Source organism: Tardiphaga sp. OK245 (assembly GCF_900108575.1).
Lineage (GTDB): Bacteria > Pseudomonadota > Alphaproteobacteria > Rhizobiales > Xanthobacteraceae > Tardiphaga > Tardiphaga robiniae.
Window position 1 is genome coordinate 115343 of the sequence record NZ_FNWZ01000001.1, and the last position, 55290, is coordinate 170632.

Consider the following 55290-nt stretch of genomic DNA (forward strand, 5'->3'; position numbering starts at 1 on the left):
CCCCTATTATGGCGGTCGCGACATGGATATGGGCCTCTCGGCCTGTCTGCGTATCGACGACGTTCGCGTTGTCATCAGCTCGCACAAGGCCCAGCTCGCCGACCAGTCGATGTATCGCTATGTCGGCATAGAGCCGACCGAGCAGAACATTCTTGTCAACAAGAGCTCGGTGCATTTCCGTGCCGACTTCGAGCCGATCGCCGGCAAGCTTTTGATCTGCGCTGCGCCCGGCGCGATGCCGGCGGATACGTCGGTGCTGCCCTGGAAGCATTTGCGTCCGGGCATTCGCCTGAAGCCGAACGGCGAACCATTTACGCCCCAGACCTCATCACCTGCCCTCGTGCCGTGAACGGATAGACCCATGCCCACACTCGAACGTATCGACGCCTTCGCCGACGAACTCACCGCCATCCGCCGCGACCTGCACGCGCATCCGGAAATCGGCTTCGAGGAAGTCCGCACCTCCGGCATCGTCGCCGACAAGCTGACCTCCTGGGGTGTCGAAGTGCATCGCGGCTTAGGGGGTACCGGCGTCGTCGGCGTGCTGAAGGGCAAAGGCTCGGGCACCAAGCGCATCGGCCTGCGCGCCGACATGGACGCGCTGCCGATGGAAGAGAACACCAACCTCGCCTGGCGCTCCACCATTCCCGGCCGTTTTCACGGCTGCGGTCATGATGGCCACACCACCATGCTGCTCGGCACCGCTCGCTATCTCGCCGAGACCCGCAATTTCGACGGCACCGTGCATTTCATCTTCCAGCCCGCCGAAGAAGGCCTCGGCGGTGCGCGCGCGATGATCAAGGACGGTCTCTTCAAGCAGTTTCCCTGCGACGAGATCTACGGCCTGCACAATGCACCGGACATGAATCACGGCGAAGTCGGCATCTTCCCGGGTCCTGCAATGGCCGCCGCTGATTTCTTCGACATCACCATCCGGGGCTATGGCGCCCACGGCGCGATGCCGGAGCGCTCGAAGGACCCTGTCGTGATCGCGATGTCGCTCGGTCAGGCAATGCAGTCGATCGTCAGCCGCAATGTCAATCCGTTCGAATCCGCGGTGCTGTCGATCACCCAGATCCATTCCGGCTCGGCCTATAACGTCATCCCGGATGATGCGAAGCTCTGCGGCACCGTGCGCTGTTTCTCCGAGAAGGTCCGGATGCAGATCCGCGAGCGGATACATGCGCTCGCTGCTGGCATGGCGACGGCATTCGACTGCGAGATCAAAGTCGATATCCGCGACGGCTTCAGCGTGCTGGTCAATCAGGAAGAACATTCCAAGGCCGTCGAAGACGTCGCCCGCACCATTGTCGGCGACGCCAATGTGATCACCCGCGCGAAGCCGAAAATGGGCTCCGAAGATTTCGCCGACATGCTGCATGCCGTGCCCGGCGCCTATTTCTGGGTCGGCCAAGAAGGCTCGGTGCCGGTGCACAATCCCGGCTACTATCTCGACGATAAAATCCTGCCCATCGGCGCCAGCATGTTCGCCCGCATCGTCGAAACCCGGCTGCCGGCGTAAGAAGCGGCAGCCAACGCTGCAGGCATAATTCCGCGGGATGGGTTGAGAGCATCGAAACCCGTCACGCTTGTGTGCGAAGGATGGGTTTCGCAAGAGCCCTACCCATCCTACAATCCACCTAGCACGTCATTCCGGGGCGCGCGCATCTTCGCGCGCGAACCCGGAATCCAGTAGTAATGAAAACACGTCGGGATTCCGGGGTTCGCGCCAAGTGGCGCGCCCCGGAATGACGATTTCAACGACAACAAAAAATAAACAGGGAAGAAACCATCATGGCCTATGAGACCATCCTCTACAGCGTCGAAGACCAGATCCTCACCATCACGCTGAACCGCCCTGAAAAGCTCAATGCCTATAACGCCAGCATGCAGGCCGAGCTGATCGACGCCTTCGACAAGGCCGATGCGGATGACAATGTGCGGGCGATCATCGTGACCGGTGCCGGACGTGGTTTCTGCGCGGGTGCGGATCTCTCCTCGGGTGCCGACACCTTCGATCGCGACGCGCGGCGCGGCCCGGTGAAGCGCCTCGCCAGCGGCGATGTCGATTACAGCGATCCGATGGTACGCGATGGTGGCGGTCAGGTGACCCTGCGGATCTTCAAATGCCTCAAGCCGGTCATCGCCGCGGTGAACGGCCCGGCCGTTGGCATCGGCGTCACCATGCAGCTCGCGATGGACATCCGCATCGCCTCGGAAGCCGCACGCTTCGGCTTCGTGTTCTCCCAGCGCGGTATCGTGCCGGAAGCCGCCTCGAGCTGGTTCCTGCCGCGCCTCGTCGGCATCTCGCAGGCGCTGGAATGGTGCTACTCCGGCCGCGTGTTCCCGGCGCAGGAGGCCCTCGCCGGCCGACTTGTCAGCAAGGTCGTGCCGCCCGAGGAGCTACTGCCGACCGCACGCGCGCTGGCCAAGACCTTCATCGACAAGACGGCGCCGGTGTCTGTCGCGCTGATCCGCCAGATGATGTGGCGCATGATGGGCGCCGACGATCCGATGGAAGCGCACAAAATCGACAGCCGCGGCATCTATGCGCGCGGTCGCTCCGAGGACGTCAAGGAAGGCGTCGTAGCCTTTCTCGAGAAGCGCCCGGCAGCATTCAAGAACAAGGTCAGCACGGACATGCCGAGCTATTTCCCGTGGTGGGACGAGCGCGACTACAAATAGGACGACGAATGAATCCGACGCCCTCTGGTCGTCCACTCGAGGGCGTCATTTTCCTGCACGGCATCAGCCGGTCGTTCCGATCTTTCATCAAGATGCAGCAGGCGGTCGAAGCCGCAGGCTTCGCCACGCGGAACATTGGCTATCCCAGCCGGCGCAAGACGCTGTCTGCACTGGCCGATGACATCCACCCCGCCATCGCGCCGTTTGCTGAAGCCAACGAAGGCTGCACGCATTTCGTCTGCCATTCGATGGGGGGCCTGCTGGCGCGTGTCTATCTGGCGCGCCACCGTCCATCACGTCTGGGCCGCGTGGTGATGCTGGGCACGCCGAATGGCGGCAGCGAAATCGCCGATCTGTTCAAGAACTGGCTGCCCTATCGCCAGTATTTCGGCCCGGCGGGGCAACAACTCGTTACGATGCGGGATGACGTAACTGAGGCGATGCTTCCCCCAGTTGACTATCCGGTCGGCATCATCGCCGGCGATCGTACGCTCGATCCGATCGCTTCGCGCTTGATGTTGCGTGGCCCGAATGATGGCCGTGTCACCGTCGCGCGTACGAAACTTGAAGGCATGACCGACCACCTCATCATCCATGCGTCACATGCGATGATGATCCGGAATCGGGAAGCAATCATGCAGACCATCGCCTTCCTGAAGGACGGCCAGTTTCGGCGCTGAGCGCTCAGCCCATGGTCAGCGCCACACGCCCGATCGCCTTGCGCTCCGTTAGCAGCCGCATGGCAGCCGCAACATCCGCCAGCGGCAGGCGATGCGAAACGTTTGGCCTGATCTTTCCTGCCTCTGCCCATGCGAGGAGCTGCGCAATGCGGGCTTCGCCGATCTTCGGATCGCGCCGCGCCGCCTCGCCGGCGCGGACGCCGAGCACGCTGGCGCCTTTGATGAGCACGAGATTGGTTTTCGCCACGCCGATGCCTCCGGTGAAGCCGATCACCAGCAGGCGGGCGCCCCAATTGATGCAGCGCAGGCTCTGCTCGAAGATGTCGCCACCGACCGGGTCGAACACCACATCGGCGCCCTTGCCATCGGTGATGCGTTTCACGGCATCGCGGAACGGCTCCGAGCCATACAGCACGCCGTGATCCGCACCGCGCGCTTTGGCGACTGCAAGCTTCTCTTCAGATGACGCCGCCGCAATCACCGTAGCCCCAAGCAGCTTGCCGATCTCCACCGCTGCCAACCCCACGCCGCCGCCGGCGCCATGCACCAGCAGCACTTCGCCCGCCCCGATCTGGCCGCGATCGACCAGCGCGTGATGCGCGGTGCCGTGGGCGGCAAGAAACGTCGCCCCCTCCGCGTAGTCGAATGTCGACGGCAGTGGAGTGACTTGCGCCGGCGTCACCACGACTTCGTCCGCATAGCCGCCATGACGCAGCTTGACGATGACACGATCCCCGACCGCGATGCCGGGCACATCGCTGGCGATTTCGCTGACGTCGCCCGCCGCTTCCATACCCGGCGTGAACGGCAGCTCCGGTTTGAGCTGATATTCGCCGGCCGCCATCAGGATATCCGGAAAATTGATTCCGGCGGCGCGCACGGCAACGCGGACCTGCCCGGGTTTCAGCGGCACTGATGCAAATTGTTCGAGGCGCAGGCTTTCAGGTGACCCGAGCTCGCGGCAAACGATTGCTTTCGGCATCAGGCGGCGCTCTCGGCGCTTCCAGCGCCGCGACGCTGCAGCGCCTCGCGGATCAGTGGCAAGCGATCATTGCCGAAATACATGTCGGTCTTGTCGAGATAGATGGTCGGCGAGCCGAAGCCGCCCCGTGCGATCACGTCATCCGTATTGACCTTGAGTTGGTCCTTGATCGCCTGATCGCCGATGCCCGCGAAGAATTTCGCGGGATCGATACCGGTGCGCGTACAGATCTCGGTGAGAACATCATCTTTCGAGATATCCTTGTCGTCGCCCCAATAGGCTTCGAACACCCCGCGCGCGAACGGCACCATCGCATCGCTTCCAAGCCAGATGCAGCCGCGCATCGCCTTGACGCTGTTCACCGGAAACACCGTCGGTGGCATCTTGATCGCCAGACCCGCCGAGCGCGCCCAGTCGCCAAGGTCCTTCTTCATGTAGCGCGCCTTCGCCGGCACCGGGGTTTCTCGCGAGGCATAGACGCTAGGATTGATCGAATTGAAAATGCCGCCGACCAGGATCGGCCGCCACGAGATTTCCTCGCCAAACTCCTTGGCGAGGGGCTGGATGTTGTGGAAGGCGAGGTAGGTCCAGGGACTGGAACAGTCGAAGAAGAATTCGATCATGGGTGTTTCCTCGTTTTGTTATTATTTTCTTCGTCATGCGCGCGCCCCGGAATGACGAGCTCTATTGCTGCGCCTGCGCATGTGCCGGTGCATCGACACCGAACATGATCTTCCTCGCCTGCTCATCCATCGGCTTCTTCTCCTGCTTGCCGACGGCAAGCCCCGCCTGCACCTGCGGCCGTGCGCGGACCAGCGCAAACCAGCGCTTCACGTTCGGGAAATCATCCAGCGTCAGCCCTTGCGCCTTATGGGTCATGATCCACGGAAAGCACGCCATGTCGGCGATGGAGTAGTCGCCGGTGATGTAATCGTGGTCTTCCCCGAGATGCGCATCGAGTACGCCGTACAGGCGCTTGGCTTCGCGGGTATAGCGATCCATCGCATAGGGAATCTTCTCGGGGGCATAGAGCAGGAAATGCCCGTTCTGGCCGAGCATGGGGCCGAGCCCGCCCATCTGCCACATCAGCCATTGCATGACGTCGAAACGCTTTCGCATCTCGGCCGGCATGAAACGGCCGGACTTCTCCGCGAGATAGATCAGGATTGCGCCGCTCTCGAAAATCGAGACCGGTGCGCCGCCATCGGCGGGCGCATGATCGACGATGGCTGGCATGCGGCCGTTGGGGCTGAGTTTCAAAAATTCTGGCTGGTGCTGGTCGCCGCGACCGAGCTGCATCGGGACGACCGTATAGGGCAGCCCGCATTCCTCCAGCATGATCGAGATTTTCCAGCCGTTCGGCGTCGGTGCGTAATGCAGGTCGATCATGTAATTTTCCCGGCGTCCTCGATACGTTTTGGGCGATCCTAGCCCTCCCTTATGGATGCGCCAATCCCATATACGGAGGGTCAGGAACGTGGCAGATAGGCCTCCGCAAAACACAATTTCCGGGGAGCGAACAAATGCTGTTTCCAACCACCATCGCCGGCTCGCTGCCGAAGCCCGAATGGCTCGCCGAGCCGAACAAGCTGTGGCCAACCTGGCGCTCGTCCGGCGACGAACTGCTGCGCGCCAAGCGCGACGCGACGCTGCTGGCAGTGAAAGTGCAGGAAGCCGCCGGCGTTGACATCGTCACCGAAGGCGAACAGGCGCGGCAGCACTTCGTCCATGGCTTTCTGGAAAAGGTCGACGGCATCGACTTCGCCCACAAGGTCGAGATGGGCATCCGCAAGGATCGCTATAAAGCGATGGTGCCGCAGGTGATCGCGCCGCTGCAGCTCAAGGGCCGCGTGCACGCCTTCGAGGCGCAGGCTGCCCGCGCGCATACGACGAACAAGTTCAAGTTCACGCTGCCCGGCCCGATGACCATTATCGACACCCTGTCGGACAGCTATTACGGCGACCGCGTCAAGATGGCCTTCGCCTTCGCCGAATTGCTGAACCAGGAAGCGCTCGCACTGCAGGCCGACGGCGTCGACATGATCCAGTTCGACGAGCCGGCCTTCAACGTCTTCATGGACGAAGCCGCCGACTGGGGCGTCAAGGCGCTCGAGCGCGCCGCGCAAGGCCTCACTTGCGCGACAGCCGTTCACATCTGCTACGGCTACGGCATCAAGGCCAATACCGACTGGAAAGAAACCCTCGGCAGCGAGTGGCGACAATATGAAGAGATCTTCCCGGCCATCGACGCCAGCCCGATCCAGCAGGTCGCCATCGAATGCCGCAATTCGCGCGTGCCGCTGGAATTGCTGGGACTGCTGAAGAACAAGATCGTGCAGGCCGGCGTGATCGATGTCGCGAGCGATGAGGTCGAGACGCCGGAAGACGTCGTCGCCACCATCGAGGCCGTGATGAAGCACGTGCCGAAGGACAAGATCGTGCCGACGACCAATTGCGGCATGGCCCCAATGCAACGGGATATCGCGGAAGCGAAACTGCGGGCATTGGGTGCGGGCGCGAAGCTCGCAAGGCAGAAGCTGGGGTAAGGTACTTCGCCGCCCACACTGTCATTCCGGGGCGCGCACATCTTTGCGCGCGAACCCGGAATCCCGAGCGGCTCTATCATGCCGAGCTTCCGGGTCTGCACTTCAGCCGGCTACGCCGACTTACGTGCATCCCGGAATGACGAGCTTTAATTACAGACCAGCACTCACATGCAGCACCGGACGATAGCCGGCGCGAAATGCATTCAGCGTCGAAGGTGGCGTCAGGAAATGCGCGCCGACGAGCTCGACATCCGCCGCGCGATAGCCCGCAAACGACCACTGCAGCGCACGCCCCTGCGCGATCAGAAAGCTCTCACCACCCGCCTGCACCATCGCCCCATCCGGCAATGCCTCGACAGGTCCATCCAGCGGATGCACCCGCTTCTTCCTGTTATCCAGCCGCTCACGATGCAGCACCGCATCGATCTCCGTCGCCCGCACACGCGTAACGCCGTTGCCCTCCTCCCACGCCGCGCGAAAGCGGTTGGCATCGTCGCGGCGGCAATAGAAGCATGGGCGGTGACCGGCGGCGAAGGATGTGGCCTCGTCGAGGAAGAACAGCTCGGTCCAGCTACGTGTCGCCATCACATCGCGGCGGCGCCCGCGAAACTCGCAGACGCAAGTGATCCAAGCCGGATTGGACCAGCGCCTGTTCAGGAGTGTTTTGCTTGAGGGATCATGGATGATGCCACGATTGCCGGTGAACGTCCCGCGCTCCGGTGTCGCGACGATGTCGCCTGTCGGCGTGACACGATTTTGCAGCGGCAATCGCGTCTCCTCGCAACGAGCGCCTAGCCTGCGCCTTCGCGCATCGGCGGCTGGAACGACAGACCGAGATCCCACGGAAAGAAGATCCAAGTGTCCTGCGACACTTCGGTGATGTACGTATCCACCAGCGGCCGGCCCATGGGCTTGGCATAGACAGTCGCAAAGTGCGCTTTCGGCAGCATGTCGCGAACGATACGCGCCGTCTTGCCGGTATCGACGAGGTCGTCGATGATCAGGAGGCCCTTGCCGTCGCCGCCACCGAGTTTCAACGCATCCGCCGACAGCCCCTTCAGTACCTGCAACTCGCCGCGCTTGTTGTGCTCATAGCTGGCGATGCACACCGTATCGATGACGCGGACGCCGAGTTCGCGCGCCACGATCGCTGCCGGCACGAGGCCGCCGCGGGTAATGGCGATGATCGCGTGAAATGGACCGGCGCTGTTCAGCCGCCAGGTCAGCGCGCGGCAATCGCGATGGAATTGATCCCAGGACACCGGGAATGCCTTCCCGGCGCGCTCCTCAGCACTCAATTCCGGATGATCGGCCATGTTCGTCTCCTCACATCGGTCGCCCTCAGGCGGCCGGACTTATGTTGATCCACTCGTTAGTTCACTCTTGATTTCACTTGGGCGCGTTGATTGTCGCCAACATCGCCTTGACGGCCTCCATTGCCGCATTGAGCTTATCCTGATCGCGCGAACGCACCACCAGATTGGTGTTCGGCTTGCCCTGTTCGTCCGTGAACGGATAGCTGCCGATGATCGTGTCGGGATGCGCCTTCGCGATATCGCGTAGCGGACCGCCGACATCACCTTCACGCGCATTGGCCTTCACCGTATCGGATAGCATCCGCAAACCAGATTTCAGCTTCGGCGACACGATGTCCATCATCGCCTGCATGATCGTCGGCACGCCGGCCATCACGATCACATTATCGATCTTGAAGCCGGGCGCCAGGATGGTCGCGCTCTGGATCAGGTCGGCGCCGTCGGGAATACGGGCCATCCGCAGCCGGGCTTCGTTCAGGTCGGCGCCGAAGCGCTCCTGGAAGCGCGCGACCACTTCGGGATGGTGATCGATCTTGACGCCGAACGCCTTGGCGACCGCATCGGCGGTGATGTCATCGTGGGTGGGGCCGATGCCGCCAGTGGTAAAAACGTAGGTGTAGCGTTTACGCAGCGCATCGAGCGCAGCAATGATGTCCGGCTCATCGTCAGAGACGACGCGGACTTCTTTGAGATCGATGCCGATATTGGTGAGGTACTCGGCAATGAATCCGATGTTCTTGTCCTTGGTCCGACCTGACAGAATCTCGTCGCCGATCACCAGGATGCCCGCGGTCACAATCTCGGTCATTTGTCGTTCCTCACCATTCCCGGGACCATGCGCAGGCAAAGTCCTGATGTCACGGGGTTTTGCTGCCGAAACGAGCAGCGTCCAGCCGTTTTTTCAGGCAGCTTTACACGCATCTCATACGAATTGCTCTTGTTGAATGCATATCGTGCTGGCCCGCCCCTTGCTACCATCCCTTTCAGTCGTGCAATCTCCGTACGGCCTCGAAACAACAGTCAGGGTACATGGCAGTCGCGTTCGACGAAATGAACGGGCCCCAAGGCGAACTCCGCCCGGCCTATGAAGAACTCTCCCGCTGGCTCAAGGAGACGCCTCCGGACGCTTTGGAACATCGCCGCCAGGAAGCGGAGCTGCTGTTCCGCCGGATCGGCATCACCTTCGCGGTTTACGGCGACTCCGAATCCACCGAACGGCTGATCCCCTTTGACGTCATTCCGCGGATAATTTCCGGCAAGGAATGGACCCTGCTGGAAAAGGGCCTGAAGCAGCGCACCCGCGCCATCAACATGTTCCTCAAGGACATCTATCATGGCCGCGAAATTCTCCGCGCCGGCCTGATCCCCGATGACCTGATCTTCCAGAACCCGGTGTTCCGTCCGGAGATGAACGGTCAGGACGTCCCGCACGACGTCTACGTCCACATCGCCGGGATCGACATTGTCCGCACCAATCCGGACGAGTTCTTCGTTCTCGAGGACAATGCCCGCACGCCTTCCGGTGTCTCCTACATGCTGGAGAACCGCGAGATCATGATGCGGCTGTTCCCCGACCTGTTCGCGCGGCATCGCGTCGCGCCGGTCGAGAAGTATCCGGACGAATTGCTATCCTGCCTGCGCTCCGTCGCACCGCGCTCGGCCTCGACGGAGCCAACCGTCGCGCTCATGACACCCGGCGTCTACAACTCGGCCTACTACGAACATTCGTTCCTGGCCGACAAGCTCGGCGTCGAACTGGTCGAGGGCCGCGACCTCATCGTCAAGAACGATGAAGTCTTCATGCGCACCACCGAAGGCCTCAAACGCGTCGACGTGATCTATCGCCGCGTCGATGACGATTTCCTCGATCCCCTCACCTTCCGCCCGGATTCAGCGCTCGGCGTCCCCGGCCTGATGTCCGCCTATATGGCCGGCAACGTTACACTGGCCAATGCGGTCGGCACCGGCATCGCCGATGACAAGGCGATCTACAGCTACATGCCGGAAGTGGTGAAGTTCTATCTCGGCGAAGAGCCGATCCTGAAGAATGTGCCGACCTGGCGCTGTCGCGAAGCGGGCGATCTCGCTTATGTGCTCGATCACTTAAGCGAACTCGTCGTCAAGGAAGTCCACGGCTCCGGCGGTTACGGCATGCTGATCGGGCCTGCCGCCACCAAGGCCACCATCGAAGCGTTCCGCGACAAGCTGAAGCGCGAGCCGGAAGGCTTCATTGCGCAGCCGACGCTGGCGCTGTCGACCTGCCCGACCTGCACGGAGTCAGGCCTCGCGCCGCGGCATGTCGATCTTCGCCCCTTCGTGCTCACCGGCAGCAAGAACGTCTCCATCGTGGCAGGCGGCCTGACCCGCGTGGCGCTAAAGGAAGGCTCGCTGGTGGTGAATTCCAGCCAGGGCGGCGGCACCAAGGACACGTGGATACTGGACGAATAACTCTCGATATAGGCAACCGGACTTCGACCGACGACCCATTTTTCAAAGAGTAACATCCCCGCATGCTGTCGCGCACCGCCGAGAACCTTTACTGGCTAGCCCGCTATGTCGAACGCGCCGAATATCTCGCGCGCACGATCGAGGCGACACTGCGCGTCACCGCGCTGCCGAATACCTATATCGGCCAGACCAACGAATGGGATTCGGCGCTACTGACCGCAGGCGTCAGCGCAGCCTTCTACGAGATCTACGAGGAAGCCAACGAGACCAATGTCGTCGAATATCTCTCGTTCTCGACGGCCAATCCCTCCTCGATCCGCAACTGCATCGAGGCCGCGCGGCTGAATTCGCGCTCGGTCCGCACCGCACTCACCGGCGAGATGTGGGACACGATCAACAGCGCGTGGCTGGAATTGCAATCCGCCTGGAGCGGCGGTGCCAAGACACGCGAGCAGCTGGCGAATTTCTTGCGCTTTGTGCAGGAAACATCGCTGCGCTTCGACGGGTCAGCCTACCGCACCATGCTGCGCAACGACGCCTACTGGTTCTCGCGGCTCGGCCTGCATCTGGAACGCGCCGACAACACCGCGCGCATTCTCGATGTGAAATATCATCTGCTGCTGCCCGAGGACGAACATGTCGGCGGCCCGCTCGACTACTATCAGTGGACTTCGATCCTACGCTCGGTCTCCGCGCTGACAGCCTATCACTGGGTCTATCGCGAGACGCTGAAGCCCTGGCTGATAGCCGACCTGTTGATCCTCAACGACACGCTGCCGCGCTCGCTGGCGAGCTGCTACGGCAATCTGGTGCGCAACCTCGACCAGATCGGCGTGTCCTATGGCCGTCAGGGCGCCGCGCAGCGCCACGCTCGCGGCGTCCGAAACCGGCTCGAACACAGCAACATGCAGGATATTTTCCAGCATGGGTTGCATGAATTCATCCAGGAATTCATTGCAGATAACAGCCGTCTGGGCGACATCATTGCCAAACAATACCTGATTTGAGCTAGCGTCCCGGCTCATCTGCAGATTCGGACACGTTGCCATGCGCCTGCGTATCGCCCATTCAACCACCTATCGCTACGAACCGCCGGCTTCGGGCGTGATCCAGATTTTGCGGATGACGCCGGGCAGCCATGACGGCCAGTATGTTGCCGAGTGGCAGATCGATGTCTCCACGGATTCGCGCCTGGATTTGCATGAGGACGCGTTCGGAAACGTCACCCATGTGCTGACCCATGGGCCCATCGCGGACCTCACGGTCACCGTCGAAGGCCTGATCGACACCCAAGATACCGGTGGCGTGCTCAAGGGCACCGACGAGCGCTTTCCGCCGAGCTTCTTCCTGCGTCAGACCGATCTCACCGACCTCAGCGCAGCGATGCAGACCTTTGCCAAGGATCTGTCACCAAGCGCGGAGACCGACGTACTTGGCTTCCTGCACGCGTTGATGATGGCCATCAACGAGCACATGACCTTCGACGTCGATCCAACCAGCACCGGTACTTCGGCGAGCGAGGCCTTCATCGGCAAGCGTGGCGTCTGCCAGGATTACGCGCATATCTTCATCGCCTGTGCCCGCTCGGCCGGCGTCCCTGCCCGCTTCGTCTCCGGCCATTTCTGGCGTGCCGACGGCGAGACCAACCAGCAGGCCGGCCATGCCTGGGCCGAGGCCTATGTCCCGGATCTCGGCTGGGTCGGCTTCGACCCCGCCAATGCCATCTGCACCACCGACGCCCATGCCCGCGTTGCCATCGGCCTGGATTACCTCGGCGCAGCCCCCGTCCGCGGCACCCGCTATGGCGGCGGCACGGAAACCCTGACGGTCGCCGTCAAGGTCGATCAGGCCAATGGCCGCGGCCAGTCGCAGTCGCAGAGCCAGTCCTGAACAACCTTCAAACTGGCTTTCCGAGGTTGCCCGGTCGATACCCACCGCGTAAGACGCTTCCCTGACCAAGGGACCGACGATGACCTATTGCTGCGGAATTCTCGTCAAGGACGGCCTGGTGATGATCGCGGACACGCGCACCAATGCCGGGCTCGACAACATCTCGACCTTCCGCAAGCTGCATATCTTCAACCAGCCCGGCGACCGCATCATGGCGGTGGCCTCCGCAGGCAATCTCGCCATCAGCCAATCGGTGCTCTCCACCCTGAGCGAGGGGCTGGAGAACCCGACCACCGGTGAGTTGGAGACCCTGCTGAACGCACCTACGATGTTTCAGGCTGCGCAGCGCATCGGCCGCGCCATCCGGCACGTCAACGCCACCGAGGGCAAGGCGCTGGAGGCCGAGGATATCAATTTCGACGTCTCGTTCCTGTTCGGCGGCCAGATCAAGGGCGCCAAGATGCGGCTGTTCATGATCTACCCGGCCGGCAATTTCATCGAATGCACGGTGGACACCCCCTATCTGCAGATCGGAGAGCACAAATACGGCAAGCCGGTGCTCGACCGCGCGATGCATTACGACGTCGAACTCTATGAGGCACTCAAGACCGGCCTGATCTCGATGGACTCGACCATGCGCTCCAATATCGGCGTCGGCCTGCCGATCGATGTGCTGGTGGTGCGCACCGATGTCTGCGACGCCGATCTCAATCACCGTATTGAAGCCGGCGAGCCCTATTTCCACGACCTGCGCTCGCGCTGGTCGGCAGCATTGCGCGCGGCACATCAAAACATTCCGCGCCCGCCCTACAAGAAAGACAATTGAGCGCGGCCGCGATGACCGCAGCCCCGATGAAATGGCGGATCATGACGGAGGCAGACCTGCCGTCCGTCCTCGCCATCGCCGATGCCGTTCATCCCGATTTTCCCGAAGATGAGGTCGTGTTCGCGAACCGCCTGGCGCTCGATCCAAACGGTTGCGCCGTGCTCGAGGCCCAGGACGGGATCAAGGGTTATCTCGTCAGCCATCCCTGGCAATTCAGGGAGCCGCCGTCACTGAACAGCCTGCTGACAATGCCCGCAGCGCCCTCGACCTTCTACATTCACGATCTCGCATTGCTGCCCGAAACCCGCAGATCCGGCGCGGCGACCGTGGCCGTCGATATGATGGCGGCACGCGCCAGGCTGATGCAACTGCCCAACATGACGCTTGTTGCCGTCAACAATTCAGTTCATTTTTGGCAACGGCACGATTTCACCATCATGCGCGATTCCGAATTGGATCAGAAACTGCAAAGCTACGGCGACAACGCACGTTTCATGGTCCGGGACCTCACTCAAAAAGACCTCTCGTAAAAAGAAAACAGGGACGAAACAGATGACCAACAAGATCGCACTCGTGACCGGAGCTGGCACCGGCGTCGGCCGTGCCGCATCGCTTGCGCTGATGAATGCCGGTTTCACCGTCGTGCTCGCCGGTCGCCGGCTCGAACTGCTGCAAGAGACCCAGAAGCTCGGCGCGGCCAATGGCGGCAAGAGCCTCCCCGTGAGCGCCGACATGGCCGACCCCGCCTCCATCGCCGCGCTGTTCGCCAGGATCATGCAGGAATTCGGCCGGCTCGACGTGCTGTTCAACAATGCCGGCATGGGCGCGCCCGCGATTCCGTTCGAAGACCTCGGCCTCGAACAGTGGCAGGCTGTGGTGAACACCAATCTCACCGCACCGTTCCTGTGCACGCAGCACGCCTTCCGCATCATGAAGGATCAGACGCCCCGCGGCGGCCGCATCATCAATAACGGCTCGATCTCAGCGCATGCGCCGCGCCCGTTCTCCGCCGCCTACACGTCGACCAAACACGCCATCACCGGCTTGACCAAGGCCAGCAATCTCGACGGCCGCGCCTATGACATCGCCGTCGGCCAGGTCGATATCGGCAATGCCGCCACCCCCATGACCGACCGCATGGTCAACGGCCCCGGCGTGCTGCAGCCCGATGGCACCTCGAAGCAAGAGCCACGCATGGACGCCAAAGCCGTCGGCGACGCTGTCGCCTATATGGCCGGCCTGCCGCTCGATGCCAATGTGCTGACCATGACGGTCATGGCAACGAAGATGCCGTTCGTCGGACGCGGCTAAAACGCAATCCGCCTCAGCGGCATTGCGATTGCATGACATGGGGAGCCGCGGCATCATCGCCGCGGTTTCGGGGGATTTATGCTGCAGCTACAATCGGCGTTCGGCGTCATCGCGCTTTTGGGGATCGCCTGGGCGCTCGGTGAAAACCGCAGCAAGGTGTCGCTGAGACAGGCCGCGATCGGTCTCGTATTGACGATCGTCGCGGCCGTGATCCTGCTGAAACTTCCCGTCGTGACGCGCGCCTTCAGCAGCATCAACGATGCTGTCAGCACCATCGCCGCAGCGTCGCGTGCTGGCACCTCCTTCGTGTTCGGTTATCTCGGCGGCGGCGCATTGCCGTTCGATCTAAAGAATCCCGGCGCGGATTTCGTTCTCGCGCTGCAGGCACTCCCCGTGGTGCTGGTCATCAGCGTGCTGACCAGCCTGCTCTTCTACTGGCGTATCCTGCCGCCGATCGTACGCGGCATGGCGTGGCTGCTTGAACGCACGCTCGGCATCGGCGGCGCTGTCGGACTGTCAACGGCCGCGAACATCTTTCTGGGCATGGTCGAGGCCCCGTTGTTTATTCGCCCTTACCTCGCGCAGCTCACGCGCAGCGAACTGTTTCTGGTGATGACGGGCGGCATGGCGGGGATCGCCGGTACCGTGCTGGTGCTCTATGCCACTTTCATGGCGCCGCTGATCCCCGATGCATCGGCGCATTTCGTGATTGCTTCTGTGCTCTCGGCGCCAGCTGCGATCCTTGTCAGCCTGATCATGGTGCCTGAGACGGAGGATCGTCGCACAGGTGGATTGCTCGCCAATCCGGACGCATCGGCCACGAGCACGATAGATGCGATCGTCAAGGGCACGAGTGCAGGCATCGAACTGCTCGTCAACATCATCGCCCTGCTGCTGGTCTTCGTGGCGCTGATGTATCTCATGAACGCGATCCTCATGATGATGCCCACCGTGGGAGGCAACACACTGTCCGTGCAGCGCATGCTGGGTTACGTGATGGCACCGGTGTGCTGGCTGATGGGCCTGCCGTGGGACCAGGCGCTGACCGCGGGCTCGCTGATGGGCGTCAAGACGATCCTCAACGAGTTGATCGCCTATGTTCAATTGGCGAAGCTCGGTCCCGATGCGCTGGATGCGCGCTCGCGCCTCATCATGCTTTATGCGCTGTGCGGATTTGCAAATTTTGCCAGCCTCGGAATTATGATCGGAGGCATGGGCACGATGGCGCCGGAGCGTCGTAACGAAATCAACGCGCTTGGTGTGAAGTCGATCGTCTCGGGGACGCTGACGACCTGCCTGATGGGCGCGATCGTCGGCATGCTCACCTGAGACACGCCGCCAGCGCCGGTCAGCCGACCGTCCGCTGCAGCAGATCGAGCCAGTTGCCCGCGCCGAGCTTGCCGAGCAGCGTCTCGGAATAGCCCTTGTCGCGCAAGGCCACGAACAGCGCCTGCAGGCCCGCGGCGGAATCGATGGCCTCGGGCACCACCGCGCCGTCGAAATCCGATCCCAGCCCGACGTGATCCTCGCCCAGCTTCTCCAGCAGATAGTCGATCTGCTGCACCATCAGCTCGATGCCGGTGTCGGGCCGCATGCTGCCGTCGGGGCGCAGGAAGCAGGTCGCGAAATTCAGGCCGACCATGCCGCCGGTGTCGCGGATCGCGGCGAGCTGCTTGTCGGTGAGATTGCGCGGCGACGGGCACAGCGCATGGGCATTGGAATGGGTCGCCACCAGCGGCGCCTTCGACAGCCGCGCCACGTCCCAAAAACCCTTCTCGGTGATGTGCGACAGGTCGACCAGAATCTTCAGGTCATTGCAGGCGCCGATCAACCGCTCGCCGGCCGCGGTGAGACCGTCGCCGAGATCCGGCCCGGACGGGAAGTGAAACGGCACGCCATGGCCGAAGATGTTGGTCCGGCTCCACACCGGCCCGATCGACCGCAACCCCGCCGCATAGAGAACGTCGAGGAATCTGAGCTCGGCGTCGATGGCCTCCGCGCCTTCCAGATGGACCACCACGGCCAGCGCCTTGCGCTCAATGGCGGACCGGATTTCGGCGGTGGTGGTGCAGATCGCCACCGCGCCTGCGGAAGCGCGTTCGAGCTGCAGCAGGATGGCCAGTTCGGCGACGACGGAATTGCGCGCCTCGTCCATCGTCAGCGGCTCGGGAAGCGGCACGGCGTAGCGTCCGCCCGTCATCTGCGCCATGAATCCCGATGACGCCTGAGCCGCCGGCGAATACAGCGCGAACAGCCCGCCGACGAACGCGCCGGCCTTCGCCTTCGGCAGGTCGATGTGACCGGCGGCTTCCCCGGTCAGGAAGTCGGATACCGGATCGTGCGATTGCGATTTGTACAGCCGCAGCAGCACATCGTTGTGACCGTCGAAAACCGGAACGGATGCAGTCATGAGATACTCGTTGAGGGCCAGGGCAGCGACGGGCTCAGCATAGCTGATTCAACGCCACTGCGACGCGCGAACAAGGCACGCGTCGCATTTCCGCACGCGAACTACCGGACTTCCACCGTCTTGAATTCCGCCGGCAGGATCACTTCCAGCAATTCGCAATTGTCGGAGTAATCGCGGATCAGATGCCTGATGCGTGGCGGCTGGGTCCAGCATGACCCCTGACGCATAGTCATCTCGCCCTCGCCTTCCATATAGGCCTTCACCCAGCCGTTCAGCACATAGACCAGCTGAAACTCGGCATCGTGATAGTGAAGCTTGGAGACCTCTTTCGGATCGCAAGGTCCGATCAGCCGGATGACATGCGCGTGCGCCAAACCGCCGGTCGCAGCGGCAACGCCGAGATCGCGATACTTTGCGTAGGCACGCAGGCCGTCGCCGAGAAATGCTTCTTCCTGATAGTGACTGATCGCGACGCGCTGCTTGCGGCGCGGGCCGCGTTTCGCCGCGGCCTCGGCGACAGCTTTTGTACTCGCCTTGGCCGGCTTACCAACCGCGAACTTCTTTGCCGCTTTCGCTACCGCCTGTGTCGCAGGCTTCTTCGTCGCAGCCGCTTTCGCTGCGCTCTTTGACGTTCGCTTCAGCTTCGCCATGTCGTGTTTCCCACCCGGCGCAATGCCGAACAAACGGCCAGCGCGTCCGGGAACCTAGCTGTAGTTCAGCACAGCGGCAATTCATCCGGCGCGTTGAGAGGCGCGGACTAGTGCAACCGGAAGACGCCATCCACGGCACGAAGCTCGGCCGGCTTGATCAGTTTCGAATGCGCGACGGTGACCGCAAAGAGCGGGCCATCAAGCTTCTCCTGCCAGAAATCCAGAAAATCCTTCAGCGCGGGAAACTTCGGAAACAAATCATAGTTCTGCCAGACATAGGTCTGCAGCAGCGAGGGGTGGTCGGGCATGCGGTAGAGGATCTGCGCCGTCGTCAGTCCGTAGCCAAGCACCTGCTTTCTGAAATCGTCAGAAACTGCATTTCTCGACACCATGTTCAACCTCCATGGACAGAGCGCATTCGGCTAAGTGGATTCCGGTTTGACGTCGAACTTCGCTCTGCTCTCCTGTGACCGTGCTGACTGCAGCGAACCGGCTTCCACTTCGCCCATGACAACACGATGCATGAAATGTGACGCAAGCAACGTCTTCATCACAAGCTTAAAAGTTTAATAATGTATTGAAAGCCGAGTGTTAGCAGCCACTTACCGTGGATGCTAACGGATTCGAGAACCGGTATCGGAGGGTCTTAACCAATTCTGGCACCCGTCATATTTGAGTGCCAAAATATTTGGTAAAGACCCTTGCCGGTGGGGAACGTTCGGCCTATGTCCGGACCAGCTGCGCTGGCACTTGTTGGCTCAGACTGCCAATTTAAATTTCTCAAGCATCTACAGAAACTTAGGAGGACTGCATGAAATTCCGTCCGCTTCACGATCGCGTTGTGGTCAAGCGTATCGACGCCGAAGAGAAGTCCGCTGGCGGCATCATCATTCCGGATAGTGCCAAAGAGAAGCCCTCCCAGGGCGAGATCGTCTCCGTCGGCCCGGGCGGCCGCGACGAAGCCGGCAAGCTGATCCCGATCGATCTGAAGGTCGGCGAGCGCGTGCTGTTCGGCAAGTGGTCGGGCACCGAGGTCAAGATCGACGGTCAGGACCTGCTGATCATGAAGGAAAGCGACATCATGGGCGTCCTCGAAGGTGCCGCTCCCGCCAAGAAGAAGGCCGCTTAAGCGCCTTTTCCCCACCCATCCTGATTTTCAAGGAAGCAAAACATGTCAGCTAAAGAAGTGAAATTCGGCGTTGATGCCCGCGACAAGATGCTGCGCGGCGTCGACATTCTCGCCAACGCCGTGAAGGTGACGCTCGGTCCGAAGGGCCGCAACGTCGTCATCGACAAGTCGTTCGGCGCGCCCCGCATCACCAAGGACGGCGTCACCGTCGCCAAGGAAATCGAGCTCGACGACAAGTTCGAGAACATGGGCGCCCAGATGGTGCGCGAAGTGGCCTCGAAGTCGGCCGACGCAGCCGGCGACGGCACCACCACTGCTACCGTGCTCGCCCAGGCGATCGTCCGTGAAGGCGCCAAGTCGGTTGCTGCCGGCATGAACCCGATGGATCTGAAGCGCGGCATCGACCTGGCCGTGGAAGCCGTGGTTGCTGACCTCGTCAAGAACTCCAAGAAGGTCACCTCGAACGACGAAATCGCCCAGGTCGGCACCATCTCGGCGAACGGCGACGCGGAAATCGGCAAGTTCCTCGCAGATGCGATGAAGAAGGTCGGCAACGAGGGCGTCATCACGGTTGAAGAAGCCAAGTCGCTCGAAACCGAACTCGACGTCGTCGAAGGCATGCAGTTCGACCGCGGCTACATCTCGCCCTACTTCGTCACCAACGCCGACAAGATGCGCGTTGAATTCGACGACGCCTACATCCTGATCAACGAGAAGAAGCTCTCCTCGCTGAACGAGATGCTGCCGCTGCTCGAAGCTGTCGTGCAGACCGGCAAGCCGCTCGTCATCGTCGCGGAAGACGTCGAAGGCGAAGCTCTCGCCACCCTCGTCGTCAACCGTCTGCGTGGCGGCCTCAAGGTTGCTGCCGTCAAGGCACCGGGCTTCGGCGATCGCCGCAAGGCCATGCTGCAGGACATCGCGATCCTGACCGGCGGCCAGGCGATCTCGGAAGATCTCGGCATCAAGCTCGAGAACGTCACGCTCGCCATGCTCGGCCGCGCCAAGAAGGTGATGATCGACAAGGAAAACTCCACCATCGTCAACGGCGCCGGCAAGAAGGCCGACATCGAAGCACGCGTGGCGCAGATCAAGGCGCAGATCGAAGAGACCACTTCGGACTACGACCGTGAGAAGCTGCAGGAGCGTCTCGCCAAGCTGGCTGGCGGCGTTGCCGTCATCCGCGTCGGCGGCGCGACCGAAGTCGAAGTGAAGGAGCGCAAGGACCGCGTTGATGACGCGATGCATGCGACCCGCGCTGCGGTTGAAGAAGGCATCGTCCCCGGCGGCGGCGTCGCTCTGCTCCGCGCTTCGGAACAGCTGAAGAAGATCAAGACCGCGAACGACGACCAGAAGACCGGCGTCGAGATCGTCCGCAAGGCCCTGTCGGCTCCGGCTCGCCAGATCGCCATCAACGCAGGCGAAGACGGTTCGGTCATCGTCGGCAAGGTCCTCGAGACCGCGACCTACAGCTACGGCTTCGACTCGCAGACCGGCACCTACGGCGACATGCTCAAGAAGGGCATCATCGATCCGACCAAGGTTGTCCGTGCAGCGATCCAGAACGCAGCTTCGGTTGCCGGCCTGCTGATCACCACGGAAGCCATGGTTGCCGAGCTGCCCAAGAAGGGCGGCGCAGGCGCAGGCGGCATGCCTCCGGGCGGCGGCATGGGCGGCATGGACTTCTAAGTCCAACGCTGTTCAAGCGAACTATCAAATGCAGAGCCCCGGCAGCGATGCCGGGGTTTTTGTTTGAAATTACCCTAAGGCAGCAGCACTAAAGAACTCTCGACTGCAAATTCACTCAATCAGCGCGATCAAGCTACTCACAAGAAACAGTACTGCCGCTGCAAAACTGGTCTGAGCTCCCAGAAAAGAAACCAATTGAAACATCGCCGCGAGTGCGGCCACATACTTACTTTGAACCATAGGAGCAATCTTCCTTTCAGATGATTGCCGTCCGGACGACATTTTGTTGCGCCGAAGTAGAATACGAGCATGTCAGTTTGGAAACGTGCGGTATACTTGCGCAAAATATGCGGAGTAAATGCGCTTATGACGAGCCAAACCTTTGGAGCAGCTCTTGGAAGACTAATCTTTCAAAAGCGCAAGGCTCTCGGCCTCACACAGACACAGCTGGCCGAAGATGCATTCGGAACATCAGGAAAAACACGTCGTATCAGCGAACTTGAGAACGGCACCGTTGAGAATCCGCACCCCAAAACGATAGATCCAATAATCTCAGTACTTAAAATCTCAGAAGATGAACTTCGAGAATGCGCGCCAGACTAATTCGCAGCCCAACGCCGATCTAGATCGCGCCTATCGCGAAGCCAGAAACTTAATCGAAGCCGTCTCAAGACAGTTTGACCACGCCAATCCTCAAGCAACATTGGCCGAACTCGATGAATTTCTACGTGCGAAAGCCCGAGAGTGGATTGATCTTCGTCAACGGATCGAAATTCTTGGAGCAACCGATCAGTCTGTGGCCGAAATCAAACTAGCATCAGCAGAAGCGTTGGCTGAAGGAAATTTCGAAGAGGCTGATCGCTTACTTTTCAGCGCAGAAGAGATCCAGCAACAAGAGAAAACCCTAGTCGAAGTTCGCAAGCAATCGATGATACGCATCGCGAGAGGCGACATCAATCTGCTTCGAGGAGATCCAGAATCTGCTTTATCGCTTTACACCAGCGCAGCAGAATTCTTTAGACCTTTTGACGAAAATGAAATGGTCGAAGTTCTCGAGCGCCTAGCAGAACGAATATACAATGTGGGACTACAATCACTCAGGCCCTCTTTTTTCGTAGCAGTGGCGCTACTCAAGACAGCCCTTCAGAGCAACGCCATCAAAGGTAAAACGGCTAACGAAGCACGAATTAACTTTCGATTGTCCCTCGTCTACAGGCGAGCGTATGAAGTCGAGGTTTCTGACACGGCCACAGAGTATCTGGCCAAGGCGATAGCATGCTCTCGCTCTGCACTTAACGGAGCAATTTCCGAATCCGATATATATCGAGTTGCATCTGCTAAAGTTGCGCTAAGCAACTGCCTGATTGACCAAGCCTGCCGAGACAATGACGCGGCAGCGCTATCCGACGCAGTATCTTTTTTGCGAGAAGTTCAGCTTAGTCTAAAAGGGGCTGAAGGTGGCGCTGATATATTTTCCACAGCTTGCAATAGTCTTGGCCACGCGCTCATGGAACACGATGGAATTCGAAAAGCGAAACCAACTGACGCCGCCTTGACGGAGGCCTTTGGAGCCTTTTCTGATGCCGCAAGAGCTGCCGAACTTGCTTCAAACCCGGAAATTTGGGGTATCGCAAAGGCTAATTGCGGCGCCGCTCTCGCCCAACGCGCGAAGCTGGAAACAACAGAGCCTGAAACAGCGAAGTTTCTGAGAATCCAATCCATTTCCGCCTATCTAGCCGCTTTAGAAAGCTACCCGGAGACATTCTTTCCGCTTAACTATGCAAAAGCGCACGTCGGCTTAGCTCACGTATTATTTGACTACGCTCTAACCGCAGAAACTAAATTGACGGATTTTTATTTGCTACGATCGCTTAGTTCGTTTGAAGCGGCTAGCGCCTTCTTCACGGAGAACCGCTCACCTCAACGTTGGGCAGAATTACAGATGTACATGGGCAACATTATTTTGGTTCATGCCGAGAGAGATGCAGTGGCCAGCAAACAAAGCGACATCAAACACGCCACTGAGCTATTTCAGAATGCGTTGCGAGTTTTTGAAAGCCAAGAATGCGAGCACGAAATTGCCTACTGTAGAACGGCACTGTCCCGCATTCGAAATGAAAACGTTTAATACGAAAATATGGATTCAGCTAACGCATGACAAACTGCAGCACTATCACCCCCATTTTCACATCATCGGCAGCCGCCTGATTTTGGAGCTAATTCGCTCATAGCCCTTGAAAATCGGACCAGTGCAAGCGTCGAAAGCTCGTCGCGATCGCATTCACAAACAGCTTCCGCCCTGTTGAAGCTCCCGCGCTTTGCCTGTTTCAGACAACCCCCACCGGGGAAGCGTCGTCACTCAATGAATGCGCCAGGATCGCCATCAAGAGCCCGGGAAACCGCGCGTCGAGATCCGCCGCCCGCACTGCGTTTTGATGCTCGACGCCCTTTTTGCTGGTCTGGATCAGGCCGGCCTCGCGCAACACGCGAAAATGGTTCGACAAAGTGGACTTGGCGATGGTCGGGCATGGCGATGCAGCGGTGCAGGACAGGCAGCCGCTCCCCTGCAGCAAGCCCCGGACGATCTGCAGCCGAATGGGATCAGCCAGCGCCGAGAGCACGCCGGCCAGCGTGATGTCCTTGGTCGCGGGGTGAACGAACTGAACCATAAAAAAGATATAGGCGCCCCCTTGCGCTGGTTCAATAGTCCCATACTTCCGAACGATTGAAGCATCCAAGAGGGATCACGACCATGACCAAGACATTCGAAGGCAAAGTTGCGCTGGTGACCGGCGGCTCCAAGGGCATCGGCGCTGAAATCGCCATCCAGCTCGCCGCCGGGGGCGCCGCCGTCGCCGTCAATTACGCATCCAGCAAGAAGGGCGCCGACGAGGTCGTCGCGAAGATCACCGCCAAGGGCGGCAAGGCCATCGCGGTGCACGGCAATCTCGCCGAGCCGGACGGCGCCAAATCCGTGGTGGCCGAGACCGTCAAGGCGTTCGGGCCGATCGACGTTCTTGTCAACAATGCGGGCGTCTACGAATTCGCCCCTCTCGACAGCATCACGCCAGAGCACTTCCACAAACATTTCGATCTGAACGTGCTCGGGCTGCTGCTCGTCTCGCAGGAAGCGGCCAGACACTTCAACGCCACCGGCGGCAGCATCGTCAACATCTCATCGGGCGTCTCTACGATCACCCCGCCGGGTTCAGCGGTCTACACCGCGACCAAGGCTTCCGTCGATGCGATCACGTCGGTACTGGCGAAGGAGCTCGCGCCGCGCAAGATCCGCGTCAACGCCGTCAATCCTGGCATGATCGCAACCGAGGGAGTGGTGTCAGCCGGATTCCATGAAGGCGACATGCGCAAGTGGATCGAATCTGCCACGCCGATGGGCCGCATCGGTAAGGTCGAGGAAATCGCTTCCGTCGTCGCATTCCTCGCTTCTGATGCTGCATCTTACGTGACGGGCGAAACACTGCACGCCACCGGCGGCTTCAGGTAGCCCACGCGCTCTGCTCAACAGTCTATCCGACATAGCCAAGGGCGGTGCAATCAGCACCGCCCTTGCTTGTTATCGCGAGGCCAGTCTCGCCTTGCCTCAATCATCATCACCGCCGGCCGGCATCTGCGGCATAGACGGTGTCTGCATGCGATCCGCCGCTGATGGCTTCATGCGTTCGCGTGACGAAGCTTGCCCACGCATCATCTGAGCCTGATCGTGCTCGATCTGCGGAAAGAACACATCATAGCAGGCGCGGCTCAATCGCGGTCCTGCGCTGCGCAAGCAACTTTCTACCCGCCCCTCATCCGGCATTGCCGATGTACAGAGGCGAAACGCATCGGGCGTGCAGGCTTCGCGCTGTGCCTCCGTGCCGCTGCCCAAAGCCGCGACGCTGGAACCCGCAATCAATGCCACGGCGGTCGTCAGGCTTGTCAGAGTGTTTGCCATCGGTCCTGTCCTTACGAAGTTATGACAGGTGAAATTCTCAGTGGCGCGCCCGGTTCCTTCCTAACCGCTCACATGCTGCTGAAAATGCAGGCTTAAGCGAGTGTAACGACAGAGCCCACAAAGCGAGTCAGTTGACCGCCTGCGTGCTTTCGTCGATCTCGTCGGTCCACACCTTGAAACTCACCAGCGTGTTCGGCCCAAAAGTTTGCGTGATCGGCACATCCGCGGCATCGCGGCCCTGCGCGATCAACACGCGTCCGATCCGCGGGATGTTGTTGCGGGCGTCAAACGTATACCAGCGGCCGCCGATATAGGCTTCGAACCAGCCGGCGAAATCGCCGTCGGCCCATGGCTTCGGCATACCGATGTCACCGAGATAGCCGGTGCAGTAGCGCGCTGGAATATTCATGCAGCGACAGAAGGTGATGGCCAGATGTGCATAGTCGCGGCAAACGCCCTTCCCCTCGTTGTAAGCGTCCCAGGCGGTCTTGGTCGCGCGTGCGTGCTCGTAACCGAACTGGATATGGTTATGCACGAAATCGCAGATTGCCTGCACCCGCGCCCAGCCAGGCACAGTCTTCTCGAACAATTGCCAGGCGATGTCCGACAGCCGATCCGTCTCGCAGTAACGGCTACCGAGCAGATAGACGATCGTCTCGGCCGGCAGATCCTCCACTGCGTGCTGCACAGCGGACGGCACGATGATATCCGGCTTGCCGCTATCGTTGACGATCCCGTCGGCTTTGAACGTGATGCGGCCCGTCGGCGCGACGATGCGGCTGCACCAGTTGCCGAAGCCATCGCGATACGGCGTAATCGGAACTGAGGGATTTATCGTGAGATAGTCCGGCACCACCACGTCGGAGGCACGCGTGAAGTGCATGCCCATCACGATCATGACGGGCGTCGGCTGCGGGAAATCATAGATCATCTCGTAGCCAACACGGATCTTCATGCAAAACACCTCATCCCGGCACATCGTTGATTTCAAAAGCGAGACATCGCAAGCGTTGCACATTGCACGACGATCTTGCGAGAAAAACCCAGCGCAAGCGTCGGCCAGAATGTCATCGATGTCAGATACATCCTCGAAATGGCGACAAAACGTCCAATAACAAGACAATCATAGCGAAATTCAACGAAACACCGGATCGCTCAAAGAAATCGATGGCTAATGTCTGTGAATAGGCGCACGCTGAACGGATGCCGGATCTCAGCAGCGACATGCGCGCGTGACCACGAGATCGCGCCGTGAGACCGTTACTTTTAAGCATCCTTTCCAGTTGAAGGGCCTTGGTCGTTTGATCCCGGCAGGGTCGTATGACGTCATCACCGATGAGGAGATGATCGAGGGACTGTCCTTCGCCAGCTATCGGCGCACGGCGACCATGATCATCGTGCCTGGTGCACCACCCCATACAAGTTCCATGGAGATGATCTCCATTGGGTCGCTTGAGCTGGCAGATGTGCAGCGCATCGATGCGAGCGCACCATGACCGACACTCCCGTCGAGCTGGATAGCCGCCGCGGCATGGCGGCACAGAAAGCCACCGATATCCGGCGTAGTCTTGCCGAAGTCGAATCCAATGCCGCAGCACTGCGTGAGCGGCAGCTGGCACTCGAAGAGCAGTTACTGACCACGCCGGCCACCACATGGCCTGAGGCTGCGGCGAAGGCGCGCTACGTCCTCAATCTCTACGGCGCATCGCTCAGCGCACAGGATACCCAGCACCGCGATCTGATCGCGATCGTGCTGGACGACTTCACGCGGCTTGCCGCCAACGACTGATCCCATCATTACGCAGGTCGCAGCGATCCCGCAGCAGCCAGCGCTCAACCGAAAGCATCCTCATGCAGAACCTCTTGCACCGTCACGTTCAAGTCGCAGAATCTCTCCGCCTCGGCGTCGAGTCCGGCTGGTACAGCACCAAGATCAGCGGAACCTTTGTTACGGGCCCACATCCCACCGAGGCCGAATGCTTGCGCAAGATCGCTGAACTCAACCCTGTCGTACCGAAGCGCAAGGTCTAACGCGGGAAGACGACGATGGCGCTTACACACGGTGTTTTCCAGAGCTTCGAATATAATCGCATGGTTGTCCTGTTCTCGATGATGAATGACGCGACCGAAGTCACCTGCGCGATCAGCACCAGTGCGATGGACGAGCTCGAAAAGGCGACACGCACCAAGCCCGAGCAGCGTGAGGAGCAATTCATCCGGTTGCGCGATCGCATCGAGGCCTGCGCGGCACGCAAATTCGCTAATTCCGAATTTGAGGGAAGGCCACCGGGCATCGTGCTCCGCAGCATCGATTTCCGGTAGCCTGTTCCACCATTGAACCCTTCCTCCTCGCGGTGTGACCAACGCCTGTCACACGCGAGAGGTCGAGCCATGCGCCACTTTCCAAGCCTGAACCGTTCCGCCATCCGCGTCCTGTTCGCTGCCATGCTGGCGAGCGCAGCAATGCCGATCGCGCAAGCTGCCGCCGACGATGCACAGCAATGTACCGATGCCTCCGGCGTCCTGGCGATCGCGGCCTGCGACCGCGCCATCGCGTCAGGCAACTACCGCGGCCACCAGCTTGCTGAGCTGCATTTCAACCGTGCCTTCGAATATAATGAACGGCACGAGAGCGGCCCTGCCATGGCTGCCTTCGACGAAGCCATCCGCCTGAACCCGGATTATGCCCGCGCCTATTTCATGCGCGGAAATCTCTGGCTCGCCCGCGGCGACAACGACCGCGCCATCAGCGACTTCAGCGTGGCGCTCGGTCTCGATCCCAACAATACCGATGCCTATGTCAATCGCGGTGTCGCCTGGTACGCCAAGGACGATAACGACCGCGCTATTGCTGACTACGACATGGCGATCCGTCTCAATCCGCAGGAAGGCGGCGCCTATAGCAATCGCGGCGGCGCCTGGCTGGTGAAGGGCGATCATGCGCGCGCCATCGCCGATTTCGGCGAAGCAATCCGGATCAATCCGAACGACCCCTGCCCGGTGTTCAACCGCGGCTTCGCCTTCAGCCTGAAGGGGGACAACGATCGTGCTATCGCCGACTACAACGAGGCGATCCGCATCGCACCGACCTATGTGGCGGCGCTGACCAATCGTGGCAGCGTGTGGTCCGACAAGGGCGACAACGACCGCGCCATGGCCGATTTCAATGCGGCGCTGCGCATCAATCCGAAATACGCCAAGGCGCTCTATCTGCGCGGCATGACACGGCTTGAAATGGGCGACATTACGGGCGGCGCAGCAGATGTCGCCAGCGCACGGAAGATCGATCCGAAGGTCGGCTCATAGTCACTGAACACGCATCGCCTTCACGGGCGGCACGTCAGTCATATCGATCAGTCGAGTTTGGCAACCACGATGAGGCGCTTCACTTCGCCGTTGCGATAGGCCTGCAGGAACTTGTTGTAATCCCGGAACGAGACGCAGCCGTTGGAATCGCCATTAGGGCCGAGCATATAGGTATGCGCGAGCAGACCCGTGCGGCCATGGATCGCGCCCTCGCCGCCCACCGGCGTCAGGCGCAGCGCGGCCACGCCATGGAACAGAGCCTCGCGCGGCTTCAGATCATAGATGTGCGGCGGCGTCACGCCGCGCATCTTCTCATGGGCATAAGCGGGATTGTCGAGACGGCTGCCGAGGCCGGAATGCGCTTCCAGCTTGGTGCCGTCGGGCATGTAAACTTTACGCGCTGAGATGTCGTAGACTGCGGTGGTGCGATCGCTCAGGGTGGGCTCGTTGCTGGCCGCCGCATCGGTGCCGTTGCTCAGCACGCCGCCGTCAGAGCCGGCATAAGCGAGCACGGGGCCGGACTGCGGAGCGTTGCCGCCGAACAGTTTCTCGAAGACGTTGAAATTGCCGGACTTGGGCTGTGCGGCCAGCGCCAGCCGTGCCTTCTGCACCAGCGAGTCGTGGCCATAGGCGCCGCCCCTGGCGGCGCTGGCCTGTGCGACCGGCTGCGACGGCGCTTGTGTTGCCTGCTGCGGCGCGGATGGCGTACGGGCATCGGAGGGCCGTGCGGCCGGCATCGGAATGCTGTCGACGAGCTGGCGCACCGTCGGCGCCGGCTGCATCAGTGCGACCTCCTGCGGCTTCGCAGCCGGTGCAGGGATCACAGCTTCAGAAGCCGGGTTGCGCTTGACGAAGCGCTCGGGCGCGGCGCCCATCGAATAGGTCGGGTCGAACCAGGCGACCTGACGCTTCGGCTCGGGCTGTGCGGCAGCGAGCGGCGCATTAACGGCCGGCTCGAAACGCTCTGAGAAGGATGTGCGGTGTTCGGTGCGTGAGAAGCGGCTGTCGAAGCGTTCGGCGAAAGACGACTGGCCAACGCCTGCATCATTGCCGAGATTGGCGGAGACCATCGCAGGCTGCACGCCGTTCTGGAAAAGCTTGCCGGCGAGCGTCCATCCACCGGTCAATGCGACGGCGGCAAGAGCAGCGCCGGTCACGAACATGCGTGAACTGGATTTCGACACTTGATGCTGGCCTCGGCGTGAGGGTGCAGAATGGTTCAACGCACGTTTACTGCTGCTCATACGCCTGACGTCCAACACACGTTTACTAAGCTCCCTGCCCGTTGTGCCTGACGAGACACACAGGTCTCGAAAAGCACCGCGCAGGGATGCGAAACGCCATTAAGGCGAGTTTTAGTTAAATGCGAATTAATTGGAGGTCCCCCACCGATTGCCTACCTAAAGGCCTGCCAATCATGGCCTTTTTGAGTAACCGACAGGACGAATTCGGGGAACCTGCGAGAGCTTTGTGGGCTCTCGCAGGCCGGTCTCAGGCGCGCTGGGGTTTTGGGTCACGCCCGGCCCGAACTATTGGCGCGCTATGATTAGGTCATTGGCCTAGTGCGAGGCTGGTGCGCGTGGAACCACATTTCCTTTTGCGGTATTTAGGTAATCAAAAAGATCAATTTGTGCCGGCTAATGATCATGACCTCAGTAGTTCAGCTTCGGATACCAGTCGGTGCCCCGCCCTTCCGGCGTAACGTCCAGAATCGTCCAGAGCGGCATCAGATCCGGCGCCCCGCGCGGGTCCTGGCCGGGATCGGCCGTGGATCCATCCATCTCGCCGCTCCAGAAATGGCGAATCTTGCCGCTGCGGCGGGTGAAGACGTTGAAGGCAGCGTCGTCGCCACCGTCCTTGGTCAGCCCGTGATAGTCACGGCTGAACACGCCGGAGGTGTCCGAGAACAAAGGCAGGTAATGCCAGCCACGCTGCCTCTTGAAGGCGACCAGCCGCTCGATCGGCGAGCGCGCCACAACGGCCAGCGCCACGCGCTGCGTAATGTCAGGCACCTCGCCGTCCCAGGCCGACAGCAGCGATGTGCACATCGGGCACGGCTTCTCGCGCTGCGGCCCGTACATGTAGGAATAGACGACGAGCGTCTGCTTGTCGCCGAACAGGCCCGCGAAACTCACGGGGCCCTTCTCGCCGATGAAGTCGTAGTCCCTGATCACCACGCCGCCATCTGGCAGCGCACGACGCAGCTCCGCGACACGTTCGATCTGACGCCGCAGTTCGATCTCCTCGACAAGCAACGCATTACGCGCATCGCGGTATTCATGGCTCTCATTGGGATAGCGAAAACCGGCCTTCTTCGCGAGTTCGGCCGCAGGCGTCAGGCTGGAACCGGTCATGACATGATCCTCCCTTGGTGAATTTCAACGTGTTCCGTCTGAAAGACGTTCCGGGACCGGCCGATCCGACATGACGATCCACAAATTCATCACGCGCAGCTTCGTGAACGGCCAGAACACGCATGACGGTCATTGACGCGCCGAGCATGGACGCACATGAGTGCGCCATGCGCCTGTTTCATTTCAGCGAAGAGAACAACATCGAAGTCTTCATGCCGCGGCAGGTGGAGGTTGCGACGCCTCGCGCCCAGGGACAGGAGTGGCTCAATGGTCCCCTGATCTGGGCCATCGATGACTGGCATGCGCCGATGTATCTGTTCCCGCGCGATTGCCCGCGTATTTTCGTCTGGCCGACAGCGAGCACGACGCTGGAATACCTCACCGCCTACAAGAAGATGACCTCCTGCCGCATGGTCGCGCATATCGAGTTCGGCTGGCTGGACCGGCTCTCCCACACCACCATCTATCGCTACGAGCTTTCGCCGGACGGGTTTGAATCACTGGACGATACCGGCGTATGGGCCTCGCGCACGCCGTCCATGCCGCTGAACATGGAGCGGATCGACAACATCGAAAAGGCACTGGAAGCCGCCGGCGTCGAGCTGCGCGTCCTGCCGTCTCTGAAGACGCTGGCGCCCCTATGGGACACCTCGCTCCACGTCAGCAGCATTCGGCTTCGCAATACGTTGGATTGACCGATCGAGCTGCCTCAAACGCACGAAGCATGCCTGGACGTTCGGGAGTCATAGAATCGTAGAGCATCTTCGCGACATTCATCGCTCGTTGTCACGATGTGTGAGGGGTATCGCTTCGGCGCGATGCGCCTACGTTCTACCCATCCTGTAATGACCCACGAGCTCAGGCCGCGGTGTCGGCCTTCGCACGGCGATGACTGACCACGACGCGGTTGCGGCCCTCGCGCTTCGCCTCGTAAAGCGCGGCGTCGGCGGCCGCGAGCAGGTCATCGCCCTCGGCGACGTGCACCGGCATCACTGCCAGACCGATCGACAGCGTGACGCCGTCGAGCATGGCCGTTGGCAGCGTCACCTGCATGCGATGCACAGCATCGAGCACCTGCTGCGCCCGCTGCGCAGCAACCTCGACCGTGACGCCCGGCATCAGCATCAGGAACTCCTCGCCGCCGAACCGGCCGATGATATCCGAGGCGCGCGTCGTCTCGCGCAATATCCTGCCGAGGCCGCGCAACACAGCATCACCGGCCTCGTGGCCGTGGCTGTCATTGATACCCTTGAAGTGATCGATGTCGAGCATCGCCAGCGCGAGCGGCTTGCCGTCCTGTTGGCTGCGCGTGGTCTCGCGCACCAGGGCATCTTCGAGGTAGCGGCGGTTGTGAAGATCCGTCAGCGGATCCCGCACCGCCTGTTGACGCAGCAACTCGCGGAGTTCGAGATTGGCCATCGCCAGCGACACCTGTTCGGCCAGCATCGTCGCCAATTGATCCGCCCCCTCACCGAACACAGAAGTATGCTCGCGATACAGCAGACCAAGCAGGTTGTTCTGCGCGATCAGCGGCTGACAAACGAACCCCGTACCGGTGACACCGCAGGGACCGGCATGATTGCAGACCAGTCCCTGACTCGCCTCGGAAATCGGGAATGTCGTGCCACGACGCAGCGCCCAGCAGTCATCGACCGGAAACGACACCGCATCGGCCTGTAGTGCCCCCCAATGGGCGCCGCGCTGAACTGCGTTGCGGGCATTATTCAGATAGTACAGAGCGCCCGCCTCTTCCGTGAACAGGTAACCTGCATAGGTCTGAACCGCCGCGAAAATCTCTTCGCGCGACTGACACGACTGCAGCACGCCCGAGAGTTCAGTGAGCAGCACGATTTCCTTGGCGCGAATTTCCGCCAGTTGCAGCGAGGTGGTCAGCCGTTCGTTGGCCTCCTCCATAGCCTGCGCATGCGCGCGCCGCTCCGCCTCGACAGCGAGCGCGTCGGTCTTGTCCTGGATCACCCAGAGGATATCGCCGGTCGCCAGCGGCTTGCCATAGGCATCGACCAGCAGCGTGGAACCGTCGCTGCGGCGCAGATGCAATTCGACTTCCGTCGCCATGGCGCTGTCACGAATTCGATTCAACGCGGCATCGAACGCCTCCCCGTCCACCTTCGTCGCAACCAGTTCGTCGATCGTGTTGCCGGGAAGCGTATCGGCGGAGCTGCGGCCGCAGAGTTCGGCAATCCGCCGATTGCCGCGCAGGATGCGATGGCCGGACGTAAACAGGATGCCTGCCAGTGGATTGTCGACCAGCGCGCGCTGCTCGGCATCGAGCGTGCTGAGATTGCCGGACAACCGGCGCGACCTCATCGTGATCACGGCGAGCAGCATCATCAGGAGGCTGATGGCGCTGCCGCTGGCGAGGACGACGTTCGGCACTGTATGGCTGACCTCGTAGATCGAGCCCGGATTGGCGGTGAACAGGACGCGCCAGACGCGCTCGCCGACAACCAGCGAACGATCGGCCGAGATCCCCGCCGACATCACCATCTGCGTGACGAGACCGAGATTGGGCTCCAGACTGTCATACATGAGGGTCGGAGTGACGGTCGTATCTTCCGGCTCGCCAATCATGACGCCTTCCTGCGTCGGCTTGGCATAACCGCGATCAACCACCTGGATATGCATCTGCTGCAGCGTCCGCGGGTCGAGGATGCCGCGCATCAGGTCATTGGTGCGATAGACCGATGCAACGAAACCGTGGAGCGCTGCGTTTCGCTGCGAGACGGTCTGCGTGGGCTCGCCGGCCCGGTAGATCGGCGCGCGGATGATGAAACCGAGGCCACCCGAGGTGTCCTGCACCAGTTTGACCGGTGGCGTCGCGACAATCCGGCCGGTCTCCGCGGAACGCCGCAGCGAGTCCAGTTGCGCAGGATTGGCACCTGCATCGAAGCCCAGCGCGTTTTCGTTGCCACGCATCGGCTCGACGAATTCGACCACGTTGTAGATTGATCGTGGCCCCGGCGGACGCACGGCGAAATCCGGCTGTCCGGAATGCTCGATGCTCTTGTCGGCACGAACTTCCGCAACGAAGGCATCGAGATGATCCGGCGTCACGTGACGCAGCGACTGCAAGGCCTGGAAGCCGGGATAGCGGCGGCCGAGATCGAGCACATCGATGTAGCGTCGGAACTGGGCGCGATCGACACGGCCGATCGAGGCGTACAATCCCTGCATGCTGACCAGTACTTCGGCGTGGGTGCGCAGCCGTTCGCTGATCGCATTGGAAATATCGACGGCGTCGGCAGCGAAGCGACGCTGCATATCGGCCGCTATCAGGCGTTCCGAGAACTCGCGAATGGCAAATGTCGCGGCAAGGCCGACTCCGAGAATGGCGGCCGCAACGAAAGTCGTCCGCCGCGCCTGCGGCGCCAGCAAGTCACGCAATGCCATGTCGAGTTCCCTGAACTGACCCGGCCCCCGGCTTCGGATCACAGTACCTAGGTCGGGTGATACCGGCATCGGGATTTAGATTCTGTTGCGCTGCCCACCTGCGGACCACCTCAGGACCGGACACTTGACGACATCCTTAATCACGGATAATAATTATCCACGATAGAGGTGAAATAGAGCCATGAAGATGAGCGACGGGGTTGAGCAGGCGATCCACAGCGTGGCGATGCTCGCAGGCCTGCAATCGAACGGCGTGTTGTCCGCCGGCGCCCTCGCCGAATTCCATGGCGTGTCCACCAGCTATCTCCTGAAACACCTGCAGGCGCTTTCGGGCGCCGGCCTGCTCATCGCACAGCCTGGCCCGACCGGCGGCTATCGCCTTGCCCGGACGCCAGACCAGATCACCTTGCTCGATGTCGTACTCGCCGTTGAGGGCGATGCGCCTGCCTTCCGCTGCAGCGAAATCCGCCAGCGCGGCCCCAATCCCCTGCCCGGCAAACCCACGGCGCCCTGCGGCATCAATGCCGCGATGTTGCGTGCCGAGCGCGTCTATCGCGATGAGCTGGCCAAAGTGAGCATCGCCGATGTACTCGGCGATCTCCGCGCCAAGGACACCGACGGCGCCATCGCCGCCCGCGGCTGTGCCTTTCTGGAGCTCAACGAACGACGCCGTAACGCCAACTGAAACCTGAAACCGCATACCAAGGAGAAAGACCATGCAAGCCCGACTCAACATCGCCAAGGCCGCCCCCGACGCCTACAAGGCCGTCGCCGCCCTAGATCAATATGTCGTCAAGGAGAGCGGCCTCGAGCCGGCGATCATCCATCTCATCAAGCTCCGCTCGTCGATCATCAATGGCTGCGCCTTCTGCGTCGATATGCATGTGAAGGAATCCCGCCACGACGGTCTCAGCGAGCAGTGGATCAACATGATGTCGGTCTGGCACGAATCCACGGTCTATACGCCGCGCGAGCGTGCCCTCCTCGCCTGGGTCGATGCCGTCACGCTGATCGCGCAGACGCGCGCGCCCGATGCCGATTATGAAGCGCTGCGCGCGCATTTCTCGGAAGAGGAATGCCTCAAGATCACGGTGGCGATCGGCGCCATCAATGTCTGGAACCGTCTTGCCGTCGGCTTCCGCGTTCCGCATCCGATCGAGAAGCCGAAGGCTGCTGCCTGAACACAGGCTTCAGCAGATAATCGATAAGCGAAAGGCCGGGTTGAAAATTCAACCCGGCCTTTCTTGGTTTCAGCTTGGCCCGACCGATGTGTCAGGCAATATGGCTAGTAGTCAGAAAAGCTTCGCGCCAGACGCATCGACGACGCGTCCCCAGCGGGCGTAATCGTCCTTGATCGTCTTGGCGAAGGCCTGAGGCGTCGAGGTCGTGATGCTGAGGCCCTGCTTTTCGAGACGCTCGCGAACATCCGGCAGCGCGCCGATGCGCACCACCTCGGCGTTCAGGCGATCGACAATGGCATCGGGCGTCCCTGCAGGCACGACGAGGCCGAACCAGGAGTCGACGACAAAGTCAGCCACGCCTGCTTCCGCCGGCGTCGGCACATCGGGCAGCTGCGACGAGCGCTCGCGGCTGGTGATCACGAGACCCTTGACCTTGCCGTCGCGGATCTGCGGCGCCAGCACCGTCAGGGTGTCGAAAGACAGGTTCACCTGATTTCCGAGCAGTGCATTGACGGCGGGAGCGCTGCCCTTGAACGGCACATGCAGCAGATCCGTCTCGGTCAGGCTCTTGAACAGCTCGCCGCTCAGATGGCAGAGCGTGCCGGGTCCGCACGACGAGTAGGTGAATTTGCCGGGCTCGCGCTTCGCGGCAGCGACGAGCTCCTTCACTGATGACACCGGCGTATCGGGGCTGGCCGCGAGCACGTAAGGCACCGACGTCAGCATGGCCACCGGCGTGAAGCTCTTGAAGGGGTCGTAAGAGATGGTCTTGTTGATATGCGGCAGGATCGTGAGCTGCCCTGCAGGCGCCAGCGACAGCGTGTAGCCATCCGGATCGGCCTTGGCGACCGCGTCGGCAGCAATAGCCGTACCGGCACCAGCCTTGTTCTCGACCACGACTGTCTGCTTCAGCGCCTCGCCGAGCTTGTCGGCATAGATCCGCGCCGTGATGTCCGCAGCGCCGCCCGGCGGGAACGGAACAATCAGCTTGATCGTCCGGCTCGGCCAGCTGTCAGCGAACGCCCCCGTCGCGCCGGAAACCAGCAGTACTGCCGCGAAAGCACCTGAGAGGAGTCGAGAAGACATGAGGGACCGCACGGTCGTATTCCTTATGATTGATGATGAGAGTATTTTGCCCGTGGCTCCCGCGAGGTTTCGCCGAGATTTCGCAATCATTTCAGCGATGTGGGACCACGTTTGTTGTCATTGAAAATGTCATCGAGACGGGTGTCCGACAAGGAAACGCCTTTGCAAATAAGATCTGGACGATGGTGGATTGCTATCGTCGGACGGGCGGATGCGAGAAGTTGCTTCTTTTGACGGAACTATTCGGTAGCGGAACCTTATGCTCTGATCGGACCGTCGGAGTCGGAGAGCGTCATGACCGAGCTGAACCAGTCGACCGAGAAGAGCCGCTACCTCAGCGCCCCGAAACGCCCTGACTTCACGCTGGACCAGGACTGGGGCTCCTACTCCGCCGCCGAGCACGATCGCTGGGACCGCCTGTTCGCCCGTGCACAGACCGTCCTTAAAGGCCGGGCTTGCAACGAATTCCTCGCTGCGCTGAACACGCTGCAGCTGTCCGAATCCGGCATTCCCGATCTGGAGAAACTGAGTGCCCGTCTGACGCCGCTGACCGGTTGGCAGGTTGTGCCGGTCGCTGAACTGGTGCCCGATGAGATCTTCTTCGATCATCTTGCCAATCGCCGCTTCCCGGCCGGCGCCTTCATCCGCCCCGAACACGAAATGGACTACCTGCAGGAGCCAGACATCTTCCACGACGTCTTCGGGCACGTTCCGCTATTGGCGAACCCGGTCTATGCCGACTTCATGGAGGCCTATGGAAAAGGCGGCCAGCGCGCGATGGCGCTCGGCCAGTTGAAGAACCTGGCGCGTCTGTACTGGTACACGGTGGAGTTCGGCCTGATGAAGAGCGCGGACGGATTGCGCATCTTCGGCGCCGGCATTCTGTCGTCAGCAACAGAGTCGGTCTTCGCCCTGGAAGACTCCTCGCCGAACCGGATCACGTTCGACCTCGAACGCGTGATGCGGACGAACTACATCATCGACGATTTCCAGCAGAGCTATTTCGTCATTGAGAGCTTTGAGAAACTGCTGCAGGACAGCTATCAGGATTTTGGCGCACTCTATACCCGCCTGGCCAAAGCAGACGACATCGCGGCCGACGAGGTGACCCCTGAGGATCACGTCATCAGCCGCGGGACGCTGGACTATTTCAAGCGCAAGCGCGCGTCAGCCATTCATTGACTGGATGCGGAATTTAGCCGGCGACGCGCCGAAGCGACGACGGAAGCTGCGGTGGAAATAGGATAGTTCGTTGAAGCCGCAGGCGGCCGCGACTTCACTGATCTTCAGGCTGCACTGCCGATCGCCGGTCAGCATGCTGCGGGCCTTTTCAAGCCTCAGCTCCATGATCCGATCGGTGATGCTGAGGCCGGAACCCTGCAGCAAATCCTGAACGTAGCGGACGGACAGGCCGAGCTTCTCGGCGACCACCCGGGTCGAGAACTGCTGGTCGGCAAAGCTCTCATTGATCTGGTTGATCACGCTGGCGATCCGCGCTCCGCGCAGGCCGCCGACCTCGGTGAGGTTCACGGGGTCCGGCTTTTCGATGCTGTGCACCTTGGCACGGTCGGATCCAAAGTCGGAGTGGCTGCTGAATGCGAGATTTGTGTTTTCCATGTTCCCAATCACCGCCCATTTCAATGTGTGCGGAGATAGGTCGTCCGGACCCCTGACTTTGGTTCAACGCCGACGACGATAATTTATCGTCTTTCGAAACCATAGCGGCGCACTGCGCCCCGATGGTGACCCATAAGTCGTTGGCCGGTGGTCGTCGTGTGGTCCCAAGATCGCGTTCCCCAGTAGTACTTCCAGGTGAGACCGAGCGGCGACAGCCGCTCACAATGCGACGCCAAGAGCGCGATCCAGCACAAGTCACGCGCTTACGACCACGACGAGAGCGGTATTTTTATACATGGTCCCTTCCGAAATGACGCGCGAAGCAGCTCCGATTCCTCGAGGGCCGCCAGCGCACCTGCAAGGAAACGACATGAAACAGCTTCTCCTCGGCACCATCGGCATCCTCAGCCTCGGCAATGCCGCCATCGCCGCAGACGTGCCGGCCCGCGCCTATACCAAGGCCTCCGCCATCGATCCTGCCTATAACTGGACCGGCTTTTATGCCGGCGTTCATGCCGGTTACGGTCTCGGCGGGACCGAATGGCAAATCCTGAATATCCGGACCGACGGCGCGCTGGGCGGCATTCAGGCCGGCTACAATCAACAGATCGGCAATCTGCTGCTCGGCATCGAGGCCGACATCAGCTTTAGCGGCATCAAGGGCAATCGCACGGTGAGCATTCTGAACCAGGCCACCCTGTCCCAGACGTCGCAAATCAACTGGCTGTCGACCGTGACCGGACGCGTTGGCTTCGCCAATGGCCGCTGGCTCACTTACGCCAAGGGCGGCTTCGCCTGGGCCAATGAAGATCACGGCTACGACGTTCAGGTTTCGGTGCCGGGGCCGGACCGGCTTACACTGTCTGGCAGCGAGACACGGCGGGGTTGGATCGTCGGCGCCGGCATGGAATATGCGCTTGCCAACAACTGGTCGCTGCGCGGCGAGTATAATTTCATCGGCTTCCCCGACCACGAGTTCGATTTCAGCGGCACGCGGGCCTCCACCGGGCCGATCGCCTCCACGGCTTCGACCAAGCAGACGCTGCATCTCATCAAGCTCGGCGCGAATTACCAGTTCGGCGCTCCCGATGCCGCCAAACCGATCCCGCCGCTGCAATACGCACAGTCAGGATTCAATTGGACCGGGCTCTATCTCGGTGCGCAGGCAGGCTACGGATCGGGACACGGCGACTGGCGCGACTACGCACCCGATGGGAAGTTCTCGATGACCGGAGGCTTTGGCGGCGGCCAGATCGGCGCCAATGTGCAGCTCGGGGTGATCGTCATGGGTGTTGAAGGTGAACTGGTCGGCGGCAATATCGGCGGCGGTACTCGCACCAATTTTGATAACAATCTCGATATGCGCTCGCGCACCGAATGGCTCGCAATGGCCACCGCACGTATCGGCATGGTGACCAACGAGCGCTGGCTGACCTATCTCAAGGGCGGCGTCGCCCTCGCCGGGGATCATCACGCCATATCACTGTCGTCGGGTCCACAATACGCAAATCTCGACGGATCCCGCCTTCACACCGGTTACGTGGTCGGTGCCGGCGTGGAATACGCCTTCGCACCAAACTGGTCCGTCAAGGCGGAGTACAACTACATCGGCTTTGGCCATGACAATGCGAGCCTCGAAGGCGTGATCAATGCCCCTCCGATGGTCGGCCCTTATTATCTGAATGCTGATATTGCCCAGACCATGCAGCTCGGCAAGATCGGCGTGAACTATCACTTTGCGCCATAAACGCGACAGCCGACCACTATCGCGCTATCAAGCGCATGGTGGTCGCGCCTCCTAGCGCGGTAACATCTCGGGTGGCGGCGAACGGTCCAGTACATCGCCTTTCGCGCCTTCCAGCAGATTCAGCTCGACATTCTCCACGACCAGCGGGCCACGTTTGCGTTTGAGCTCAGCCACTTTCTCGATATTCGCAAAAGCCGCCCGCCATTCCGGATTGGCCGCAGCATTTTGCTCACCCACCAGCAAAAGCTTGCCGGACAGCTGCTCGGCACTCGGCTCCGGCATATTCACCCAGCGAATCCGCTGGGTGCGCTGGAAGACACAGGTCCCCTTCGGCAGATAGAAGGTCAGCCATCCCGTGGTGCCGTAATCGGGCGCCACCACGCATGTGGCCCCGACACGGGTGCGAACCGCCTCGACCTCGGCCGCCAGTTCAACGAAACCCACGCCGATGCTGCGTACTGTCGCGTCACGCTTATAGCCGGATAGCAGACCCGTATTGGCCTGCACCACCAGTGCCGTGAACATGACGACGCCGGTCGGCCCCGCCCAGCGCAGGCAGAAATCAACCGTGCGCTGCTCGCGCGGCTTCCATTGCACGATGGTTGCCGCAACGGCAGCAATAATGGCCAGCGTGGGATAGACTGGCGCGAACCAGTTGGCTTCGACGCGGCTGTGCAGCGCATGCCAGCCGAAATACAGCACGATGACCCAAAACATCGCATTCAGCAGCACCCGCGCCGGCCACGCTCCGGGCCTGAGGGCAGCCAGGGCGTAAAGGCCCATCATGCCGAGAATGAACACCAGCGGTGTCGCGAAGGCGAATTGGGTCGGAATCAGTTCAGCGATGAAGGCAGGATTGAAGTGATCGATCCGGGCACGTCCGAGCTGCTTGATAAAGGACACCCAGCCATGCTCGGCATTCCAGAACAGCACCGGCGAGAACACCGCGAGCGCGACCAGACCGCCGAGATAGGGCCATGGCGAGATCAGCCAACGCCGCATCTTCGGTACCGCAATCAGCCAGATCAGGATCGCCGGCCCGAAAAACAGTGCGGTATATTTCGATAGCAGCGCTACGCCGACGGCCAGGCCCACCGCGAGCCACCACGCGCCCTGCCCGGTGGCCAGCACCTGGGCCAGCGCCAACAACACGAAACTCGAGGCGACCAGCACCGGCGCGTCCGGCGTGACGATCATTAACCCGACCGACGTGATCATCGTCGCGTTGAGCAGGATCACCGCCGTTGACGCGGTCCGTCGACCGCCGAACAGCAGCTCGGCCGTGCGATACACCGCCCAGCTCATCGGCAGTGCCAGCAAGACCGAGACGACACGTACACCGAATTCGGTATCGCCCGCGATCATGGTGCCGAGCCGGATCACCACCGCGACCATCGGCGGGTGATCGTAGTAACCGCCCGCCAGATGTTTCGACCACATCCAGTAATAGGCTTCATCGAAGGTCAGCGGCGTCCATGCGGCCGCCGCGAGCCGCAGCAGCACCAGACCGACGACCACGGCCGCAGTGCCGCGAACCAGCCGCAGTTCCTGCGCGGTCATCCAGCGATCACCGTTTCCGCCACACGAACAGGCCCGACATCGCGTAGTTCCAGACCACGCCCATCAGCGCGCCGGAAGCACCCGCCAGCCACCAGATCGGCTCCTGGTCGAAGACCGACCAAGCCACGCCGACATTGGCGAGCAGACCCACGCTGCAGACCACGTAGAAGATCGCCAGACCACGCAGGATGCCGAAACCTTTCAAACGCTGGTCGCGATAGGTCAGGAAATTGTTGAGCAGGAAGTTGCCGGTCATCGCGCAAAACGCCGCAATGGCCTGCGCCTCTGCGAATGGCGGATCGAAAACTTCCAGCGTGACGAACAACACGGCGAAATGCACGAACAGGCCGATCGAGCCGACCATAGCAAACAGCAGGAAGCGCAGCGACACGGTATCGTTGGTCAGCTTTGCCAGCACAAGGCCCAGGAAGTCGAGCGCCACCATGGAATCGAGCTTGCTTTCACCATGCAGCCGCGAACCGAATGTGTAGGGCACCTCGATAACGCGCAGATCGCCTTCTGCCGTCGCGACAACATCGAGCAGGATCTTGAAGCCCTGCGTTGAGAGTTTCGGCGCCAGTTGTTCAAAGCGATCGCGGCGGATCATGAAGAAGCCGCTCATCGGATCCGCGATCTTCACGCGCAATACGCGTTGCGCGACAGCAGTGGCGAATTTACTGGCGCCGAGGCGCTGCTGGTTGAAACTGTCGGCACTGCCGCCCTCGATATAGCGGCTGCCGATCACCAGTTCGGCAGCGCCACTTTCGATCAGACCGAGCATCTTGCCGAGCTGGGTCTCATCGTGTTGCAAGTCGCCGTCGATCACCGCCGCGCAGGGCGCGCTGGAGGCCAGCATACCTTCGATACAGGCGCCTGACAGGCCGCGCCGGCCGATGCGCCGGATACAGCGCACGCGCGAGTCGGCGCGCGCCAGTTCGCGTACCGCGTCGGCGGTGCCGTCCGGCGAATTGTCGTCGACGAAAATGACTTCCCAGGAAATGCCGACCAGCGCCGCGTCCAGCCGCTGCACCAGGGTGGCGACATTGCCGCGTTCGTTGAAAGTGGGGACGACGACGGACAGCTGCAGCGGCGCGCCCGCCTGCAATATCTGTCCGGGCCCCGGTCTGATGGCTTCGTTCATGGCGCCAGCATATATCTGCCGCGCCGGACCATGCCAAGGCGGACAGGGAACGGCGGGGCCTTAACAGGTGCCGGAACAAGCCATCAGAGGGGGAATAGCCAAAAGTGGCCCAAAAATGCTAACGACCCCGAACAACAGGCGCGCGTACATCCGGCGCACCGAGCTATTCAAGGTCGTTCCAGCGCCGGAGCTATGAAGCGTCATCGTCGCCGTTGGAGACAAGATAGGGATGCTGGAGCCGTTCCGCAAGGGTATCCGGCACTGGTTTCAACGCCGCATTCCGGCCGCAAACACCGCACCCTGGCACCATTCTGTTGCTGGCGAGCTATAGCCAGTCTTGCCCGTGCCCGCTACCTTACCTCGGTCAACAGCGGCGCGTTCGCGCGGTTTTCTGAGGCGGAAGCCCCGCCTGAACCGCGACCACAATCGTCTCCGCGCGTGATAATCGGAGGCGCCATGCGACGCTCGCTCGGACCATGCCTATTCGCTGCATCGCTGACGCTGCCATCCTTCGGCGCCAGCCATGTCACCGCGCAGACAATTGATACCGTCACGACGACGGTGCTGTCCGATTCGCGCGTCATGGCTGCGCTCGATGCCATCAAGGCCGACGATGCCCGCACCCTGAAAGAGCAGATCCGGATCACCGAAATTCCCGCGCCTCCGTTCAAGGAGAATCTGCGCGGCAACTATATTCTGTCACGGTTTCAGGAACTGGGCTTCAAGGACGCCGTGATCGACGCCGAGGGCAATGTGACCGCCCGGCGCAAGGGCACCGCCGGAACGCCGAAGCTGGTCATCTCCGCACATCAGGACACTGTCTTTCCCGAGGGGACCGACGTCACGGTGAAGGAAAAGGACGGCGTCTATCTGGCGCCGGGGATCGGTGACGATGCCCGTGGGCTCGCGGCCTTGCTGTCTTTGATGCAGACCCTCAACACCCAGCAGATCGCGACGGTCGGGGACGTCATGTTCGTCGCCAGCGTCGGCGAAGAAGAGCTGGGCAATCTGCGCGGCGTCAAAGCCCTGTTTCGCGACAACAAGGACATCGACGGCTTCATCTCGATCGACGGCCTCGGCGTCACGCGCATCGTCAACCAGGGAACCGGAAGCCACCGCTACGAGATGATCTTCAAGAGTCCGGGCGGTCACAGTTTTCAGGAATTCGGCCTGCCGAGCGCGACCCATGCGCTGGGTCGCGCGGTCGCGAAAATCTCGGAGCTGCGGACACCCTCGGATCCGAAAACCACTTTCACAGTCGGAACGGTAAGTGGCGGCACATCCGTCAACGCCATCGCAGCCGAAGCCCGCATGACGATCGACATGCGATCGAATTCGACCGAAGAACTGTTGAAACTCGAAGCGAGGCTTCTCGATCAGGTGAAGGACGCAGTTGGTGAAGAAAACAAACGCTGGGGATCGGACAAGATCACTGTCGAGATCAAACTGATTGGCGACCGCCCGGCGGGCGTTGTCGCAGAAGACTCTCCCCTCGTGCAGGCGACGGCGCGTGCCGTGACCGCGCTGACCCGTGTGCCCCATGTCACCTTTGCCGGCTCCAGCACCGACTCCAATCTCGCGATGTCGCTCGGCATCCCCGCGGTGACCATCGGCGGCGGCGGCCAGGGCGGCAACTGGCATTCGCGCAATGAATGGTACAAGCCCGTCGACGCTTATATCGGGCCGCAGAATGCACTGCTGACGATGCTGGTGCTGACCGGCGTGGAGGGCGTAACCAAGCCGGTGCTGCCAGCGCGGCACTGAGTAACACGGCGAATACTGAAAGGATCGGCCTCACAATGGTTGCGAAATCCGGACAAATCCGTATCGGCATCGGCGGTTGGACTTTCGCGCCGTGGCGCGGGGTGTTCTATCCGGAGAAACTCACGCAAGCGAAGGAGCTCAGCTATGCAGCGTCCAAGCTGACCTCCATCGAGATCAACGGGACCTTCTACGGCTCGCAGAAGCCGGAGAGCTTTCGCAAATGGGCGCGCGAAGTGCCGGAGGATTTCGTGTTCTCGCTCAAGGGCCCCCGCTTCGCAACCAATCGCCGGGTGCTCGCCGAAGCCGGCGAAAGCGTGAACCGTTTCTACGATTCCGGCGTGCTCGAACTCGGTGACAAGCTCGGACCCGTTCTGTGGCAATTCGCGCCGACCAAGAAATTCGACGAAGCCGATTTCGGGAAGTTTCTCGAATTGCTGCCAACCGAGCTCGGTGGGCGCAAGCTGCGCCATGTGGTCGAGGTCCGCCACGACAGCTTCTGCGTGCCGGCCTTCATTGCGCTGCTACGGCAGTTCAAGATCCCCGTGGTATTCTCCGAACACGCCACCTACCCGGCCATTGCCGATGTCACCGGCGACTTCGTCTATCTGCGTTTGCAGAAGGGTGAGGACAGCATCAAGACTGCCTATCCACCGAAGGCGCTGGATGCCTGGGCCAAACGTTTCGAGACCTGGGCCGGCGGCGGCGAGCCAACCGACCTGCCGCGCGTCGATGATGCCAAGATCAAGAAGCAGCCACGCGACGTGTTCGCCTATGTGATCCACGAAGCCAAGGTGCGTGCACCGCATGGTGCCATGGCGTTGATCGAGCGGGTGACGTAGCGCCCGCCAGCATTACTCAATCGAGCTTGATGCCGGCCTCGCGGATCAGTTTTGTCCAGGTCGCATGTTCTGATGCGATGAAGCCATCGAGCTTGTCGTCCGGCATATCCCAGGGCTCGCCGCCGCTCTTCTCGAACCGCTCCTTCAGATCGGGCAACACCGCCCGAATATCCTGACGGAGTTTTGCGATCACCGCCGGCGGCGTTTTTGCCGGCACGAAAATGCCGAGCCATGAATCCACGTCGAGACCCGGCACGCCCGCTTCCGCCATGGTCGGGACGTCAGGCGCCAGCGGGCTCCGTTTCGACGACAGCACCGCGATGCCCCGCACCTGCCCCGTCTGCACATAAGGCAGCCCGGCAGCAATCGAGTCGAAGAACAGGTCGATGCGGCCTGCCAGCAGATCGGCGAAGGCCGGCGGAGATCCTCTGTAAGGCACCTCCTGCAGCTTGACGCCGGCGGACCTCATGAAGGCAGCGGCCACCAATTGCTGTCCGGTCCCGACGCCCGCGGTCGCCACGGTGATCGACCCCGGCTTGTCCAATGCAGCAGCAACGATCTCCTTCGGCGTCTGCTGCGGCAGATCCTTGCGGCCGACCATGATGTAGCCAAACTTGTAGACCAGCGCGACCGGCACGAAATCCTTCAGCGGGTCATAGGCGAGCTTGGCGTAAAGCGCGGAGTTGAAGGCCATGTTGGAAAGGCCGCCGACCATCAGCGTATAGCCGTCGGCCTCGCTCTGGGCCGCAGCCTGCGTGCCCACGACGGTGCCCGCTCCTGGCTTGTTCTCGACAAAGAACGCCTGCCCCGTTCGCTTCGCCAGCGCATCGGCGAGATGCCGCCCGACCAGATCGTAGCTGCCGCCGGGCGCGATCGGCACGATAATTCTGACCGGACGATCCGGATATGCGCCTTGCGCCAGAGATGTGGACTGAAACGACACAAGCGCGAGCGCGATTACGCCTAACGCACCAACCATGCGAGCCATCATTCCCCCGGTGATATCGGCCATTGAACTGGCGGAGTTTGTTGAGTTGACTATGTGCCATGTTGCAAATGGGAGCAACGCCTCGCGGCTGGCCGCGACATTGTGCCAATCATCTGTCGATCACGGGGTGCTCACATGGCCCGCAAGATACCTCGCCTCTTCACCGTCGGTTACGAGCAGACGCCAGCGAAAGCCGTGCTCGATGAACTGCAAAATGCCGGCGTCAAGCTGCTGGTCGATGTGCGTGCCGTCGCCGCATCGCGGCGACCGGGCTTCTCCAAGAATCAGCTCGCTGCCGGCCTCGACGAGCGCGGCATCGGCTACATCCATCTACGCGGACTGGGCACGCCCAAGGACGGCCGCGAAGCCGCACGTAGCGGCAAGCTCGCAGCGCTCGAGAAGATCTATATGGCTCATCTCAAGACACCGCAGGCACGCGAGGCGATGGATGAGCTGGCGGCGCTGGTGACGAAGTCCGGACCGGTCTGCATCCTCTGCTACGAGCGCGACCACGAGCACTGTCATCGGCGCTGGATCGCCGAGATCATCGAGGAGCGCGAAGGTGTCAAGGTCCAGAACCTGCTGCCGTCGCAGCTTTGAAGCCGCGCGACGATCTCACAGCAGTTTTTTCAGATTATTACTTATCCACACTGGACGTAGGCTTATCCCCAAGATAATCTACCTTAAGTTGCATTATTTTGTTGTGTTTCTGTTGCGTTGGGTGGGGGCTCGATGCGTTGGGGACTGGCGTTACGCGCTTTATGCGTTGCGGCGGCCGCATATTCCTGCGGCATGGCCTCGGCTCAGGATATCGGTGAGATCGACGCCACGATCGAACCGGCATCCGGCTCATCGAGCTTCTGGTCATCCCTGTTCGACACGCGTATCAAAAAACGGCGCGCCTTCGATTTTCTCTCCGGCGGCATGCCGGACCGCCTGATGTATTTCGGCGGTGTCGATGCGTCGCATTGGAGCCTCGGCGCCTATGGCGGCCTGCAATGGGCCCCCGCCGGCCTGAACAAGGACGGTTTCATTCTGCGTTTCTTTCTGTCGGAAAACCTCGAACGCTACACGACAGGCACGCGCTCCGACTACACCCAGATCAGCCGCGCGGCGATCCTGCCGGGCTACCTCATCCGAACCGGCAATCTGGAAGTTCAGCTCTTGGCTGGCCTCGATATGGAAGCCGACTATTTCTACCACGATCAGCGCCGCTCTCGGCTTCGCGCGATGCTCGGCGCGCGGGGCACGATGGATGTCTGGTGGGAGCCGACACGCGAGCTGATGCTGCAATATGCCATCTCGGGCACGACCATCGATACTGGCTATACCACGCGCATTGCAGCCGGCTGGCGCCTGTTCGATTTGTTCTGGATCGGCCCGGAGGCCGCACTGTCGAACGACTATTTCAGCCAGCAGACCCGGATCGGCGGCCATCTGACTGGCTTGCGCACCGGCCCCTACGAATGGTCATTCGCCGCGGGACACGTGCGGGACAATTTCGAGCGCCAGGGAGTCTATGCGCGCTTCGGCATGGTCATGCGACCGCCCCGGGCGCCATTCTTCGAGAACTGACGCAGCACTCAGCCCAAGCGCCAGATAGCCTGCGGCAGGTCATAGCCGCGGATCGGCACATCGCCGAGCAGCTCCGCGTCGCTGCAAGTGTCGCCCAAGGCATCGCGTATGGAAGCAGAGATCAGCAGTTGCGAGCCGAACTGTTTGTTGAGCGCCTCAAGCCGGGCCGCGAAGTTCACGGTATCGCCGATGACGGTGTATTCCTTGCGGCGCGGGGAGCCAACGTTGCCGGCAATCACGGCCCCAATATGAAGCCCGATGCCGATGCGCAGAGGCCATTCACTGTCCCGATTGCTTTTGTCGACAGCTATGAGCATCTCGCGTGCCGCTTGTACGGCGCAATGCGCCGCATTCGGATCCTCAATGGGCGCTCCGAACAGCGCGAGAAATCCGTCCCCGAGAAACTTGTTCACGATCCCGGAATGTCGATCCAGCACCTCGACCAATAGAGCAAAGGTCTCGTCGAGCCGATCCACCACCTCGCGGGGCGAATGCACACGGGTCGCTGCGGTAAAGTTACGGATATCGACGAACATCACCGCGACCTGACGCATCTCGGTCGTAGAGCTCGTTCCCGACGCCAGCAACTGCTCCACAACCTGCGGCGAGACATGCTGACCGAACAGATTGGTGACACGATCGCGCGCCGAAGTTGCCGCGATGCTCGCCTCGAACTGGCGACGGAGTTGCAAGCCGACCGCGCCTGCAAGAATACCGCAGAGCAGGACCATGGCGCTGCGGATAAGCTGAAACGCAAAATCCGGTGCCGGTTCCGAGGCGAATTGCACCGGATGATACAGCATGGCCAGCGCGAGCATCTGGGCGGCCGCGACAAAGCCCGTAAATGTCGACAGCCAGAAATCGAGCCGAAGCGTGGATAGAATGATGAAGATGAAATAGGACAAAGGCGCCGCAAATGCCAACGCCGCCGCCGGCCCCATCCAGCCCATATGGAGATGCAGTGCGGCCGTCGGAATGCTGGTCTCGATGAGTGCGCTCAGATAGCGCCGCCCCTGCGCAATATCCTCCCCTGCAGCGATGCGCTGATTGACCTTGTAAAGAACGAAGAACTCGAACAGCAGCAGCGGGCCCGTGATCATAAAAGACGATTTAAGATCGAACTGGCCGTTGGATATGCGCGCGAAGCTCGATGGCGCCAGCAGATAGGCGATGGACAGCGACAGCGTCACGATCACCACGGTGCCAATGACCGTCTTGACCCGCAACCGTTCGGTCAACAACATCTCGCGGCTCAGCGCCTTGCGAAATTCGCGAACGGACGGATCGGCGTCGGTGGCAGACTTCAGAAGTGTCCGGAAAAATTGAATCATTGCAGCAGTCTAGCTGCCGCAGGCCCATTGAACGAGATATTTGTCGGGGAGCTCTAGCCTTTGGCGTCGCAGGCCCAGGCGCGGATGACACATTCCTTACCGCCGTAGTCATAGCATTTCTTGGTCGCCTGGTTCAGCGAACTCGAAATACGGGGCGCCACGGCGTAGCCGTGTGCGCCGCAGGGATTCTTCATATCCACGGCGAAGGCTGCGCAGGCGCGCTTCATCGTTACGGTCGTGCATTCGCCCTTGCACTGCTTTTTAGCGGCCGCCAGCGCCGCCCCCTGCGCCGGATAGTCGAAGGCCTGGCCATAGGCACCGCACTTGCCCACGGCGAGGGCACCAGCGGCCGAAGCCACGTCCATGGCACCGACGCTCATCAACAAGGCAACGGCGAGAATCGCGCGACGACGCGCGGCAACGAACAGTGACAATTTCCCCTCCCCCGAGGTCGATCGAGGCAGACGCTAAAGGAAGGGCGTTTCAACTTGGTGAACGAAAGTGCAATGCGGCGGCCCGCCGCATACGCCATGCGTTAGCCGCTCCGCGCGTCTTCCAGCGCCTGCGGTGTATCGATATCGAGGAAGGCGCCGTGACCTTCGACCGCCACATCGGCAACGGCTTCGGCGTGCTTCATGATCAGGTGCCGAGCGCCGATATCGCCGTCCAACGTCATCAACTCGTTGAAGAAGCGCCGAGACCACAACACGGGATTACCGCGACGGCCCTCGCTTACAGGGACGACGATGAGGTTGCCGCGATCCGGCGCGAAGGCTTCGATCAACCGGTCGATCAAGCGGGCATCGATCAGCGGCATGTCGCCGAGACAGACCACAGCTCCATTGGCATCGGCCGGGACCGCCGCGATGCCGGCTTTCACCGAACTGGCAAGGCCATCGGCAAAATCAGGGTTGTAGACGAACGTGACTTTGAGTCCGGCCAGCGCCTTCTCGACCTCTGGCGCCTGATGACCTGTCACCACCGTTACGCTCGACGCTTTCGATGCGATCGCCTGTTCGGCGACGATCCGGACCAATGCCTTGCCGTTGAGTTCGGCGAGCAGCTTGTTCGGCCCGCCCATTCGGGTCGAGCGGCCCGCAGCCAGAACGACCGCCGCGACATTGCTGTTGCCGTCGCTGCCAACGGGCACGCGCGGTTGCGGCCGGGTGACGATTTCCATCAGCAGACCGCCGACGCCCATACCGGTGAGATCGGCGCGGGTAACCTTGAGGCCGGCCAGCAGCCGCATCAGCACCCAGTCGAAGCCGTTCTCAACTGGGGAGCGCGCACAGCCCGGCGCACCCAGCACCGGCACGTTGCCGGCCCTGCCGATCAGAAGCAGATTGCCGGGATCGACCGGCATGCCGAAATGTTCGATGGCGCCGCCGATTTGCTCGATCGCCGACGGAATGACGTCACGGCGGTCGGCAATGGCCGAGGCGCCGAACACAATCACCAGCTCGGCGCCGAGCCCGAGCAGTTCCTTGATTGTTTTCGCCAGCACTTTCTCGTCGTGCGGCACGCGGCGCTCGGCGATGATCTTCGCACCAGCAGGCGCAAGGCGCTCTTCGGTCACACGCAGTGTCTTGTCGATCACCTTCGGCGACAGCCCCGGCAACAGCGTCGAGACGATGCCGACTTTCTTGACCGTGTAAGGCGCGATTCTCATTGCGCCGCCCGAGGCAACCTGGACGGCCGCGTCGCGCAGCGTACCGGCGACGCCGAACGGGATCAGCTTGACGGTCGCGATCATCTCGCCTTCGACCACCGGCTTGTAGGCCGCCAGCGTTGCAAAGGTGATCGCTTCATCGACCGCATTGATGCGATCGACGATGGCGCGATCGACGACCAGCACGCCCGGCGCCCCCGCAAACAGATTGGCGCGGCCCGTGAAGGCGCGCTCAACATTGACGCCCTCGCCCGCCACTGCCTGCGCGATGCTGGCGGCTGCGACGTCCTCGGACACGTCGCCCTCTTCGAGACGTACGACGACCACGTCCTTGACGCCCGCGCCGGTCAGCGCGGCGACTTCATCGGGACCGATAGTGGTTCCCTTCTTGAGAACAAGCGAGCCCTGACGCAGTGTGTGGACGGTCACGCCGCCAAGTGCATCCGCCGGACTGGCGGGACCGAACTTCATGGGTTGCTCACTTTGGACAATTCCGCGGGTATCGTCTTGGGCATCCGTAGTTCGGCGGTGATCTCGGCCATGATCGAGACCGCGATCTCCGATGGCGAAACAGCACCGATATTGAGACCGATCGGCGCCTTGATCCGCGCGAAGTCAGCCTCGCTGACGCCCTGCGCCTTCAGCCGGTCGCCGCGCTTGGCGTGGGTTTTTCGCGAGCCCAGCGCGCCGATATAGAAGCAGTTATTCTCGAACGCGTGCAGCAGCGCGGGATCGTCGATCTTCGGATCATGGGTCACGGCGACGAAGGCTGTGTAGTGATCGATGTTGAGGCCCGGCAGCGCCTCATCCGGCCATTCGGCGATCAGCTTCACGTCCGGGAAACGCTCGGGGCTGGCAAAGGCTGTGCGCGGATCGACCACCGTCACATCGTAATCCAGCGACCGCGCCAGCGGCGCCAAAGCCTGGCTGATATGGACGGCGCCGATGATCACGAGCCGCGCGGTCGGCGCGTAGACGTTGAAGAACAGCTTCGTGCCGTCAGCCTCGACCATCGCGCTCTTGCCCATGCGGAGCTGCTTCTCGAGCTCGGCATGCAGCGGATCGGCGCCGAAATCGGCGGCCTTCACCAGGCGTTGTGTTCCATCGGATATATCGGTGATCAAAATAACGGGGCGCCGAGCGGCGCGTTCCGCGTTCAGGGTGGCGAGCGTCTCGGCTTTCACGACTGCCCCACCTTCTCGACGAACACGCGGATGGTGCCGCCACAGGACAGGCCGACATTCCACGCGGTCTCGTCAGCCACGCCGAATTCGAGCAATTTGGGCTCGCCACTCGCAATCACATCGAGCGCCTCGGTGACCACGGCGCCTTCGACGCAACCGCCGGAGACCGAGCCCAGGAAGGTGCCATCGTCATTGATGACGAGATTCGAGCCTGCGGGACGCGGCGCCGAACCCCAGGTCTCAACCACGGTGGCCAGCGCCACGCCGTGCCCGGCCCTCTGCCACGCCTCGGCGGCCTGCAGGATGTCTTCATCGCGATTGAGCATGGAAGCCTCTCTTAAGCTGCGGGCCGGATCAGGCTGCGGTGATGGACCGGGGGCGCCGATGACAGCGCCTTGATCAGTCCGTCGATCGAACTCAAATTATGTACCGGGCGGAATTCGTCAACGTGCGGGAGCATCATTTTGATGCCCTGAGCTTTCGGCTCGAACCCATCGAAGCGCAACAACGGGTTGAGCCAGATCAGCCGCCGGCAGGAGCGATGCAGCCGGTCCATCTCGAAGGCCAGTTGGGAATCCGCCTCCCGCTCCAAACCGTCGGAAATTAGCAGCACGATGGCCCCTTGGCCGAGCACGCGGCGTCCCCACAGCTTGTTGAAGTTGTGCAGCGACGCGGAAATGCGCGTGCCGCCGGCCCAGTCTTCCACCGAGGCCGAGCATGAGGCGAGCGCCTCGTCGGGATCGCGCGAGCGCAGCGCCCGCGTCACATTGGTCAGCCTTGTGCCGAACAGGAAGACCGAGACGCGCTTGCGGGCGTCCGTAATGGCATGAAGGAAGTGCAGGAACAGCCGGGTATATTCACTCATCGAGCCGGAGATATCGAGCAATGCGACAATCGGCGCCGGCTTATCGATCAGGCCTAGTCTGCGGATATCGATGATGTCGCCGCCCGTGCGCAGGCTGCCGCGCAGCGTGCGCCGCAGATCGAGCCGCGCGCCGTGCTTGTCCGGCTGGGTGCGGCGCGTGCGCAGTTCAGCTTGCGGCAGTCGCATATTGGCGATAGCGCGCGTGACTTCGGCGATCTCCGCTGCGCTCATCTGCGCAAAATCCTTCTTCTGCAGCACTTCGCGGTCGGAGACCGAGAGCCTGATCTCCTGCTCCTGCGGCGCCTCTCGCTCTGTGCCCTGCGCCGGCTGCGCCATCGCCTCCTGCACGCGGCGCGAGGCCGGCGGCGGCTTGCGCTTGGCATCGTCGGGCAGCGGCACCGAATCCAGCATCTGCTTCCATTCGTCGGCCGCACGGAAGAACAGATCGAAGGCCTGGGCAAACACCAGCGCATGCTCGTGGCGTTTGACGAAGATCGCTTCCAACGTCGTAAACACGTCAGCGCGCTTGCCGATCTCGATCATCTGCAAGGCATTCAGCGCATCGATCACCGCACCCGGCCCGACCGGAAGCCCGGCGGCGCGGAGCGCACGCGCAAAGCCGATGACATTATCTGCCATCTGGCCAGTCGGTGGGTTGAGATGGTCGATGGGCAAACCTAACTCCGTCGTTGCCTCTACCGTCATTCCGGGGCGAACGCGCCCTCGCGTTCGAACCTCAGCCACTCCAATTGGAGTGGCGGGGAATCCCGCAATGTTTTGCACGATGAACATCTCGAGGTTCCGGGTTCGACGCAAGTGCGTCGCCCCGGAACGACGAGCGTGTTAGGTGTCGCTCGTCGCTTCCTTGATCACCTTCGCCAGCGCATCGCCCTGCATGCGCTGGATATCGTCCTGATACTTCAACAGCGCGCCCAGCGTATCGCCCACCACCTGCGGCGTCAGCGAGCGGGCGTCGAGTTCGGTCAGCGCGGTCGCCCAGTCCAGAGTCTCGGCAACGCCCGGCGACTTGTAGAAATCCTGATCGCGCAGTGCCTGCACGAATCTCACCACCTGCTGCGAGAGCTTTGCGGAGATGCCTGGCACCCGCGACTTGACGATGGCGAGTTCGCGCTCGGCGTTGGGATAGTCGACCCAGTGATACAGACAGCGCCGCTTCAGCGCGTCGTGAATCTCGCGGGTGCGGTTCGATGTGACGATGACGATGGGCGGGGCCGGCGCCTTCACGGTGCCGAGTTCAGGAATGGTCACCTGAAAGTCGCTGAGGATTTCGAGGAGATAGGCTTCGAACGCCTCGTCCGCACGATCGAGTTCGTCGATCAGGAGCACCGGCGCGCCGTTGACGTCCGGCTCGAGCGCCTGCAGCAGCGGACGCTTGATCAGGTAGCGCTCGGCGAAGATGTCGCTGGCCAGCTGATCGCGGTCGGTATCGCCGGCCGCTTCCGCCAGACGGATCGCGATCATCTGCGAGGCGCTGTTCCACTCATAGACAGCGGACGAGACATCGAGACCTTCATAGCACTGCAGCCGGATCAGCTTGCGGCCAAGCGCGGCCGACAGCACCTTGGCGATTTCGGTCTTGCCGACGCCGGCCTCGCCTTCGAGAAACAGCGGCCGGCCCATTTTCAGCGAGAGATAGGTGACTGTCGCCAGCGAACGCTCGGCGAGATAGCCGCGCGATGTCAGCAATTCCAGCATGCCATCGACGGAGGTGGGGAGCGCCGATGGCTTAGTCATGAGAGAACCAATCCGGGAAAGTGCGGACCTGACAAATATCAGGCCCGGTTGTTGGCAGCTTCGACCGCACGCTTGGCCAGCACGCCGATCAGATGCGCGCGATATTCGGCGCTGCCATGGAGATCGCTGTTGAGGCCTTCGGCCGGCACCGTAAGCCCGTCCAGCGCCTTTGGCGAGAACCGCTTCTGCAGCGCAGCCTCGAACTCCTCGACGCGGAACACGCCATCCGAGCCCGCACCGGTGACGGTGACGCGCACGCCCGAGGGCAGACGCGCCACGAACACCCCGACCAGCGCGTAGCGCGAGGCCTGGTTGCGGAACTTGATATAGGCGGCCTTCTTCGGCACGGGGAAGGAGACCTTGGTAATAATCTCGTCGGCCTCCAGCGCGGTCGTGAACAAGCCCTGGAAAAATTCTTCTGGCTTCAGCTTGCGCTTGTTGGTGGTGATGGTGGCACCGAGGGCCATCACGGCTGCGGGATAGTCCGCGGTCGGATCGTTATTGGCGAGCGAACCACCTATGGTGCCCTTGTGGCGCACAGCGGGATCGCCGATCAGGCCGGCGAGCTCGGCCAGCGCTGGGATGGCTTCACCAACGATCGGCGATGCCGCGACGGCGGCATGCTTGGCCAGCGCGCCGATCACCAGCGAACGGCCCTTCATTTCGATGCCGTCGACGCCCTCGATATGCGAGAGATCGATGATGTGCGGCGGCGCGGCCAGACGCTGCTTCATGACCGGCACCAGCGTATGACCGCCGGCGATCAGCTTGGCGTCCTCGTTCTTGATGAGGAGATTGGCGGCCTGCCGCACGGTCGACGGACGATGATATTTGAATTCGTACATGGGTGGGATCCCTGATTCGCGGTGCGCGATTATCGTTGTGCGTCGTTATGCGAGATCGGACTTCGCCATCGCCTTGGCGCCGGCTGCGATCGACGCCACGATGTTCTGATAACCGGTGCAGCGACAGAGATTGCCTTCGAGTTCTTCGCGGATCAGGTGATCGCTGAGATCATGCCCCTTGCGATGCACGAGGTCGACCGCGGTCATGATCATGCCCGGGGTGCAAAAGCCGCACTGCAGGCCATGATGCTCGCGAAACGCCTCCTGCATCGGATGCAGCGGCGCACCGTCGGCGGCGAGGCCTTCGATGGTCTTCACCTCGTGACCGTCGGCCATGACAGCGAGCGTGGTGCAGGACTTCACGGCCTTGCCGTCGAGATGCACAACGCAGGCGCCGCATTGCGACGTGTCGCAACCCACATGGGTGCCGGTGAGCCGCAGATTCTCACGCAGAAACTGCACCAGCAATGTGCGCGGATCGATATTGCCGGTGACGGGATTGCCGTTCACGATCATCGAGATTTTGGCCATATGCACTCTCTTGGTCCGCGTCCCATTGCG

Annotated in this window: 59 protein-coding genes (1 of these 59 running past the window's edge); 30 read left to right on the forward strand and 29 right to left on the reverse strand. The window is 61.5% G+C overall.

Features of this window, described 5'->3' with window-relative positions; translation table 11 throughout:
* The 4 genes from BLW80_RS00515 to BLW80_RS00530 all read left to right on the forward strand — a co-directional run.
* A protein-coding gene (locus BLW80_RS00515; RefSeq protein ID WP_093756405.1) for a M81 family metallopeptidase crosses the window boundary here: on the forward strand, positions 1-349 show its final stretch. 1175 nt of this gene lie to the left of the window's left edge; the window shows 349 of its 1524 coding nt (coding positions 1176-1524); its start codon lies beyond the left edge, outside the window; it ends in the stop codon at positions 347-349.
* A gap of 12 nt (positions 350-361) precedes the next feature.
* On the forward strand, positions 362-1522 hold the full coding sequence (locus BLW80_RS00520; RefSeq protein WP_093756406.1) for a M20 aminoacylase family protein: 1161 nt from the start codon (positions 362-364) through the stop codon (positions 1520-1522).
* Between the two features lie 272 nt (positions 1523-1794).
* On the forward strand, positions 1795-2685 hold the full coding sequence (locus tag BLW80_RS00525) for a crotonase/enoyl-CoA hydratase family protein (RefSeq protein WP_093756407.1): 891 nt from the start codon (positions 1795-1797) through the stop codon (positions 2683-2685).
* Between the two features lie 8 nt (positions 2686-2693).
* Positions 2694-3365, forward strand: a complete 672-nt coding sequence (locus BLW80_RS00530) for an alpha/beta fold hydrolase (RefSeq protein ID WP_093756408.1) — start codon at positions 2694-2696, stop codon at positions 3363-3365.
* A gap of 4 nt (positions 3366-3369) precedes the next feature.
* Here the strand turns inward: BLW80_RS00530 and BLW80_RS00535 are convergent, their stop codons facing one another.
* The 3 genes from BLW80_RS00535 to BLW80_RS00545 all read right to left on the reverse strand — a co-directional run bounded on the left by BLW80_RS00535 (position 3370) and on the right by BLW80_RS00545 (position 5736).
* Positions 3370-4347 (reverse strand): NADPH:quinone oxidoreductase family protein, encoded by a 978-nt coding sequence (locus BLW80_RS00535; protein ID WP_093756409.1) that lies wholly within the window; start codon positions 4345-4347, stop codon positions 3370-3372.
* Positions 4347-4970 carry a 2-hydroxychromene-2-carboxylate isomerase gene (locus tag BLW80_RS00540; protein ID WP_093756410.1) on the reverse strand — a complete coding sequence of 208 codons (624 nt, stop codon included), beginning with the start codon at positions 4968-4970 and terminating at the stop codon, positions 4347-4349. The genes BLW80_RS00535 and BLW80_RS00540 overlap by 1 nt, the downstream gene beginning before the upstream one ends.
* Before the next feature lie 61 nt (positions 4971-5031).
* The gene (locus BLW80_RS00545) at positions 5032-5736 is read right to left on the reverse strand and encodes a glutathione S-transferase N-terminal domain-containing protein (protein WP_093756411.1); all 705 of its coding nucleotides are present in this window, start codon (positions 5734-5736) and stop codon (positions 5032-5034) included.
* Between the two features lie 134 nt (positions 5737-5870).
* On the opposite strand from BLW80_RS00545, the gene BLW80_RS00550 reads away from it, so the two are divergent.
* Complete coding sequence (locus BLW80_RS00550; protein WP_093756412.1) at positions 5871-6893, forward strand: methionine synthase; 1023 nt, start codon at positions 5871-5873, stop codon at positions 6891-6893.
* Positions 6894-7043: 150 nt separating this feature from the next.
* Here BLW80_RS00550 and BLW80_RS00555 read toward each other — a convergent pair whose 3' ends face one another.
* From BLW80_RS00555 to BLW80_RS00565, 3 genes are all read right to left on the reverse strand, one after another.
* Positions 7044-7661, reverse strand: coding sequence for a hypothetical protein (locus tag BLW80_RS00555; RefSeq protein WP_093756413.1), 618 nt, complete (start codon positions 7659-7661; stop codon positions 7044-7046).
* Between the two features lie 23 nt (positions 7662-7684).
* Complete coding sequence (gene gpt / locus BLW80_RS00560) at positions 7685-8209, reverse strand: xanthine phosphoribosyltransferase (RefSeq protein ID WP_068736116.1); 525 nt, start codon at positions 8207-8209, stop codon at positions 7685-7687.
* A 73-nt stretch (positions 8210-8282) separates the two neighbouring features.
* Complete coding sequence (locus BLW80_RS00565) at positions 8283-9017, reverse strand: competence/damage-inducible protein A (RefSeq protein WP_093756414.1); 735 nt, start codon at positions 9015-9017, stop codon at positions 8283-8285.
* 221 nt (positions 9018-9238) lie between these two features.
* Here BLW80_RS00565 and BLW80_RS00570 point away from each other — a divergent pair, with 221 nt between their 5' ends.
* The 7 genes from BLW80_RS00570 (at position 9239) to BLW80_RS00600 (ending at position 16013) form a co-directional block, all read left to right on the forward strand.
* Entirely contained in the window at positions 9239-10657 is a 1419-nt protein-coding gene (locus tag BLW80_RS00570) for a circularly permuted type 2 ATP-grasp protein (RefSeq protein ID WP_093756415.1), read from the forward strand.
* 62 nt (positions 10658-10719) lie between these two features.
* The gene (locus tag BLW80_RS00575) at positions 10720-11664 is read left to right on the forward strand and encodes an alpha-E domain-containing protein (protein ID WP_068736110.1); all 945 of its coding nucleotides are present in this window, start codon (positions 10720-10722) and stop codon (positions 11662-11664) included.
* Between the two features lie 40 nt (positions 11665-11704).
* Complete coding sequence (locus BLW80_RS00580; RefSeq protein ID WP_093756416.1) at positions 11705-12547, forward strand: transglutaminase family protein; 843 nt, start codon at positions 11705-11707, stop codon at positions 12545-12547.
* Positions 12548-12626: 79 nt separating this feature from the next.
* The gene (locus tag BLW80_RS00585) at positions 12627-13373 is read left to right on the forward strand and encodes a proteasome-type protease (protein ID WP_093756417.1); all 747 of its coding nucleotides are present in this window, start codon (positions 12627-12629) and stop codon (positions 13371-13373) included.
* Positions 13370-13903: a GNAT family N-acetyltransferase gene (locus BLW80_RS00590; RefSeq protein ID WP_244527880.1), complete on the forward strand. Its 534-nt coding sequence runs from the start codon at positions 13370-13372 to the stop codon at positions 13901-13903. The genes BLW80_RS00585 and BLW80_RS00590 overlap by 4 nt, the downstream gene beginning before the upstream one ends.
* 22 nt (positions 13904-13925) lie before the next feature.
* The gene (locus BLW80_RS00595) at positions 13926-14684 is read left to right on the forward strand and encodes an SDR family oxidoreductase (protein WP_092146865.1); all 759 of its coding nucleotides are present in this window, start codon (positions 13926-13928) and stop codon (positions 14682-14684) included.
* Between the two features lie 78 nt (positions 14685-14762).
* Positions 14763-16013: a NupC/NupG family nucleoside CNT transporter gene (locus tag BLW80_RS00600; RefSeq protein ID WP_093756418.1), complete on the forward strand. Its 1251-nt coding sequence runs from the start codon at positions 14763-14765 to the stop codon at positions 16011-16013.
* Positions 16014-16032: 19 nt separating this feature from the next.
* On the opposite strand, the gene BLW80_RS00605 is transcribed toward BLW80_RS00600, so the two are convergent.
* From BLW80_RS00605 to BLW80_RS00615, 3 genes are all read right to left on the reverse strand, one after another.
* Positions 16033-17094: a dipeptidase gene (locus BLW80_RS00605; RefSeq protein ID WP_093756419.1), complete on the reverse strand. Its 1062-nt coding sequence runs from the start codon at positions 17092-17094 to the stop codon at positions 16033-16035.
* Positions 17095-17195: 101 nt separating this feature from the next.
* Entirely contained in the window at positions 17196-17744 is a 549-nt protein-coding gene (locus BLW80_RS00610) for a cupin domain-containing protein (RefSeq protein WP_093756420.1), read from the reverse strand.
* Between the two features lie 107 nt (positions 17745-17851).
* The gene (locus BLW80_RS00615; protein ID WP_089265658.1) at positions 17852-18136 is read right to left on the reverse strand and encodes an usg protein; all 285 of its coding nucleotides are present in this window, start codon (positions 18134-18136) and stop codon (positions 17852-17854) included.
* A 419-nt stretch (positions 18137-18555) separates the two neighbouring features.
* Between BLW80_RS00615 and BLW80_RS00620 the strand changes: the two genes are divergently transcribed.
* The 4 genes from BLW80_RS00620 to BLW80_RS00630 all read left to right on the forward strand — a co-directional run bounded on the left by BLW80_RS00620 (position 18556) and on the right by BLW80_RS00630 (position 22687).
* Positions 18556-18873: a co-chaperone GroES gene (locus BLW80_RS00620; protein ID WP_089264960.1), complete on the forward strand. Its 318-nt coding sequence runs from the start codon at positions 18556-18558 to the stop codon at positions 18871-18873.
* Between the two features lie 42 nt (positions 18874-18915).
* Complete coding sequence (gene groL, locus BLW80_RS00625) at positions 18916-20559, forward strand: chaperonin GroEL (RefSeq protein WP_093756421.1); 1644 nt, start codon at positions 18916-18918, stop codon at positions 20557-20559.
* Positions 20560-20868: 309 nt separating this feature from the next.
* Entirely contained in the window at positions 20869-21162 is a 294-nt protein-coding gene (locus BLW80_RS29760) for a helix-turn-helix domain-containing protein (protein WP_139285768.1), read from the forward strand.
* A complete protein-coding gene (locus BLW80_RS00630; protein WP_093756422.1) occupies positions 21134-22687 on the forward strand; it encodes a hypothetical protein in 1554 nt (517 codons plus the stop codon). The genes BLW80_RS29760 and BLW80_RS00630 overlap by 29 nt, the downstream gene beginning before the upstream one ends.
* A 199-nt stretch (positions 22688-22886) precedes the next feature.
* On the opposite strand, the gene BLW80_RS00635 is transcribed toward BLW80_RS00630, so the two are convergent.
* A complete protein-coding gene (locus BLW80_RS00635; RefSeq protein ID WP_093756423.1) occupies positions 22887-23228 on the reverse strand; it encodes an ArsR/SmtB family transcription factor in 342 nt (113 codons plus the stop codon).
* An 83-nt stretch (positions 23229-23311) separates the two neighbouring features.
* Here BLW80_RS00635 and BLW80_RS00640 point away from each other — a divergent pair, with 83 nt between their 5' ends.
* The gene (locus tag BLW80_RS00640) at positions 23312-24064 is read left to right on the forward strand and encodes an SDR family NAD(P)-dependent oxidoreductase (protein ID WP_093756424.1); all 753 of its coding nucleotides are present in this window, start codon (positions 23312-23314) and stop codon (positions 24062-24064) included.
* A 96-nt stretch (positions 24065-24160) separates the two neighbouring features.
* Here the strand turns inward: BLW80_RS00640 and BLW80_RS00645 are convergent, their stop codons facing one another.
* Together BLW80_RS00645 and BLW80_RS00650 are read right to left on the reverse strand one after the other, a co-directional pair.
* Entirely contained in the window at positions 24161-24511 is a 351-nt protein-coding gene (locus BLW80_RS00645; RefSeq protein WP_093756425.1) for a hypothetical protein, read from the reverse strand.
* Between the two features lie 127 nt (positions 24512-24638).
* Positions 24639-25466 carry a transglutaminase domain-containing protein gene (locus tag BLW80_RS00650; RefSeq protein ID WP_093756426.1) on the reverse strand — a complete coding sequence of 276 codons (828 nt, stop codon included), beginning with the start codon at positions 25464-25466 and terminating at the stop codon, positions 24639-24641.
* A 277-nt stretch (positions 25467-25743) separates the two neighbouring features.
* Here BLW80_RS00650 and BLW80_RS00655 point away from each other — a divergent pair, with 277 nt between their 5' ends.
* The 4 genes from BLW80_RS00655 to BLW80_RS00675 all read left to right on the forward strand — a co-directional run bounded on the left by BLW80_RS00655 (position 25744) and on the right by BLW80_RS00675 (position 27817).
* Positions 25744-26007, forward strand: a complete 264-nt coding sequence (locus tag BLW80_RS00655) for a hypothetical protein (RefSeq protein WP_093756427.1) — start codon at positions 25744-25746, stop codon at positions 26005-26007.
* Positions 26004-26300, forward strand: a complete 297-nt coding sequence (locus tag BLW80_RS00660; RefSeq protein WP_068736086.1) for a hypothetical protein — start codon at positions 26004-26006, stop codon at positions 26298-26300. The genes BLW80_RS00655 and BLW80_RS00660 overlap by 4 nt, the downstream gene beginning before the upstream one ends.
* Before the next feature lie 257 nt (positions 26301-26557).
* Positions 26558-26833 carry a DUF1488 family protein gene (locus tag BLW80_RS00670; RefSeq protein WP_068736082.1) on the forward strand — a complete coding sequence of 92 codons (276 nt, stop codon included), beginning with the start codon at positions 26558-26560 and terminating at the stop codon, positions 26831-26833.
* A 69-nt stretch (positions 26834-26902) separates the two neighbouring features.
* Positions 26903-27817, forward strand: a complete 915-nt coding sequence (locus BLW80_RS00675) for a tetratricopeptide repeat protein (protein WP_093756429.1) — start codon at positions 26903-26905, stop codon at positions 27815-27817.
* Positions 27818-27864: 47 nt separating this feature from the next.
* Here BLW80_RS00675 and BLW80_RS00680 read toward each other — a convergent pair whose 3' ends face one another.
* Positions 27865-29001: a DUF2778 domain-containing protein gene (locus BLW80_RS00680; protein ID WP_244527883.1), complete on the reverse strand. Its 1137-nt coding sequence runs from the start codon at positions 28999-29001 to the stop codon at positions 27865-27867.
* 468 nt (positions 29002-29469) lie between these two features.
* Positions 29470-30171 (reverse strand): DUF899 family protein, encoded by a 702-nt coding sequence (locus tag BLW80_RS00685; protein ID WP_093756431.1) that lies wholly within the window; start codon positions 30169-30171, stop codon positions 29470-29472.
* Positions 30172-30338: 167 nt separating this feature from the next.
* Here BLW80_RS00685 and BLW80_RS00690 point away from each other — a divergent pair, with 167 nt between their 5' ends.
* A complete protein-coding gene (locus BLW80_RS00690; RefSeq protein WP_093757274.1) occupies positions 30339-30866 on the forward strand; it encodes a DUF6886 family protein in 528 nt (175 codons plus the stop codon).
* A 163-nt stretch (positions 30867-31029) separates the two neighbouring features.
* Here the strand turns inward: BLW80_RS00690 and BLW80_RS00695 are convergent, their stop codons facing one another.
* The gene (locus tag BLW80_RS00695) at positions 31030-33582 is read right to left on the reverse strand and encodes a sensor domain-containing diguanylate cyclase (RefSeq protein ID WP_093756432.1); all 2553 of its coding nucleotides are present in this window, start codon (positions 33580-33582) and stop codon (positions 31030-31032) included.
* Positions 33583-33763: 181 nt separating this feature from the next.
* Between BLW80_RS00695 and BLW80_RS00700 the strand changes: the two genes are divergently transcribed.
* Both BLW80_RS00700 and BLW80_RS00705 read left to right on the forward strand, forming a co-directional pair.
* Positions 33764-34267 carry an RrF2 family transcriptional regulator gene (locus tag BLW80_RS00700; protein WP_089264972.1) on the forward strand — a complete coding sequence of 168 codons (504 nt, stop codon included), beginning with the start codon at positions 33764-33766 and terminating at the stop codon, positions 34265-34267.
* Positions 34268-34298: 31 nt separating this feature from the next.
* Entirely contained in the window at positions 34299-34763 is a 465-nt protein-coding gene (locus BLW80_RS00705; RefSeq protein WP_093756433.1) for a carboxymuconolactone decarboxylase family protein, read from the forward strand.
* Positions 34764-34874: 111 nt separating this feature from the next.
* Here BLW80_RS00705 and BLW80_RS00710 read toward each other — a convergent pair whose 3' ends face one another.
* Positions 34875-35849 (reverse strand): Bug family tripartite tricarboxylate transporter substrate binding protein, encoded by a 975-nt coding sequence (locus BLW80_RS00710; protein ID WP_093756434.1) that lies wholly within the window; start codon positions 35847-35849, stop codon positions 34875-34877.
* Between the two features lie 294 nt (positions 35850-36143).
* On the opposite strand from BLW80_RS00710, the gene phhA reads away from it, so the two are divergent.
* A complete protein-coding gene (gene phhA, locus BLW80_RS00715; protein ID WP_093756435.1) occupies positions 36144-37031 on the forward strand; it encodes a phenylalanine 4-monooxygenase in 888 nt (295 codons plus the stop codon).
* Here phhA and BLW80_RS00720 read toward each other — a convergent pair.
* Positions 37017-37466, reverse strand: a complete 450-nt coding sequence (locus BLW80_RS00720) for a helix-turn-helix transcriptional regulator (protein WP_068736063.1) — start codon at positions 37464-37466, stop codon at positions 37017-37019. The genes phhA and BLW80_RS00720 overlap by 15 nt on opposite strands.
* A gap of 370 nt (positions 37467-37836) precedes the next feature.
* Between BLW80_RS00720 and BLW80_RS00725 the strand changes: the two genes are divergently transcribed.
* Positions 37837-39213, forward strand: a complete 1377-nt coding sequence (locus tag BLW80_RS00725; RefSeq protein ID WP_170849535.1) for an outer membrane protein — start codon at positions 37837-37839, stop codon at positions 39211-39213.
* A gap of 51 nt (positions 39214-39264) precedes the next feature.
* Here BLW80_RS00725 and BLW80_RS00730 read toward each other — a convergent pair whose 3' ends face one another.
* Positions 39265-40773, reverse strand: coding sequence for a glycosyltransferase family 39 protein (locus BLW80_RS00730; protein WP_093756437.1), 1509 nt, complete (start codon positions 40771-40773; stop codon positions 39265-39267).
* Between the two features lie 7 nt (positions 40774-40780).
* Positions 40781-41914, reverse strand: a complete 1134-nt coding sequence (locus BLW80_RS00735) for a glycosyltransferase (protein WP_093756438.1) — start codon at positions 41912-41914, stop codon at positions 40781-40783.
* Between the two features lie 456 nt (positions 41915-42370).
* On the opposite strand from BLW80_RS00735, the gene BLW80_RS00740 reads away from it, so the two are divergent.
* Together BLW80_RS00740 and BLW80_RS00745 are read left to right on the forward strand one after the other, a co-directional pair.
* The gene (locus tag BLW80_RS00740) at positions 42371-43678 is read left to right on the forward strand and encodes a M20/M25/M40 family metallo-hydrolase (protein ID WP_093756439.1); all 1308 of its coding nucleotides are present in this window, start codon (positions 42371-42373) and stop codon (positions 43676-43678) included.
* Between the two features lie 35 nt (positions 43679-43713).
* On the forward strand, positions 43714-44517 hold the full coding sequence (locus BLW80_RS00745; protein WP_093756440.1) for a DUF72 domain-containing protein: 804 nt from the start codon (positions 43714-43716) through the stop codon (positions 44515-44517).
* A 16-nt stretch (positions 44518-44533) separates the two neighbouring features.
* Here BLW80_RS00745 and BLW80_RS00750 read toward each other — a convergent pair whose 3' ends face one another.
* Complete coding sequence (locus BLW80_RS00750) at positions 44534-45496, reverse strand: Bug family tripartite tricarboxylate transporter substrate binding protein (RefSeq protein ID WP_170849536.1); 963 nt, start codon at positions 45494-45496, stop codon at positions 44534-44536.
* A gap of 144 nt (positions 45497-45640) precedes the next feature.
* Between BLW80_RS00750 and BLW80_RS00755 the strand changes: the two genes are divergently transcribed.
* Both BLW80_RS00755 and bcsS read left to right on the forward strand, forming a co-directional pair.
* Positions 45641-46105: a DUF488 domain-containing protein gene (locus BLW80_RS00755; protein WP_093756442.1), complete on the forward strand. Its 465-nt coding sequence runs from the start codon at positions 45641-45643 to the stop codon at positions 46103-46105.
* A 192-nt stretch (positions 46106-46297) separates the two neighbouring features.
* Entirely contained in the window at positions 46298-47080 is a 783-nt protein-coding gene (bcsS, locus tag BLW80_RS00760) for a cellulose biosynthesis protein BcsS (protein WP_170849537.1), read from the forward strand.
* 8 nt (positions 47081-47088) lie between these two features.
* On the opposite strand, the gene BLW80_RS00765 is transcribed toward bcsS, so the two are convergent.
* The 9 genes from BLW80_RS00765 to BLW80_RS00805 all read right to left on the reverse strand — a co-directional run bounded on the left by BLW80_RS00765 (position 47089) and on the right by BLW80_RS00805 (position 55260).
* Positions 47089-48411: an adenylate/guanylate cyclase domain-containing protein gene (locus BLW80_RS00765; RefSeq protein WP_093756444.1), complete on the reverse strand. Its 1323-nt coding sequence runs from the start codon at positions 48409-48411 to the stop codon at positions 47089-47091.
* A gap of 53 nt (positions 48412-48464) precedes the next feature.
* The gene (locus tag BLW80_RS00770; protein ID WP_502688586.1) at positions 48465-48791 is read right to left on the reverse strand and encodes a DUF4189 domain-containing protein; all 327 of its coding nucleotides are present in this window, start codon (positions 48789-48791) and stop codon (positions 48465-48467) included.
* 155 nt (positions 48792-48946) lie between these two features.
* Positions 48947-50551: an NTP transferase domain-containing protein gene (locus tag BLW80_RS00775; protein WP_093756446.1), complete on the reverse strand. Its 1605-nt coding sequence runs from the start codon at positions 50549-50551 to the stop codon at positions 48947-48949.
* Positions 50548-51264 carry an XdhC family protein gene (locus BLW80_RS00780; RefSeq protein WP_093756447.1) on the reverse strand — a complete coding sequence of 239 codons (717 nt, stop codon included), beginning with the start codon at positions 51262-51264 and terminating at the stop codon, positions 50548-50550. Before BLW80_RS00780 ends, BLW80_RS00775 begins: the two co-directional genes overlap by 4 nt.
* Complete coding sequence (locus BLW80_RS00785; protein WP_093756448.1) at positions 51261-51590, reverse strand: XdhC family protein; 330 nt, start codon at positions 51588-51590, stop codon at positions 51261-51263. Before BLW80_RS00785 ends, BLW80_RS00780 begins: the two co-directional genes overlap by 4 nt.
* An 11-nt stretch (positions 51591-51601) precedes the next feature.
* Positions 51602-52834, reverse strand: coding sequence for a vWA domain-containing protein (locus BLW80_RS00790; RefSeq protein ID WP_093756449.1), 1233 nt, complete (start codon positions 52832-52834; stop codon positions 51602-51604).
* Between the two features lie 138 nt (positions 52835-52972).
* Positions 52973-53884: an AAA family ATPase gene (locus tag BLW80_RS00795; RefSeq protein ID WP_093756450.1), complete on the reverse strand. Its 912-nt coding sequence runs from the start codon at positions 53882-53884 to the stop codon at positions 52973-52975.
* A 38-nt stretch (positions 53885-53922) separates the two neighbouring features.
* The gene (locus BLW80_RS00800; protein ID WP_089264989.1) at positions 53923-54729 is read right to left on the reverse strand and encodes an FAD binding domain-containing protein; all 807 of its coding nucleotides are present in this window, start codon (positions 54727-54729) and stop codon (positions 53923-53925) included.
* A 45-nt stretch (positions 54730-54774) separates the two neighbouring features.
* The gene (locus BLW80_RS00805; protein ID WP_089264990.1) at positions 54775-55260 is read right to left on the reverse strand and encodes a (2Fe-2S)-binding protein; all 486 of its coding nucleotides are present in this window, start codon (positions 55258-55260) and stop codon (positions 54775-54777) included.
* Positions 55261-55290: the final 30 nt, after the last annotated feature.

Bases quoted from the DNA above. Each gene is read 5' to 3' on its own strand.
- BLW80_RS00520 (WP_093756406.1), top strand. From the start codon at position 362: ATGCCCACACTCGAACGTATCGACGCCTTCGCCGACGAACTCACCGCC.
- BLW80_RS00525 (WP_093756407.1), top strand. From the start codon at position 1,795: ATGGCCTATGAGACCATCCTCTACAGCGTCGAAGACCAGATCCTCACC.
- BLW80_RS00530 (WP_093756408.1), top strand. From the start codon at position 2,694: ATGAATCCGACGCCCTCTGGTCGTCCACTCGAGGGCGTCATTTTCCTG.
- BLW80_RS00535 (WP_093756409.1), bottom strand. From the start codon at position 4,347: ATGCCGAAAGCAATCGTTTGCCGCGAGCTCGGGTCACCTGAAAGCCTG.
- BLW80_RS00540 (WP_093756410.1), bottom strand. From the start codon at position 4,970: ATGATCGAATTCTTCTTCGACTGTTCCAGTCCCTGGACCTACCTCGCC.
- BLW80_RS00545 (WP_093756411.1), bottom strand. From the start codon at position 5,736: ATGATCGACCTGCATTACGCACCGACGCCGAACGGCTGGAAAATCTCG.
- BLW80_RS00550 (WP_093756412.1), top strand. From the start codon at position 5,871: ATGCTGTTTCCAACCACCATCGCCGGCTCGCTGCCGAAGCCCGAATGG.
- gpt (WP_068736116.1), bottom strand. From the start codon at position 8,209: ATGGCCGATCATCCGGAATTGAGTGCTGAGGAGCGCGCCGGGAAGGCA.
- BLW80_RS00565 (WP_093756414.1), bottom strand. From the start codon at position 9,017: ATGACCGAGATTGTGACCGCGGGCATCCTGGTGATCGGCGACGAGATT.
- BLW80_RS00570 (WP_093756415.1), top strand. From the start codon at position 9,239: ATGGCAGTCGCGTTCGACGAAATGAACGGGCCCCAAGGCGAACTCCGC.
- BLW80_RS00575 (WP_068736110.1), top strand. From the start codon at position 10,720: ATGCTGTCGCGCACCGCCGAGAACCTTTACTGGCTAGCCCGCTATGTC.
- BLW80_RS00580 (WP_093756416.1), top strand. From the start codon at position 11,705: ATGCGCCTGCGTATCGCCCATTCAACCACCTATCGCTACGAACCGCCG.
- BLW80_RS00585 (WP_093756417.1), top strand. From the start codon at position 12,627: ATGACCTATTGCTGCGGAATTCTCGTCAAGGACGGCCTGGTGATGATC.
- BLW80_RS00595 (WP_092146865.1), top strand. From the start codon at position 13,926: ATGACCAACAAGATCGCACTCGTGACCGGAGCTGGCACCGGCGTCGGC.
- BLW80_RS00600 (WP_093756418.1), top strand. From the start codon at position 14,763: ATGCTGCAGCTACAATCGGCGTTCGGCGTCATCGCGCTTTTGGGGATC.
- BLW80_RS00605 (WP_093756419.1), bottom strand. From the start codon at position 17,094: ATGACTGCATCCGTTCCGGTTTTCGACGGTCACAACGATGTGCTGCTG.
- BLW80_RS00610 (WP_093756420.1), bottom strand. From the start codon at position 17,744: ATGGCGAAGCTGAAGCGAACGTCAAAGAGCGCAGCGAAAGCGGCTGCG.
- BLW80_RS00615 (WP_089265658.1), bottom strand. From the start codon at position 18,136: ATGGTGTCGAGAAATGCAGTTTCTGACGATTTCAGAAAGCAGGTGCTT.
- BLW80_RS00620 (WP_089264960.1), top strand. From the start codon at position 18,556: ATGAAATTCCGTCCGCTTCACGATCGCGTTGTGGTCAAGCGTATCGAC.
- groL (WP_093756421.1), top strand. From the start codon at position 18,916: ATGTCAGCTAAAGAAGTGAAATTCGGCGTTGATGCCCGCGACAAGATG.
- BLW80_RS29760 (WP_139285768.1), top strand. From the start codon at position 20,869: ATGTCAGTTTGGAAACGTGCGGTATACTTGCGCAAAATATGCGGAGTA.
- BLW80_RS00630 (WP_093756422.1), top strand. From the start codon at position 21,134: ATGAACTTCGAGAATGCGCGCCAGACTAATTCGCAGCCCAACGCCGAT.
- BLW80_RS00635 (WP_093756423.1), bottom strand. From the start codon at position 23,228: ATGGTTCAGTTCGTTCACCCCGCGACCAAGGACATCACGCTGGCCGGC.
- BLW80_RS00640 (WP_093756424.1), top strand. From the start codon at position 23,312: ATGACCAAGACATTCGAAGGCAAAGTTGCGCTGGTGACCGGCGGCTCC.
- BLW80_RS00645 (WP_093756425.1), bottom strand. From the start codon at position 24,511: ATGGCAAACACTCTGACAAGCCTGACGACCGCCGTGGCATTGATTGCG.
- BLW80_RS00650 (WP_093756426.1), bottom strand. From the start codon at position 25,466: ATGAAGATCCGTGTTGGCTACGAGATGATCTATGATTTCCCGCAGCCG.
- BLW80_RS00660 (WP_068736086.1), top strand. From the start codon at position 26,004: ATGACCGACACTCCCGTCGAGCTGGATAGCCGCCGCGGCATGGCGGCA.
- BLW80_RS00670 (WP_068736082.1), top strand. From the start codon at position 26,558: ATGGCGCTTACACACGGTGTTTTCCAGAGCTTCGAATATAATCGCATG.
- BLW80_RS00675 (WP_093756429.1), top strand. From the start codon at position 26,903: ATGCGCCACTTTCCAAGCCTGAACCGTTCCGCCATCCGCGTCCTGTTC.
- BLW80_RS00685 (WP_093756431.1), bottom strand. From the start codon at position 30,171: ATGACCGGTTCCAGCCTGACGCCTGCGGCCGAACTCGCGAAGAAGGCC.
- BLW80_RS00690 (WP_093757274.1), top strand. From the start codon at position 30,339: ATGCGCCTGTTTCATTTCAGCGAAGAGAACAACATCGAAGTCTTCATG.
- BLW80_RS00695 (WP_093756432.1), bottom strand. From the start codon at position 33,582: ATGGCATTGCGTGACTTGCTGGCGCCGCAGGCGCGGCGGACGACTTTC.
- BLW80_RS00700 (WP_089264972.1), top strand. From the start codon at position 33,764: ATGAAGATGAGCGACGGGGTTGAGCAGGCGATCCACAGCGTGGCGATG.
- BLW80_RS00705 (WP_093756433.1), top strand. From the start codon at position 34,299: ATGCAAGCCCGACTCAACATCGCCAAGGCCGCCCCCGACGCCTACAAG.
- BLW80_RS00710 (WP_093756434.1), bottom strand. From the start codon at position 35,849: ATGTCTTCTCGACTCCTCTCAGGTGCTTTCGCGGCAGTACTGCTGGTT.
- phhA (WP_093756435.1), top strand. From the start codon at position 36,144: ATGACCGAGCTGAACCAGTCGACCGAGAAGAGCCGCTACCTCAGCGCC.
- BLW80_RS00720 (WP_068736063.1), bottom strand. From the start codon at position 37,466: ATGGAAAACACAAATCTCGCATTCAGCAGCCACTCCGACTTTGGATCC.
- BLW80_RS00725 (WP_170849535.1), top strand. From the start codon at position 37,837: ATGAAACAGCTTCTCCTCGGCACCATCGGCATCCTCAGCCTCGGCAAT.
- BLW80_RS00730 (WP_093756437.1), bottom strand. From the start codon at position 40,773: ATGACCGCGCAGGAACTGCGGCTGGTTCGCGGCACTGCGGCCGTGGTC.
- BLW80_RS00735 (WP_093756438.1), bottom strand. From the start codon at position 41,914: ATGAACGAAGCCATCAGACCGGGGCCCGGACAGATATTGCAGGCGGGC.
- BLW80_RS00740 (WP_093756439.1), top strand. From the start codon at position 42,371: ATGCGACGCTCGCTCGGACCATGCCTATTCGCTGCATCGCTGACGCTG.
- BLW80_RS00745 (WP_093756440.1), top strand. From the start codon at position 43,714: ATGGTTGCGAAATCCGGACAAATCCGTATCGGCATCGGCGGTTGGACT.
- BLW80_RS00750 (WP_170849536.1), bottom strand. From the start codon at position 45,496: ATGGTTGGTGCGTTAGGCGTAATCGCGCTCGCGCTTGTGTCGTTTCAG.
- BLW80_RS00755 (WP_093756442.1), top strand. From the start codon at position 45,641: ATGGCCCGCAAGATACCTCGCCTCTTCACCGTCGGTTACGAGCAGACG.
- bcsS (WP_170849537.1), top strand. From the start codon at position 46,298: ATGGCCTCGGCTCAGGATATCGGTGAGATCGACGCCACGATCGAACCG.
- BLW80_RS00765 (WP_093756444.1), bottom strand. From the start codon at position 48,411: ATGATTCAATTTTTCCGGACACTTCTGAAGTCTGCCACCGACGCCGAT.
- BLW80_RS00770 (WP_502688586.1), bottom strand. From the start codon at position 48,791: ATGAGCGTCGGTGCCATGGACGTGGCTTCGGCCGCTGGTGCCCTCGCC.
- BLW80_RS00775 (WP_093756446.1), bottom strand. From the start codon at position 50,551: ATGAAGTTCGGTCCCGCCAGTCCGGCGGATGCACTTGGCGGCGTGACC.
- BLW80_RS00785 (WP_093756448.1), bottom strand. From the start codon at position 51,590: ATGCTCAATCGCGATGAAGACATCCTGCAGGCCGCCGAGGCGTGGCAG.
- BLW80_RS00790 (WP_093756449.1), bottom strand. From the start codon at position 52,834: ATGACGGTAGAGGCAACGACGGAGTTAGGTTTGCCCATCGACCATCTC.
- BLW80_RS00795 (WP_093756450.1), bottom strand. From the start codon at position 53,884: ATGACTAAGCCATCGGCGCTCCCCACCTCCGTCGATGGCATGCTGGAA.
- BLW80_RS00800 (WP_089264989.1), bottom strand. From the start codon at position 54,729: ATGTACGAATTCAAATATCATCGTCCGTCGACCGTGCGGCAGGCCGCC.
- BLW80_RS00805 (WP_089264990.1), bottom strand. From the start codon at position 55,260: ATGGCCAAAATCTCGATGATCGTGAACGGCAATCCCGTCACCGGCAAT.